Origin of the sequence: Peribacillus sp. Aquil_B1, assembly GCF_022603275.1 — a bacterium.
GTDB lineage: Bacteria > Bacillota > Bacilli > Bacillales > DSM-1321 > Peribacillus.
In genome coordinates this window covers 2,649,891-2,707,561 of sequence record NZ_JAKXEE010000001.1, presented here as the reverse complement: position 1 = coordinate 2,707,561, position 57,671 = coordinate 2,649,891, and the positions used below count along the sequence as shown (strand labels likewise).

56 protein-coding genes and 1 pseudogene (2 of these 57 cut by a window edge) are annotated in these 57,671 nt (G+C 36.8%); 45 read left to right on the top strand and 12 right to left on the bottom strand.

Annotated features, from left to right (window positions below; genetic code table 11):
* The 17 genes and pseudogenes from MPH60_RS13145 to MPH60_RS13070 all read left to right on the top strand — a co-directional run.
* Positions 1–1,622 carry the end of an ATP-binding protein gene (locus MPH60_RS13145; protein ID WP_241593023.1) on the top strand. It extends 2,563 nt beyond the left edge of the window, so only the last 1,622 of its 4,185 coding nucleotides appear in the window; its start codon lies off the left edge, out of view; its stop codon occupies positions 1,620–1,622.
* 399 nt (positions 1,623–2,021) lie between these two features.
* On the top strand, positions 2,022–3,554 hold the full coding sequence (locus MPH60_RS13140) for an AAA family ATPase (RefSeq protein WP_241615836.1): 1,533 nt from the start codon (positions 2,022–2,024) through the stop codon (positions 3,552–3,554).
* Entirely contained in the window at positions 3,547–4,617 is a 1,071-nt protein-coding gene (locus tag MPH60_RS13135; RefSeq protein WP_241594757.1) for an HNH endonuclease, read from the top strand. The genes MPH60_RS13140 and MPH60_RS13135 overlap by 8 nt, the downstream gene beginning before the upstream one ends.
* Before the next feature lie 342 nt (positions 4,618–4,959).
* Positions 4,960–6,804: an ATP-binding protein gene (locus tag MPH60_RS13130; protein WP_241594758.1), complete on the top strand. Its 1,845-nt coding sequence runs from the start codon at positions 4,960–4,962 to the stop codon at positions 6,802–6,804.
* A 555-nt stretch (positions 6,805–7,359) separates the two neighbouring features.
* Entirely contained in the window at positions 7,360–7,518 is a 159-nt protein-coding gene (locus MPH60_RS13125; RefSeq protein WP_241594759.1) for a hypothetical protein, read from the top strand.
* Positions 7,519–8,073: 555 nt separating this feature from the next.
* On the top strand, positions 8,074–8,256 hold the full coding sequence (locus MPH60_RS13120; protein ID WP_241594760.1) for a hypothetical protein: 183 nt from the start codon (positions 8,074–8,076) through the stop codon (positions 8,254–8,256).
* A gap of 89 nt (positions 8,257–8,345) precedes the next feature.
* Positions 8,346–10,616: a DUF2726 domain-containing protein gene (locus tag MPH60_RS13115; RefSeq protein ID WP_241594761.1), complete on the top strand. Its 2,271-nt coding sequence runs from the start codon at positions 8,346–8,348 to the stop codon at positions 10,614–10,616.
* Positions 10,617–10,942: 326 nt separating this feature from the next.
* A complete protein-coding gene (locus tag MPH60_RS13110) occupies positions 10,943–11,701 on the top strand; it encodes a hypothetical protein (protein ID WP_241594762.1) in 759 nt (252 codons plus the stop codon).
* A 38-nt stretch (positions 11,702–11,739) separates the two neighbouring features.
* A complete protein-coding gene (locus tag MPH60_RS13105; protein ID WP_241594763.1) occupies positions 11,740–12,108 on the top strand; it encodes a hypothetical protein in 369 nt (122 codons plus the stop codon).
* Between the two features lie 976 nt (positions 12,109–13,084).
* Positions 13,085–14,668, top strand: a complete 1,584-nt coding sequence (locus tag MPH60_RS13100; protein WP_241594764.1) for a hypothetical protein — start codon at positions 13,085–13,087, stop codon at positions 14,666–14,668.
* 528 nt (positions 14,669–15,196) lie between these two features.
* Positions 15,197–16,588: an Ig-like domain-containing protein gene (locus tag MPH60_RS13095; protein ID WP_241594765.1), complete on the top strand. Its 1,392-nt coding sequence runs from the start codon at positions 15,197–15,199 to the stop codon at positions 16,586–16,588.
* Between the two features lie 403 nt (positions 16,589–16,991).
* Positions 16,992–17,402: pseudogene (gene gloA2, locus MPH60_RS13090) on the top strand (SMU1112c/YaeR family gloxylase I-like metalloprotein).
* Positions 17,403–17,781: 379 nt separating this feature from the next.
* Entirely contained in the window at positions 17,782–17,910 is a 129-nt protein-coding gene (locus MPH60_RS27810) for a hypothetical protein (protein WP_272492870.1), read from the top strand.
* A 79-nt stretch (positions 17,911–17,989) separates the two neighbouring features.
* On the top strand, positions 17,990–18,679 hold the full coding sequence (locus MPH60_RS13085) for a DUF1796 family putative cysteine peptidase (protein WP_336275445.1): 690 nt from the start codon (positions 17,990–17,992) through the stop codon (positions 18,677–18,679).
* Between the two features lie 337 nt (positions 18,680–19,016).
* On the top strand, positions 19,017–20,078 hold the full coding sequence (locus tag MPH60_RS13080) for an ABC transporter substrate-binding protein (RefSeq protein WP_241594767.1): 1,062 nt from the start codon (positions 19,017–19,019) through the stop codon (positions 20,076–20,078).
* A 27-nt stretch (positions 20,079–20,105) separates the two neighbouring features.
* Positions 20,106–20,921 carry an ABC transporter ATP-binding protein gene (locus tag MPH60_RS13075; RefSeq protein WP_241594768.1) on the top strand — a complete coding sequence of 272 codons (816 nt, stop codon included), beginning with the start codon at positions 20,106–20,108 and terminating at the stop codon, positions 20,919–20,921.
* 20 nt (positions 20,922–20,941) lie between these two features.
* On the top strand, positions 20,942–21,766 hold the full coding sequence (locus MPH60_RS13070; protein WP_241594769.1) for an ABC transporter permease: 825 nt from the start codon (positions 20,942–20,944) through the stop codon (positions 21,764–21,766).
* Between the two features lie 250 nt (positions 21,767–22,016).
* Here the strand turns inward: MPH60_RS13070 and MPH60_RS13065 are convergent, their stop codons facing one another.
* Positions 22,017–22,187, bottom strand: coding sequence for a hypothetical protein (locus MPH60_RS13065; RefSeq protein ID WP_241594770.1), 171 nt, complete (start codon positions 22,185–22,187; stop codon positions 22,017–22,019).
* A 689-nt stretch (positions 22,188–22,876) separates the two neighbouring features.
* Between MPH60_RS13065 and MPH60_RS13060 the strand changes: the two genes are divergently transcribed.
* Positions 22,877–23,773, top strand: coding sequence for a DMT family transporter (locus tag MPH60_RS13060; RefSeq protein ID WP_241594771.1), 897 nt, complete (start codon positions 22,877–22,879; stop codon positions 23,771–23,773).
* Between the two features lie 161 nt (positions 23,774–23,934).
* Here the strand turns inward: MPH60_RS13060 and MPH60_RS13055 are convergent, their stop codons facing one another.
* Positions 23,935–25,719: a LamG-like jellyroll fold domain-containing protein gene (locus MPH60_RS13055; protein WP_241615835.1), complete on the bottom strand. Its 1,785-nt coding sequence runs from the start codon at positions 25,717–25,719 to the stop codon at positions 23,935–23,937.
* Positions 25,720–26,133: 414 nt separating this feature from the next.
* Here MPH60_RS13055 and MPH60_RS13050 point away from each other — a divergent pair, with 414 nt between their 5' ends.
* Both MPH60_RS13050 and MPH60_RS13045 read left to right on the top strand, forming a co-directional pair.
* On the top strand, positions 26,134–26,898 hold the full coding sequence (locus MPH60_RS13050) for a class I SAM-dependent methyltransferase (protein ID WP_241594316.1): 765 nt from the start codon (positions 26,134–26,136) through the stop codon (positions 26,896–26,898).
* Between the two features lie 147 nt (positions 26,899–27,045).
* Positions 27,046–27,615 carry a GNAT family N-acetyltransferase gene (locus MPH60_RS13045; RefSeq protein WP_241594315.1) on the top strand — a complete coding sequence of 190 codons (570 nt, stop codon included), beginning with the start codon at positions 27,046–27,048 and terminating at the stop codon, positions 27,613–27,615.
* Positions 27,616–28,148: 533 nt separating this feature from the next.
* Here MPH60_RS13045 and MPH60_RS13040 read toward each other — a convergent pair.
* A complete protein-coding gene (locus MPH60_RS13040) occupies positions 28,149–28,475 on the bottom strand; it encodes an antibiotic biosynthesis monooxygenase family protein (RefSeq protein WP_241594314.1) in 327 nt (108 codons plus the stop codon).
* Positions 28,476–28,682: 207 nt separating this feature from the next.
* Here MPH60_RS13040 and MPH60_RS13035 point away from each other — a divergent pair, with 207 nt between their 5' ends.
* The 7 genes from MPH60_RS13035 to abc-f all read left to right on the top strand — a co-directional run bounded on the left by MPH60_RS13035 (position 28,683) and on the right by abc-f (position 35,966).
* Positions 28,683–29,414 carry an aminoglycoside 6-adenylyltransferase gene (locus MPH60_RS13035; RefSeq protein ID WP_241594313.1) on the top strand — a complete coding sequence of 244 codons (732 nt, stop codon included), beginning with the start codon at positions 28,683–28,685 and terminating at the stop codon, positions 29,412–29,414.
* Positions 29,415–29,473: 59 nt separating this feature from the next.
* Positions 29,474–30,025 carry a dihydrofolate reductase family protein gene (locus tag MPH60_RS13030; RefSeq protein WP_241594312.1) on the top strand — a complete coding sequence of 184 codons (552 nt, stop codon included), beginning with the start codon at positions 29,474–29,476 and terminating at the stop codon, positions 30,023–30,025.
* 145 nt (positions 30,026–30,170) lie between these two features.
* Complete coding sequence (locus MPH60_RS13025) at positions 30,171–31,136, top strand: alpha/beta fold hydrolase (RefSeq protein ID WP_241594311.1); 966 nt, start codon at positions 30,171–30,173, stop codon at positions 31,134–31,136.
* A gap of 18 nt (positions 31,137–31,154) precedes the next feature.
* A complete protein-coding gene (locus MPH60_RS13020; protein ID WP_241594310.1) occupies positions 31,155–31,826 on the top strand; it encodes a response regulator transcription factor in 672 nt (223 codons plus the stop codon).
* Positions 31,823–32,821 carry a sensor histidine kinase gene (locus MPH60_RS13015; protein ID WP_241594309.1) on the top strand — a complete coding sequence of 333 codons (999 nt, stop codon included), beginning with the start codon at positions 31,823–31,825 and terminating at the stop codon, positions 32,819–32,821. The genes MPH60_RS13020 and MPH60_RS13015 overlap by 4 nt, the downstream gene beginning before the upstream one ends.
* 195 nt (positions 32,822–33,016) lie before the next feature.
* Complete coding sequence (locus tag MPH60_RS13010) at positions 33,017–33,886, top strand: cation diffusion facilitator family transporter (protein ID WP_241594308.1); 870 nt, start codon at positions 33,017–33,019, stop codon at positions 33,884–33,886.
* Positions 33,887–34,337: 451 nt separating this feature from the next.
* A complete protein-coding gene (abc-f, locus tag MPH60_RS13005; protein ID WP_241594307.1) occupies positions 34,338–35,966 on the top strand; it encodes a ribosomal protection-like ABC-F family protein in 1,629 nt (542 codons plus the stop codon).
* Between the two features lie 422 nt (positions 35,967–36,388).
* Here the strand turns inward: abc-f and MPH60_RS13000 are convergent, their stop codons facing one another.
* Positions 36,389–36,727, bottom strand: a complete 339-nt coding sequence (locus tag MPH60_RS13000; protein WP_241594306.1) for a potassium channel family protein — start codon at positions 36,725–36,727, stop codon at positions 36,389–36,391.
* Between the two features lie 193 nt (positions 36,728–36,920).
* On the opposite strand from MPH60_RS13000, the gene MPH60_RS12995 reads away from it, so the two are divergent.
* On the top strand, positions 36,921–37,346 hold the full coding sequence (locus MPH60_RS12995) for a VOC family protein (RefSeq protein WP_241594305.1): 426 nt from the start codon (positions 36,921–36,923) through the stop codon (positions 37,344–37,346).
* A gap of 334 nt (positions 37,347–37,680) precedes the next feature.
* On the opposite strand, the gene MPH60_RS12990 is transcribed toward MPH60_RS12995, so the two are convergent.
* Positions 37,681–37,947, bottom strand: coding sequence for a ribbon-helix-helix domain-containing protein (locus MPH60_RS12990; protein WP_241594304.1), 267 nt, complete (start codon positions 37,945–37,947; stop codon positions 37,681–37,683).
* 267 nt (positions 37,948–38,214) lie between these two features.
* Here MPH60_RS12990 and MPH60_RS12985 point away from each other — a divergent pair, with 267 nt between their 5' ends.
* The 11 genes from MPH60_RS12985 (at position 38,215) to MPH60_RS12935 (ending at position 46,703) form a co-directional block, all read left to right on the top strand.
* Positions 38,215–39,543: a PTS sugar transporter subunit IIC gene (locus tag MPH60_RS12985; protein ID WP_241594303.1), complete on the top strand. Its 1,329-nt coding sequence runs from the start codon at positions 38,215–38,217 to the stop codon at positions 39,541–39,543.
* Positions 39,536–39,832 (top strand): hypothetical protein, encoded by a 297-nt coding sequence (locus MPH60_RS12980; RefSeq protein WP_241594302.1) that lies wholly within the window; start codon positions 39,536–39,538, stop codon positions 39,830–39,832. Before MPH60_RS12985 ends, MPH60_RS12980 begins: the two co-directional genes overlap by 8 nt.
* Positions 39,829–40,911 carry a DUF871 domain-containing protein gene (locus MPH60_RS12975; protein ID WP_241594301.1) on the top strand — a complete coding sequence of 361 codons (1,083 nt, stop codon included), beginning with the start codon at positions 39,829–39,831 and terminating at the stop codon, positions 40,909–40,911. Before MPH60_RS12980 ends, MPH60_RS12975 begins: the two co-directional genes overlap by 4 nt.
* A gap of 30 nt (positions 40,912–40,941) precedes the next feature.
* A complete protein-coding gene (locus MPH60_RS12970) occupies positions 40,942–41,247 on the top strand; it encodes a PTS sugar transporter subunit IIB (protein ID WP_241594300.1) in 306 nt (101 codons plus the stop codon).
* Between the two features lie 24 nt (positions 41,248–41,271).
* Positions 41,272–41,598: a PTS lactose/cellobiose transporter subunit IIA gene (locus MPH60_RS12965; RefSeq protein WP_241594299.1), complete on the top strand. Its 327-nt coding sequence runs from the start codon at positions 41,272–41,274 to the stop codon at positions 41,596–41,598.
* Between the two features lie 272 nt (positions 41,599–41,870).
* Positions 41,871–42,773 carry an aldo/keto reductase gene (locus MPH60_RS12960; RefSeq protein WP_241594298.1) on the top strand — a complete coding sequence of 301 codons (903 nt, stop codon included), beginning with the start codon at positions 41,871–41,873 and terminating at the stop codon, positions 42,771–42,773.
* A gap of 292 nt (positions 42,774–43,065) precedes the next feature.
* Positions 43,066–43,491 (top strand): DMT family transporter, encoded by a 426-nt coding sequence (locus tag MPH60_RS12955; RefSeq protein WP_241594297.1) that lies wholly within the window; start codon positions 43,066–43,068, stop codon positions 43,489–43,491.
* Between the two features lie 44 nt (positions 43,492–43,535).
* Positions 43,536–44,234 carry a Crp/Fnr family transcriptional regulator gene (locus MPH60_RS12950; RefSeq protein WP_241594296.1) on the top strand — a complete coding sequence of 233 codons (699 nt, stop codon included), beginning with the start codon at positions 43,536–43,538 and terminating at the stop codon, positions 44,232–44,234.
* A 31-nt stretch (positions 44,235–44,265) separates the two neighbouring features.
* The gene (locus tag MPH60_RS12945) at positions 44,266–44,727 is read left to right on the top strand and encodes a DMT family transporter (protein WP_241594295.1); all 462 of its coding nucleotides are present in this window, start codon (positions 44,266–44,268) and stop codon (positions 44,725–44,727) included.
* A gap of 63 nt (positions 44,728–44,790) precedes the next feature.
* The gene (locus MPH60_RS12940) at positions 44,791–45,504 is read left to right on the top strand and encodes a YjjG family noncanonical pyrimidine nucleotidase (protein WP_241594294.1); all 714 of its coding nucleotides are present in this window, start codon (positions 44,791–44,793) and stop codon (positions 45,502–45,504) included.
* Between the two features lie 89 nt (positions 45,505–45,593).
* Positions 45,594–46,703: a DNA alkylation repair protein gene (locus MPH60_RS12935; protein ID WP_241594293.1), complete on the top strand. Its 1,110-nt coding sequence runs from the start codon at positions 45,594–45,596 to the stop codon at positions 46,701–46,703.
* A gap of 143 nt (positions 46,704–46,846) precedes the next feature.
* On the opposite strand, the gene MPH60_RS12930 is transcribed toward MPH60_RS12935, so the two are convergent.
* Complete coding sequence (locus MPH60_RS12930; RefSeq protein ID WP_241594292.1) at positions 46,847–47,401, bottom strand: HPP family protein; 555 nt, start codon at positions 47,399–47,401, stop codon at positions 46,847–46,849.
* A 121-nt stretch (positions 47,402–47,522) separates the two neighbouring features.
* Entirely contained in the window at positions 47,523–48,107 is a 585-nt protein-coding gene (locus tag MPH60_RS12925) for a CGNR zinc finger domain-containing protein (protein WP_241594291.1), read from the bottom strand.
* A 316-nt stretch (positions 48,108–48,423) separates the two neighbouring features.
* Between MPH60_RS12925 and treP the strand changes: the two genes are divergently transcribed.
* From treP to treR, 3 genes are all read left to right on the top strand, one after another.
* Positions 48,424–49,875, top strand: coding sequence for a PTS system trehalose-specific EIIBC component (gene treP / locus MPH60_RS12920; RefSeq protein WP_241594290.1), 1,452 nt, complete (start codon positions 48,424–48,426; stop codon positions 49,873–49,875).
* 80 nt (positions 49,876–49,955) lie between these two features.
* Positions 49,956–51,626, top strand: coding sequence for an alpha,alpha-phosphotrehalase (treC, locus tag MPH60_RS12915; RefSeq protein WP_245406438.1), 1,671 nt, complete (start codon positions 49,956–49,958; stop codon positions 51,624–51,626).
* 31 nt (positions 51,627–51,657) lie between these two features.
* The gene (gene treR / locus MPH60_RS12910; RefSeq protein ID WP_241594289.1) at positions 51,658–52,371 is read left to right on the top strand and encodes a trehalose operon repressor; all 714 of its coding nucleotides are present in this window, start codon (positions 51,658–51,660) and stop codon (positions 52,369–52,371) included.
* 122 nt (positions 52,372–52,493) lie between these two features.
* Here treR and MPH60_RS12905 read toward each other — a convergent pair whose 3' ends face one another.
* On the bottom strand, positions 52,494–52,841 hold the full coding sequence (locus tag MPH60_RS12905; RefSeq protein ID WP_241594288.1) for a DMT family transporter: 348 nt from the start codon (positions 52,839–52,841) through the stop codon (positions 52,494–52,496).
* A gap of 25 nt (positions 52,842–52,866) precedes the next feature.
* A complete protein-coding gene (locus MPH60_RS12900; protein WP_272492856.1) occupies positions 52,867–53,193 on the bottom strand; it encodes a DMT family transporter in 327 nt (108 codons plus the stop codon).
* Positions 53,194–53,457: 264 nt separating this feature from the next.
* Between MPH60_RS12900 and dnaN the strand changes: the two genes are divergently transcribed.
* Complete coding sequence (gene dnaN / locus MPH60_RS12895; protein WP_241594287.1) at positions 53,458–54,588, top strand: DNA polymerase III subunit beta; 1,131 nt, start codon at positions 53,458–53,460, stop codon at positions 54,586–54,588.
* Positions 54,589–54,905: 317 nt separating this feature from the next.
* Here the strand turns inward: dnaN and MPH60_RS12890 are convergent, their stop codons facing one another.
* Entirely contained in the window at positions 54,906–55,397 is a 492-nt protein-coding gene (locus MPH60_RS12890) for an AAA family ATPase (RefSeq protein ID WP_241594286.1), read from the bottom strand.
* A 252-nt stretch (positions 55,398–55,649) separates the two neighbouring features.
* Here MPH60_RS12890 and MPH60_RS12885 point away from each other — a divergent pair, with 252 nt between their 5' ends.
* On the top strand, positions 55,650–56,111 hold the full coding sequence (locus MPH60_RS12885; RefSeq protein ID WP_241594285.1) for a GNAT family N-acetyltransferase: 462 nt from the start codon (positions 55,650–55,652) through the stop codon (positions 56,109–56,111).
* A gap of 70 nt (positions 56,112–56,181) precedes the next feature.
* On the opposite strand, the gene MPH60_RS12880 is transcribed toward MPH60_RS12885, so the two are convergent.
* Positions 56,182–56,415, bottom strand: coding sequence for a CotD family spore coat protein (locus MPH60_RS12880; protein WP_241594319.1), 234 nt, complete (start codon positions 56,413–56,415; stop codon positions 56,182–56,184).
* Between the two features lie 189 nt (positions 56,416–56,604).
* A complete protein-coding gene (locus MPH60_RS12875; protein WP_241594284.1) occupies positions 56,605–57,522 on the bottom strand; it encodes a phosphotransferase family protein in 918 nt (305 codons plus the stop codon).
* Positions 57,523–57,668: 146 nt separating this feature from the next.
* On the opposite strand from MPH60_RS12875, the gene MPH60_RS12870 reads away from it, so the two are divergent.
* Positions 57,669–57,671 carry the start of an alpha/beta fold hydrolase gene (locus MPH60_RS12870; protein WP_241594283.1) on the top strand. 762 nt of this gene lie beyond the right edge of the window, so 3 of the gene's 765 nt are visible here — the first part of the coding sequence; its start codon is at positions 57,669–57,671; the stop codon falls past the right edge of the window.

The window sequence follows — 57,671 nt, the reverse complement described above, 5'->3', positions numbered from 1 at the left end:
TGGAAAATCTTATAAGAATACTTGATAAAGACATTTTGTGGATGTTGGCTGAGTATAATATAAACAATCTGTATGATGATGACAATTATTATACTTTTAGTTCTAATATGGAATTTTTATTACAATATGCAGGTGACTTGCTATCTATTGATTTTGTAAGACATATGTTCGATGAGGGATTAAGATGTCATTATGCGTGGATCACTGGATGTGGGCATTTAAATTTTAGTTCCGAAATAATTGAACCATCAACTAGTAGTTTACCAATACCTAAAAATAATATGGAATTAACGTGTAATATTCTTATAGAACAAATTTCAACTAGGAATATTCATAGAATCGAAATCTGTTTACAGGGTTTACAGTTATTAGTTGAAAGATATTCAGAAATATTTACGTTCATATCGGACTCATGGGAATTATATACTGATGAACAGAGAGAATTCCTAATTTTAATGTCAGAAAGATGGTCTCAAGAAAATATTGAAGGGTTCAATATTTTATATTCTTGTATTGAAAAAGATTATAAAGAAACAAACGACTTAGCTAAAAAGATTCAACTACATTATATTAAAAAAAATGGAAATGAAGATGAGGTTCAATTTACAGCTAAAGAGATAAGCTATGAGCTTCCTATTGACTATCCTTCAATATTTAATAAGTCTAAGATAAGTTATGCAACGGAAAAATTTTTAGGTATAATGGAAAATTTAACCTTTTATCCCAATGATGATATTAGATATTTTTTACAGAGTGAAAAGAAATCACCACGTCGGGATTCCCTTCTTCGTCAGGCATCTAGACCGGGAGACTCAATGCTTTTTCCACAGTCATATACTGAATTAGATATGAAGGTTCTTTACGGTGAAGAGAAAAAGAAACGATGGAGTAATGTCCCTTTATCTATAAAAGCTCAAGTATTATTAAATTCAGATGATCCTTGGGTAATTACAAAAATACCAAAGGTAACTTACGAGGAAGAATGGGATATAGAGAAGGAATTAAAAAAACATCTTGAAGAAGACTCTTTGTTGAAAGGTAAACCATATTTAAATGGGATATTAGAAAAAAATGTGCCAGATGATATGTACGTTATAGGTGGGGTAATTTGGTACCCGATTGGTAGTAGAGATGGAGTTATTTATATGGAAACTGCAAAGTTAGTTAATAATAACGTATTGGTTAAGGATTTATCAATAACTAAATCTCTAAATATGGGGGGACTTGTCTCACAATATTTTTCAGGGGATGAAGAGTTATTGATTATTGAAGAAGAATTCTTGGAAAGTACAGGAGTATGTTTGACGAATGAAATTGTGGGAACTAGTGTGTTTGTATATGGTAATACTATGATGTATCCTTCGCCTATATTAAAAGATTTATTGAATATAACTCCTTTGAGAGAAAATCCATTAAGATGGGTAAATAAAGAAAACGAAAGAATTTTAGAATTTGAACGCTTTGTTTTTCCGAGTAGAGAGGCCATTCATGAAAATTACTTTAGACAACCATTAATGTGCAGATGGTTATGTGATAAGGGGGTAATAGATAATTTAGTTAGTAGATTTGGATTAACTTACTATAAAACAAATAAATTAGAGATTATGCCATATTTAAACTGATAAATATATTAGAGCATTTGAAGGTTTTTAGACACTGGAATTACCCCAGTGTCTTTTTTTACTGCAAATTTTTAGTATATGAAATTAGTGATTTGGTGATTTCTATGGGAATTCCATCGCAATCTTTTAATAGATAAGAATTAATACGAGAGGAAATGGTTCTAAATATACTTATTTGAAAAGGATTGTATATTTTGCGTTTTAAATTATGGATATAAGACAGCTATTTACAATTTTTCGCTACAAAATGTTTTATTCTTTTATAGTAAAATCATCTTAATAATAATAGACGAAAACAATAAAAAACCTTCTTTTGACTTACTATTAAATAGGTTATAATTTCCTTGTGTATCAAATATAGGGGAGAGAATTCAAATAAATTGTTAGGTGTGAAAATTAATGTTCATTAAAAGAATAAAAGTAGATAAATTCAAGAAATTAGAAAATTTCGAGTTGGAATTTCCAGAATCTAAGATAATGGACTTAGAAAAGGATAAAGAAATGAAACTCTCAGTAATAATTGGTGAGAATGGAACTGCGAAAACAACAATTTTTCAATTGATAATCAATAGTTTCTTACCAATTGAAAGGTCTAGAGAGATGGGTGAATATGAAGTGAATTACAAATTGAAGGGAAATGAATATACTAAAACATCTTACAATGATTGTTTAGAACATCCTTCAAATATAGTTGTTTCCTCTTATACGCCTATAGATAAATTAGATGTAACAAAAGAATTAGGGAGTTCTAAAAACTTTTTTCTACAAAAAACGAATATAAATAATCAAAGTATAAAAGGATTATCAGCACGTATATTAAAGAAATTTGCATCCAATAAATTTGAAGAAGTCTACTCAATCTTAAAATATATTGGGTATGAAAAAAGAGAATTATACTTTGAGCTCTCAGAGTTTCAACTAAGAACTCATTATGCCTTAGATAAAGTAATAAAAAGGCTAAAGGTGATGAAGGATGAAGAATACAACTTATCTTATTTGGATTTAGATTTAAAGGTTGAAGAAAAAATAGTTAATTATGTAAAAACATTAGATGAACTATCGAGTCAAATGGGCGTGCGTAAAAGGACTAATTTGTTCAGAACTAAATTTGAGAGGGCATTTTCTAAGATATCAAATAATATAAGAGATTTTGGGAATATAAGTTTTAAAGGGGAACATTATATACTAGAAACCTTGTTTATACTGGAAAAGTTCTCTATACTATTCAAAATTACAAAAGATTATGAATCAGCCTATAAAAATGGTAAGAGTAGATTATTATCCATAGCAGATATATATTATTACCCCGGTGGAAATCAACAATTGTTATGGGATTTGGAGTTTTTAGATCTTTTCTCTTTAAATTTATTGAATGATGTATGGTTTGAGAATAATTTTAATAGTGATCCTTTTCCAATCTCGATGTTAAGTTCAGGTGAGTTAAGTATGTTTATGAGATTTTTTGATCTACATGAGCATGTAAATGAAAATTCTGTTGTTTTAATCGATGAACCAGAAACACATTTACATCCTAAATGGATAAGGGGATATATAAAGACACTAATAGATTTATTGGGAGATAGAAAATGTCATGTAATTATTGCTACTCATTCACCATTGATAGTTTCTGATGTCACAAAGAACTGTATTATAGGCTTAAAAAAGGATAGATATTCTATTAGGCAAGTAAAAGTTAAAGACAAAACATTGGGTTTAAATTATGAAGATGTTCTTTCTGATATATTTAATATAGAAGATCATAAAGGTGAAATGATTAATGAATATGTTGACGTAATTGAGAAGTTATTGCAGATTGGAGATATTGATAAGGCATTAAATATATATTCACAGATAGCTGATAGTGAGATTAAATATCAATTATTTTTAAAGATTAAGGCATTTAGAGAATTAAAAGGTGATAGAGATGTATAAAGTAGAGTGGTCAGATAAAATAGAGAAATTAATCGGGCCATATCATGATTTTGTTGCTGAGATATTAAATTTTGTAAATGAAGAACCCAGATTTGAAGTTAAAAATGATTCTGATATAGATATTTTAATAAAGAAGATGCAGGATTTGAAAACAGATGCAGATTGTAAATATAGTTTTTTGGACGTAGCTACAGGAACTAACTTAAAGAACCATATTTGTGAATTAAAGTATGAAGGTATGGATTTATTGGAAAAGTACAATGAGTTTGTTGTTAATTATAAAAATTTTCTTTCTCAGGATTGGATGGATATTAACTCATACTCTAAAGAATTAACTAAAGTATTTGAATACTTTTATTCAGATTTAATACATGGAAAAATATTCAATAAAACTATTGGGGAAACTAATGCAATACGAGAATTAAGGGAAGAATTAACTCTTGAAAGTACTTGTCCATATTGTGATATTCATGAAATGGAATTTGATTCATCCTCAGTAGATCATTTTATTCCTAAATCTAGGTATCCATTACTAGCTATTTATCCCAAAAACTTAGTTGTTGCGTGTTCTGCTTGTAATGATAGAATAAAGCAAGAAAAATTGTACTTACCTATTATGCATCCATATTTTGATAACTTAGATGATTATTTTTATTTTACTTATAAAAATGATAGCATTGAAATTGAATTCTTTGAACAAATTTCATTTATAGATAAAGAAAAGGTACTTAATTTCTTCAAACTCTTTCACTTAAAAGAAAGATATAATAAGTATTGTAGAAGGAAATTAATAAAGTTGAAGGAAGAAATTCAGCGAAATGTCATTAAACAGATTAAATATATTGAAAATATAACTATTAATGATATTCAATTAAAAATCAAAGAAGAAATTAAAGAACAATATGTAAATATTTTGAAAGAAAAAAAGATAGATTCATTAACTAAGTTAAGATTAGATTATCTTAAACAATTGAATAAAGAAGATTTGTTAGATCTTAGTATTTATATAGCTAATGAAATTGAAATTGGAACTAGTAATTTAAGAATTATAAGTCCTTTTTAGGTATAAATGATTCAAATTCCTTTCTTATATTCCAGATAAATGAGAGTGCGAAAATAGATATTATCGCACTCTTTTATTATGTCATTTAAAGCGAATATTTTCACCCCAGTAGAAATTATACTATTAGTATCATTAGCTTTAAATAGAGAGATTACTCCTTTTTGATGAGAATAATATAAGAGAAATGAAATATATGATGATACAGCTACAAAGTTACATGTAAGCTGAGATAATAATAAATTTTTAAGTAATAGATATAAAGTAATTTTTTTTAAAAATATTATGTAAATATTTTCATTTTATTTGATATTATTTACTTATAATCTTAAAGGAGTGAGTTGTGTGAAGTTAGAAAAAGTGATTATAGAAAACTTTCGTTCGTATGAAACAAAAACAGAAATAAACTTTAATGATTTAACTACTATTGTTGGAAAAAATGACGTGGGTAAGTCAACTATTTTGGAAGCTTTAGAGATTTTTTTTAATAATAGTACAGTGAAAATTGATAGCAAAGATTTTTGTGTAAAGGCAAGTAATCCTAATGTGTTAATTGGATGTGTTTTTTCTGAATTTAAAGAAGAAATTATTTTAGACGAAACTGCATCTACAACTTTTAAAGATGAGTTTTTACTTAATGAATACGGAATGTTAGAAGTTCATAAAATTTATGATTGTTCTAAAAAAACAATTAAACCAGAAATTTATTTAAAAGCATTATACCCTAATGAAGCTATAGAGAAGGGTAAATCTTTAATTCAGTTAACGCAAACCGAATTGCAACGAAAAGTAAAGTCTATAGAGTTAGAAAGTGGACCTACAGATTTAAGGACAAATCATTTAATGAGAAAAGATATTTTTAATTCGATAGATTTAACAAATTTAAATATTCATCGTATCGCCTTAAATAAAGGGGATAGTGGTACAGTGTGGGAAAAAATTAATCCGATGTTGCCTATTTTTACTCTGTTCCAATCAGATCGACCAAGCTTAGATGGAGATTCGGAAGTTCAAGACCCTATGAAAGTAGCCGTAAAGGAAGCCTTGGAAGAAGTTCGAGAACAACTAGAAGACATTGAGAAATTAGTTCAAGAGAAAGCGATGAATGTGGCTAACTTAACATTAGAAAAATTAAAAGAAATGGACCCTTTATTAGCAAACGAGTTAACACCTAGTATTCCAGAAACTCCAAAATGGCAAAGTGTTTTTAAATTAACACTAGAAGGTGATGATGGTATTCCCGTAAATAAACGAGGAAGTGGAGTAAGAAGGTTAATCCTTTTAAATTTCTTTAGGGCTGCTGCTGAAAAAAAAGATAAAAGTACAGGTAGAAATATAATTTATGCAATCGAAGAACCTGAAACCGCACAACATCCGACTAATCAAATTATGCTGGCAGAGGCATTACTAGAATTAAGTAAAAAAGAAAATACACAAGTTATACTAACAACTCATGTCCCTGCATTTGCTAGCTTATTGCCAACAGATTCTTTAAGGTTAATTTTAAATACGGAACAAGGTAAAAGTATTTTAAGTTCAAATGCTGATGAATCTGTATTAGAAAAAATAGCTGAAACTCTAGGTGTATTTGCATCACCTATTAGTAGAGGAGTAAAGGTAGCTGTGTTTGTTGAAGGACCTAATGATTTAAGTATCTTAAGAATATTAAGTTCAATAATTGCCCGAGAAAATCCTCAAATTGTAGATTTATCTACTTCTGATGATGTAGTGATTATTCCATGCGGAGGAGATACATTAAGAGGATGGGTTGAAAATCAATATTTAAAACAATTAAATGTACCCGAGATACATATTTATGATAGAGACATTGTGGAAGAAGGTAAAGAACCGAAGTATGAGAAGTGGTGTAAAAAAGTAAGAGAAAGAAATGATGGTTCGGTAGCTTATTTAACGACAAAAAGAGAGATTGAAAACTATATTCATCCAAATGCTATAAAAGAGTTTTATGGATTAGATGAATTGGTTTTTAGTCCTAATGATGATGTGCCTAATTTGGTGGCTAGCCTAACTAGATATGGGGAGAACAATGTAAAGAGAAAATTGAATAATCATGTTGCTAAACGCTTAACGTATGAACAGATTAAAGAAATGGATACGGAAAATGAAATTGAAGGAAAGTGGTTTTCATTTATTAGTCAATGTATTAACGTGACAGCAGTTGGTAACTAATAAGGATTATGTTTCTAAACTTGGTCTCCGAACCAAGTTCGTAAATATGTACTACTCTCTAGTGGAGAAAATTGTTAATACACGCGTAGAAGCTTAAGTTTTCGAGTTCTCTTGACGCGGATTCGAATCTCTTTGATATTTAATAAGTCATCCAACATCTTGAATTGAAGGTGTTGGATGTTTTTATTTGATCAAAAGAAGATATATATCTTTGTAGTAAATATAGAATCTAAAATGGATATTTAATTATACATATTTAATTACTAACTAATCTCAACACATATGGTTGGGGTTATACAGCAACGGAGTAACAAGGGATTTCCTACAATCAAAAGTGTCAGTCATAAGTGAAGCCAACTGGTAAGGGCAAAGGAAGGAACACTGAGCAGCACGCCTCACACGTCCATATAAGGGTCATATATAGCCACTAAGGATAGAGTATAAGTCAAGTCAAGGCAAGGCATGACGCACATTGCACCACACGAGGGAAGGCAAGGACAATAGATAATGAATGAAAAACAATGAAACAAACAACGATGGAGAGGATAAAGAGGAGTGGTTATCATACAAAGAGCAGAAGCGGAAAAATGTATCCTGCTTTATCCTAAATCAGAGGAAGCCCACTTTCCAAAGTGGCAGGTACCAGGTCTGGAAAAATATATCGAGATTCAAACAGTCAGGTTATCTTCATTTGAGGAAACAGTTGAGGATTGAAGATGATCCTGGTAGAGAAATAAAATAAGTATGAGGGCAGTTTACCGTAGCCCTTCTTAATTTTGTTTCATATGGAAACCTTACTGGCGGCATGATGTAATATTGTACTAAAAAAAAGCGTTAATCCTTAATGTAGAAAGGTTTAACGCTTTTTTTTTAGAAAAAACTTATAATCGGTATAATGAATTCCAAACTGAACACACGTATTTTTTGAACAATCTGCTAGTATCGACCTGTCCTTTATTTACCTTATGGTAGAATCGCAGATGTGTAAAGCCACAATAATTACATTGCTTATTAAACAATCGGGGAGGTTAGTTTACACTTTGTAATATACTAGGGAAAACTTAGGATATGTCAATTCCAAATATATATTGGTGCTTACTATAATTGGTGGTCAGGACAGCAATCAAAACCACAATGTACCCCTGGAACAGCGGTATGAGAAAGTCGAACAGCACACGGGGAAGAGAAAAGTTCCTGTATGACGTCCGGGTTGAAAATCCTGATTCGAAATAATGCAAATCTTCAGTCCAGCTCCACGAATAGACAGCAGTGCCTGCAAGTACCAGTGAAGAAACCATTGCGGATGGCATCATTATCAGGATCACGAAGGAGGATGGTAAAGAGGATCATGGAAATGCCGAGAGAGCTGACGGATCTCGGCAGTACGGTTATCTGGAATTATGGCCTGTCCACCGTGACGTTGCCACGGTCATAAAAAAATGGAAGACGTAAAAGCCCTTTGTATGGCTTTATTATTTAGAAGAATGATAGAATAGTCCCGTATCAATAGAAGGGAGGAGACCACCACGGAAACACATCCATTGTTACAACCCTTTGAATTCGAACTCGATTCAGGACGTAAGGAATACATCGAGACGAAGGATTCACGTGGGTTCAAAAATAAAATTGAAACGATTATCGCTGGAATGGCCAGCTTGGAAAAAGAGAGTATTGTGACGCAAGATGCGTTTGCGCCCTATATGGAGTTGGCCGAAAAATTGGTGTACTTCTGCCTAGATCTGCAGGACTTATTGTTGGCAAAATCCGTATACCAGCGGTTGTTTCCAGGATTCACGTCTTCTTTTATACAGGAACAAGACATGGAAAAGAAGGAAAAAATGTGGGATTATCACTCCGGACTAATCATGAATTATTTTACGATCCTGCACAACCTGGAAGGGCTGACTCCCGAAAGCATCCCTTCCCTGGGAATTATGGTAAGGTGGTTCAGGAGTTTCAGCGGATATTTCTACACCGATAAACCATTCATAATTGAGATGTTGGTCGACACCCATGGACTATGGAGGGAAGAAATTACACCGGAAGAGGAAGAAATATTCTGGGTCCGCCTTGCCGGCTGGATGGTGCAGGACTTTCTGAATGCCAAACCGGACGATCTATCCCTTTACCAGAAAATCAAAAGATTTTATTCCGACTATAAAAAAACAAAACGGCTCGAACCGTTAGCCTATCGGGTGTTGGAAATCATCACTTTGATGGTGGGGGTAGCGGAAGAAAAGCTGGACTATTCGAAGCTAATAGAGAAAGTGGCCTCCTTGCTCCATCATATGAAACAAGATTTTTGCGATCGACAGGGAGAAAGGTTGTCCGAACTATTTCAGGAAATCCTAATGTTATGGCCTTCTTCTGGAAGCTATCAGGACCTAGTGCTCCTGAAAAAACTGTTCCATGAAATACACTCAACGGTTTACAAAGAGAAGGTGTTTGGCGAGCTCCACACAGGGCTGAACATTTACTATTTGTATAAAAACAAAGCCTACTCCTTTGTAGCCTTTATTTATGAAAAAGGATTGTTGGACGAAAAAGAAGTGGAAGATGATTTATTCAAGATAGCCTACTGTCTGGCCGACGCGGAAAAATTCGAAACGGCTAAACAGCTGTATGAAAAACTGATTCAAAAAGATCCTGAATCGCCTTCGGCCCTGAACAATGTAGCGGTGATTTACAGGGATATTGCAAAGGAATACGATAAAGCATTGGAATATTTCGAGCTAGCCGCCAAGTATGACCCGGAAAATGAGCTTTACCACAGAAACATCCAGAACACAATGGAAACTATAAAAAAAGAAAAAGAAAAACCGAAACGGCAGAAGGATCATTATTTCAAAAAGACGGACAAACAACAAAAAAGCATCTGTTTCACCCTCTATAAACTGGAGGAGCTTGAAACGGTGACTACCGAAGTGATTGAAAACCATACAAGTTACAAAGGCAATTACCTAAAAAAACACCTTACCACACTGGAGAGTTTGGAGCTAATCCATCACGATCCGGCAAAAGGATGGAGGCTCGAGCCCACAATCCGGGAATTGGTGGAGAGTTACGTGGACCCGAAACTCGAAAGGCAAATCATCCGGAACAGCCAGGCCGTGATGTACCGGCCCATTTTTTATCATGAAGCGGAGATCACCTTGTACAGGGTATTAATGGAGTTGTTTCCGCAGCATTTCGTGTTTCCGAATATGGACTTGAAGACCATCATCCAGGTGGATAAAATCCGGAATTATATTGACCATGAACATTTGAATTACCTGTTCATGGCCCATGTGGATTTTGCTATCATCGATACGACGACGTATTTCCCGATCCTGACGTTTGAGAGGGACAGCGAATACCAGGATGTCGAGCCCCAGAAAACGAACGCCTTAAAAAAGAATTTGATTTTCCAAACCAGTGGGCTTCCCCTAATCCGAATCCGTTACAACAGTGCCATGGATTACGAACGCCTGAAGGAAGAAATCAAACAGGCGACAAAAGAGTATATCCTTCAAATCAACGGGAATAACGATGCGGAAAGCAGAAGAATCCTTGCGTCCATTGATCCGAAAAGGTTCGGAGTCCACGAGGACCTGCCATCGGACGACGAGCTCAGTGAAGTGTGGGGGAACTTAGTGGGACCTGCCATTGCCGCCCATACCCAATCGCTAGAATTGGACGTGGAACAATATGTCCTCCGCGTGACAGTTGAAGAAACGGCAAGGCCGATTCTGGAACTGGGAGCAGAGGGAATCAAGAACAAATTCTATCAGCAATACCCCGTTTTAAACTCAATTCAGTTTTATTGGGTATAACACAGAAAAGCGATGATGCATATGGCACCATCGCTTTTTCAAACTCTCATCATGTTTTATTGCAACTGGGTATGTAGAAAGCATCTTATATTTATTCTGCAAGAATACGATGAAAAAGTAATAAGTATTTTATGGTTGGAATCCTAATGAAGTAATCTGAGTTGAGGTTGAAGGATATACAGACTTCGTAGATGAAGATGTTGTCACTGTTTATGGCACTGTAGTGGGTAAGCATAGTTACACATCACAAGCAGGCTGGGAAATAACTGTTCCAGCCATGTTAGCAGATACAGTAGAATAACAATTTTTAAAGGGGTAATTTTACTATGACTAGATTAAGTGAAATTGAAAGATATAAAGGAATTAGATTCTTAGTTAAGTTTGTAAACCCAGAGTATTTAGATACTCTTCTAGATGGCAAATTGTTTATGAATACATTAGGACATTTTATCGAACAAGAGGAGAAAACGAAGATACGAGGGCAGGGAGACAAGTACGAAGGGGCGCATGTCTTTCCTGTTCAAAACATACAACTTATCGACCGTAAAACTGACCAAGTATTTGGAACAGCTAAAACAGGAATTTACTTAGAGAGATATGAAGGTATAAGAGAGATCCCTGTCTTCTGCTTCACTAACTTTACTGCGAAGGATTTTAAGTTAATTAAAGAGGAAGAAAACTCAGCAACGTTCATCCTAGATATTGACGATGAAGAAAAAAATAAGATACTTGAAAACTTCGGGAGTAAAGCAGTGCTCTTGCCTAGCGACTTTATTGAAATGCTTGAGGAAGATTCGAATAATCAAAACCTACAGTTTATTATTCGTTCTGTTTTATACGATGATTATACAGTTATTAATCCAGAACGTATGAAGAAGTTTGAAGAAAATCCAATTGAGGTTATTACATGGAAGGAACGGTTTTTCGAGTACCAACGTGAAGTTCGTTTTGCCATTAATCATCCTACTCAAAAGCCAATTGAGTTTAAGATGAGAAACATAAGAGAACAATCAGTCGTGATGGATGCAGAGAAATTCCTGAAAGAGTATTACGTCGAGGTTAAATTTAATCAACAAACATGTTAGTATCACAGAAGCTGAAAGAAAAGGAAAGTGCAAAAAAAATGCTCTGGAAAATTTCCTTTTGGCTAATTATAGCTATTTCGATAGCTTCAATGTTTGTAGAAGCGGTACATGGTCCGGTATTAGAAACTATAGATACGGTTGTTAGCATTATCTCCACAATCGGATTATTCGGTTACGTATATAACAAACAGTTGTTATCAAAGTCATTCTGGAAATTCGTATTTATACGGAATCCATATCTATATAAACCTAGAAAGAAAGGATACATTATGATAAGCGTGAAAGCTTTAACGAAAATCATTCCTCCTACTCCAAGTTCTGGATCCGGATTATTAAGCAGATCCAATATTATGTATGCAGGCACTTCAATTGCAGTTATAGCAAAATTTAGCTTAGTGATTTCATAATAACAGGTGCATTTGTTTGAATAAGGCATTAAAAAAGGAGACCATAAAATATGTTAATAGTCGATAATTATATTGATTCTATTAAAGCTAACCTTGATAAACATTCAGATTTGTTAGTAGGCAACCTTAAAATATCATTGCATACAACTATTTTTCTGAAATAGATTTGCTGGATTTTACCGCATTTATTGAGCCTACAAATTTTGAAATTTCAATAAGAATGTTCTCTATGGATAGAGAAGCTAACGAAGTTTTCTATGAAGGTAATGACACAACAGTTTTTACAGGTAGTGTTGATGTTATTCCTATGTAACATACTATCAGTTAATCGACAATTCATTGGATGATTTTATTGATAATTTTTACGAAGAAAACTATCCAGCAATATACGAGTTAGAACAAAAAGCGTTTACAGATTGGTTTGGTCAATGTTGGAAAAAATCAGGTGGAGATATATTGAATTTACCATCGTTCTTTGTTTTCCGCGATGATACTAAATCATATGAGTTAAAAAATAATCAATGGATTGTTGATGAAGAAAAATGGTCATAGAAAACGATGAAGAATGCCTATATATAGGCATTCTTTTTTATTATCGAAATATCAACATTAACGATTAACATAGCTTATATTTAAACCTCTCAAATTTACACCCAAAGCTTTCGCAGATTTGGAAACAAAATTGAATACTGTAACAGTTAATCTTCAGGCGATTAAGGATCAGTTGGTCATCAAAACAGCTGAATAAGACGTTAAGGTTAAAAGTGTTTGCTGCAGCCAACTATACAATAAAAAACTTGAATGCTACAGTAAAATTTCTTTTTTGTCTCAACTGCTCTTTACATTGAGGAATTAACAGCTTGAGAACACTTACATCTAATTAAAAAAATTCCAAAAGAATAAAAAATTGGGAAGATTATTTGTGAAACATGGTAGAATAATATTCTAGTAAAAATGTCATAGGAGGAATTTAACAATGAAAAAATATTTAATGGCAGCAAGTGCTTTTTTGGGGGTAATATGTCTCATCCTTGTTAGCGGAGCCTTGAAGGTTTCAGCGAACGTTGGACTGGATTCCATGCAAGCAGCAAAGCCCATTAATGTAAATGCTGTTAATCATGCAATCCTTAATGGAAATGGAGATTACGAAGATTATTGGAAATTCACGCTGACAAAACCGGGTCAAGTCACCTTTAACATGAATAACTATCCGGGATATGCATGGGATTTTGAAATCCTAGACGGTAGTGGAAATGAGTTTACAGGTGGAACAACAGATGACAGCAATAAAGCCATGGGTGTGACGGCAAGAAAAGTAGGATTGCCAGCTGGTACTTATTACGTACATATTGAAGATGATTGGAATTCTATTAACGAAACCTATTATTTTGCTTTAAATTTTGCAGAAAATGCAAATGTGGAATACGAATTCAACGATAGTTCAAGTGCAGCAAATAAAATTAAATTAAATACACCTTACGTGGGTGAAATACAAAATTATAATGATGAGGATTATTATAGATTCACCCTTCCTGAAAGTGGAGCTGTCACTCTCAATATGAGTCAGAAATCTGGTAACGGATGGAATGCAAGTATTTTAAATTTAGAGGGTGAAGTGCTTAGTGAGTTGACGACAGAAAGTTCTTCGAACGTCACAAAACCGACGGAACGCACGGTCGGGCTGCCTAAAGGAGATTACTTAATCCATATTGAAGACAGTTGGGGTTCAACTTACCAGCCCTATGCCTTTACCGTGAAGTTTGCAAAGTCAACTACCTATGAAAAAGAATTCAATAACAACGCCCAACAGGCAAACAGTATTGGGTTGGGCAAAAACTATTATGGGAATCTCCAAGATTACAATGACACTGATTATTTTACGTTTTTCCTATCAAAACCATCAAGTGTATCTCTAGAGATGGGAAGGAAGCCATCTGTTAGTTGGTATATGAGCCTCTATAATTCAAACGGTGATGAAGTGGGATCCTTTAATACAAAGTATGACCAGTTTGCAAAGGGTATAGAATCGAAGAAGTATTCCCTTCCTGCAGGGCGGTACTATATATCGGTGGATGACTATTCAAACACTCGTAATTATAAATACCAACTGGCTGTAAAAGTTCCAACGCCGTCTATTAGCAGTAAGTCGGTACAAATAACAAATTATGTCGGCAAATCAGATAGCGTGAAAGTGAATGCCCTGACTAAAGGCGATGTAGTGAAGTTGTTCGATTCGAAAGGAAAGCTATTTGCTACATCTAAACCAGTTTCAGGTTCCTCTACAACTTTTAGCATCAAACAATTAGGAAAGAATGCCGGTTTTATCTATGTGTCAAACACGCGAAGTGGAATGCTTGAAAGTTCTAGAGTAAAGGTATCGTTTAAAGCAGAACCGAAGACACCTAAGCCAAGTGCTTCTAACATTACGATTAAGAATAATAAGGGTAAGTCAGATACAGTAATAGTCAAAGGATTGAAAAAAAGCGATGTTGTAAAACTCTATTCATCCTCCGGGAAGTATCTATCTAGTAAAACATCCACTTCTTCCTCTGTTAGGTAAGGGCTCAGGTTCTGTTTATGTAACAGTGACACGCCCTGGAATGAATGAAAGCGACAAAGTGAAGAAAACATTCAAAGCAGAATAATGCATTTAAGAGTTGGGACAGTATAATTAGAGAAAAGGGGGCGGCACTCAAATTGAGAGCCGTCTTTTTAGTATAAAGAAGGGAATTAGTCATTCTTAAATATGTTATGGCTGATAGTTCTTAAGATTGATCCGTAAAGGGGGGAGTTAGTCACTAGATTACCCTTTTTATATTTTAGTTTTTATAATCTACAGTGCAGCCCTTATACTTACCTTGATGATTTAGAGGATATGTTGCCATTTACTAAATTCCAATTAGCTAAAAAATGGTATAAGTACGGTCTTACAATCAAGGATAATTTCTTCAAAGACCTACCACTTTCTCTCATATATTGCAGTTATTGTCAAAATAAAGCTAATGAAACTTATGGTAATTCCGGTACTTATGTATTAGTATGTAAAAGTATTACATAGTTCTTAATAACGAATTTAGGGGGAGGAAATGTGCGTAATAAAGGTATTTTATCTTTGGTTGCTGTAGGTCTATTTGCTTCATCATTGTCAGTAGGTACTGTAAAGGCCGAAGGAACCGAGAACGGATTGGCAAGGAAAGCTATTGAACGTCAAGTGGAAAAACCACTTGAAAAAGGTTTCGTTGATTCTAAAACATTCAAACGACTTGAAAAAGAAGTAAATGATTCTCAACCAAAATCAATTAAAGGTTCTAACAAAATGGGTAGAATGAGTAGTTCTTCCAGCGATGAGTATATTTTTGAAACTGAGTACAATGATGACTTTGACTCAGCAGACAACGCATCATACGAAAAAGGAACAATCGGTCAATTACTTCCTTTGAATGATGTGGATTTTCATAAAATAAATGTTCCTAGTAATGGAGTTTTATTGGTGGCTGGATTAACTGACTCATATGTTATTGATCTAGTATTTGCAGCTGTACAAAAAGATTTTGTTACAAATAGTAACTTAGAGTATTTAGGAAGTGACTATGATAATGGTGTTGAAGTACAAGCGTACCAAGCTAAAAAAGGCACTTACTATGTGGGTGTTATAGACGGAGATAACGAATACATTGACGATAATACTGAATATGACATTTATGCTACTGCAACAGCATTTGTAGACAATGTTAATCCATCTAAGCCAACTATTTATAAGGTTGACAATAATGACAAAGTTGTCACTGGTAAAGCGGAAGCTAACTCTACGGTTACTGTTAAAAGTGGAAGTAAAGTATTAGGTTCTGCAAAAGCAACATCTAAAGGAACATTCTCAGTTAAAATTGCAGCTCAAAAAGCCGGTACTAAATTAACTATTACGGCTAAAGATAGTTCAGGGAATGTAAGTGCAAGTGCATCAGTAACTGTTGTAGACGTTATTGCACCAAGTAAGCCAACTGTTTATAAGGTTGACAACAATGACAAAGTCGTAACTGGCAAGGCAGAAGCTAATTCAACTGTAACTGTTAAAAATGGAAGTAAAGTATTAGGCTCTGCAAAGGCAACATCTAAAGGAACATTCTCAGTTAAAATTGCAGTTCAAAAAGCCGGTACTAAATTAATAAGTACAGCTAAAGATAGAGCAGGGAATGTGAGTTCAGGTACAACGGTAACTGTTTTAGACGTTATTGCACCAAGCAAGCCAACAGTAAATAAAGTAGATGACAATGACAAAGTCGTTACTGGCAAAGCAGAAGCTAATTCAACTGTAACTGTGAAGGTAGGAAGTAAATCCCTCGGTTCAGCTAAAGTAAGTTCTAAGGGAAGCTACTCAGTCAAGATAAAGGCACAGAAAAAAGGAACTACACTTTCAATAACTGCAAAGGATAAGGCAGGTAATACTAGTTCAAAGGCAACTACTAAAGTTGTAAAACATTAAGTTCAATATAACAAAAAGGGAGCCTGGTGGTTCCCTTTTTTCATTTGGAATACCTTAGTGAGTCATAGCAATACTCGTTAGCACATCTTAATTTATCCCAATATGTAGAATGGTAGGTATCTCTATAAGGGATAAGGGAGTACTATACCTAAAGAGAGTTACATATTTTATATGATTGTTTGTCAAATCAGAACCCATTCGTATTGAGGAATAGGTCCGAAAAGTGATTGAGAATGTTTTGCGACCATTATATAGAAAAGTATAGATATGATTTTTATAAAAAAGTTTGAAAACAATTTATAGAAATCAAAATTTTTTCAAATACAAGCCATTGGGAATTCCGATGCTCATCCTCTCCTTATAATATAGATAGATAACTTTGTTAAAATAATTTTTAAAACTAATCAATGCTCTTAGTGAGGAAACAAATGAAGGTAAAAAAAAAATACATCATGTAGCAATTATTTGTTCCGATTATGAAAAATCAAAAAACTTTTATGTAAATATTTTAGGATGTGATATCGAGAATGAAACATATCGGACAGAAAGGAAGTCCTATAAATTGGATCTACTGGTCGGAGGGGAATATCTTGGAATTGTTCTCTTTTCCTGATAGTCCCAATCGTTCAAGTTATCCTGAAGCAAGAGGGCCTAGCCATTTTGCCTTTGAAGTGGATGATATTAATCAAGCGATTGAGAATTTAGAAAAGAAAACATTCCTGGTGAACCCATCCGTATTGATGAGTTAACAAGAAAAAGGTTTACTTTTTTTGGTGATCCGGATGATCTGCCTCTTGAAATATATGAAAAGTAGGAATTACAAGCTTGGCTAGGAGAATGCGTGAAACTTTAAGACAAGAAGTTTTTTTGGGGAGGTAAAACTTGGTTGAATTCAATAGCTGAAAAGCGGTTGAAATGCAATATCGCTACATTAGTGTTATTCGGGTGATTCACGATTTCAGAACTATTTGACCTTACAATAAAAGGTGAAAAGGTGACAGTATTTAGGTTAGGCATTCTTCTCCATTAATTTTGTTTGCATTCCCCATATTTCCTTCAGCTCCCAACAGGCCCACTTTATCCAAGTAGGGCTTATTTTATTTTTCAGTCACATAAAAAGGGCTGTTAGTAATCTATTAAGTACTATACAGATTTATAGGAAGCTTCATAAGATATTAAAGGAGGTACAGGCAATGAAAGAAAAAATAATTAAAGCGGAAAATAACCGTTTTCGCTTTGTAACAGGTAGATTTCCTGATAAAGCAACCTCCGAAATAGTGGCTGAAGAACTGAAAAAAGATATGGCTGGATTGGATATATAATTCCGGAAACAGTGAAAATGCTGGAAAAAATAGTTAATTACCAAAAGGAATTGATGAAAGAGGGAAATTAGTAGAGAGGATGACTGAATTGAAATTACAAGAAATAAAAGGATCTTATGATGTAATCATTAGCCTAGGCAGTTGGTGTGGACCTTCCCTTAATTTAAGGCGGCATAATTTAAGGCGATTTTCATTTCCCCTTGATTGGGTTGTATCTAATTCACTCCCGGATGTAAGCAGATTATTGAAGGACAGATTTGTCGGATTTATGGACTTAAACAATATGAAGCAGGTAGATGGCATCGCCTCTTATCTCGATGATGGAGATGCGGTTTTTTCTGATGAAGGCGGTAAGCAGCAAAACGCGCATTTTATCCAAGATACCTATTATAATATTATTTCAGTCCATGATTTCCCAATAATACCTAATCAAGATTGGGTTCATCTTTACCCTGCTTACAAAGAAAAACTTAATTACCGAATAAATAAGTTTATTGAAATAATTTCAAATAGCAAATCCGTCTTATTTGTTAGATGGGGGGCCGTTTCCGTTCGCGAAGCAGTGGAATTGCAATCCGTCTTGTCTGAAATGGTATCGGGAAAATTTAATATCCTCTTCCTTGATCCAATAGCGGGCTTGAAAGATGTTAATGAAATCGACTGGGGAATCAAGGGCATTTGTACAGTGCAAGTACCAAGCGATGGTCCTAATGATGATTCAATGTGGGATTATGTTTATAATGGACTGACCTTAACAAAAACATATTAGTAGTAGTGATTTCACTTTTTTTATAGCAAAGCATTAATGGACTGACAACTTAGTCCTTTTCTTTTATTTGAAGGATGAAAGTAGAGTTATCTTTACAGAAGCAGAATTGTATCTCAAGAGTAAAAGGGCACTCATGATTTTAAATGAGTGTTTTTTTGTGCAGCAATCTACTGAATTATCTAAATTTTCAAAAATATAATTGACCCAATTGAGACAGTTGATTTAGAATTGATATGTATATGAAAATATGTTTTTCATATAAAACATAATGAAAGGGGGAAAATAGTTAGTTAGTGAATGACGTGTAAAAAATATTAGATTCAGGGAGGTAAGTAATATGTTTAAGAATAAATTTGCGTTCGTTCTGCTTTGTTTGGTGTTCATAGTTTCCGCATGCGGTCCAAGTGACGAAACAACTACAGAAAGTAAAGGGAGTTCCGGAGGAAAAGCGGTTAAGCTTACTTTTACGGAACCTGCACGATTATTGTCAGTTGCCCCATTGTATGTAGCCATCGAGCAAGGTTTTTTTGAAAAAGAAGGAATTGAAGCAGAGATTGTATCTGGTGGTGGAGGAGCACAAGTAATTGCTTCTGTATTATCAGGTGAAGCCCAGTTTGCGGTCTCGGGTCCTCGAAGTATGTTTACTCCTCTTGATAAAGGTGAAGAATTAATGGCGATTCAATCTTTAAATTCAGCGCTAACCTATCAAATTACTCTCTCTAAACAATATCTAAAGAAAAAGAATGTTTCTAAAGACTCATCACTTGAAGATAGAGTGGCTTCATTGAACGGAGCAACTATTGGTACAAACCTTGTTGGCGATTCTGGAGACGTATACACCCGCTATTTAATGCAAATGCATGGTGTTGATCCCAAAACTCTTAAAGCCGTCAAATTAGCAGGAGATGGATCGAAGATTGGCGGTATGCAGGAGGGGATTGTTGACGGTGGTATAGCATCGCCTCCAATGGGTTTACAAGCGGAAAGTAAAGATGTTGGTGAAATTGTAATCAATACAAGTGAAGAACCAATGTATGGGAATATGGTCTGGGAAGCTGTTTTTGCTAAAAAGGAATATTTAGAAAAAAATCAGGAAACATCTTTGAAAGTAGTTCGGGCAATAGGGAAAGGTATGGAATTCACACGTAATAATCCAAGAGAGGCAGCCGAATCAATCGTATCTTATTTTGATGGAATTGATGTTGATATCCTAGAGGAATCACTAATCGGCTTGAAAAACACTTTTAAAGGCTATGGGGAAATGAACCAAGAAGCTTGGGATAATGCCCAAGATCCATTAGTTGAATTCGGCAAGTTGTCAGGCGTTTCTACTAAACAGGATACGACTGAAGATGTTATTTGGACAAATAGTTATATAGAAGAAGCATTTAAAAAATAATTAGATAGAAAGGGGATGATAGGTAAGATGGAAAATGCACAACTGGAAAATTTCAAATTGTCTACTCGTTTTTTGGATGTTACTTACGTAAACAATAAAACTGGTGCAGAAGTGATTGCCCTGCAGAATATAAATTTAACTATCAAAGATGGAGAATTTATATGTATTGTTGGGCCGAGCGGCTGTGGAAAAACCACTTTTTTAAATACTGTAGTTGGATTATTGAAGCCAAGTAAGGGAGAAATTCTATTAGATCAGCAAAAAATTGATGGTCCCGGCAAGGACAGGGCAATGGTTTTTCAAAACCCGAGTCTATTACCATGGAGAACAGTTTTGGAAAATGTTCTCTATGGTGTTGAACTGCTAAAGCAAGTGAACGCAGAGAAAAAGAAAGAGGCCAAAGAATTTATTGAAATGGTCGGTTTAAAAGGGTATGAAAATCATTATCCCCACGAATTGTCAGGAGGGATGCAGCAACGGGTAAACTTGGCTCGAGCGTTAACGGTAAACCCGTCATTAATATTACTGGATGAACCATTTTCGGCATTAGACGCACAAACCAGGGAATTTATGCAAGGTGAGTTACTTAGAATATGGGATGAGACAAAAAAGACAAGTCTTTTTATTACACACCAAATTGATGAAGCGGTATTTTTAGCTGATCGAGTTTTTGTTTTTGGGGCAAGACCAGGACGTGTAGTGGAGGTTGTTGATGTTGATATACCTAGACCGAGAGATCTTCAGGTGAAGCGCAGCCCGGAATTTTTAGAGTTTGTCGATCATATATGGTCCATCATTGAACAGGAGTCTTCAAAACAAGGTTTCCATAATAAAGAAAAATAATATAGCGAAAGGAGAATAATATGGCGAAGAGTACGATCCAACTTACACAAACAAAGCACAAGTTAAAAAAGGCGAAGAAAATAAAAAAAGAAAAGAAGTCATTTTTTATCAGTATTGCTTCTGTTTTAATATTCCTGTTGCTTTGGGAAGTTGCTTCTCAAAATGAATGGATAAATCCATTGTTCATTAGCTCACCAATTGAAATTGCCCAAGCAGCAGTCTTAATGGTCCAAGAAATTTCTTTTTGGGAAAATATGAAAGTAAGTGGTTACGAATTTATTGCAGGCTTTGTTTTGGCCATACTTATTGGAATTCCAATTGGTGTGTTATCGGGCTGGAATTCTAATTTTAATGCAGTCGTTAACCCTTTCATTTCAGGATTATATGTAACGCCTAAAGTCGCCCTATTACCAGTGATCATCATTGCATTCGGGATAGGACCAGCATCAAAAATTGTTATCGTATTTTTGATGGCCTTCTTTCCAATAGTGATGAGCGCTCAAAAAGCTATGTTAACATTAGATCAAAACTTAATAAAAGCAGCAAGAACATTTAATGCAAGTGAATTTCAGATCTTTAAAACAATTGCTTTGCCTTCGACGGTACCATTCCTTTTAAACGGTATTCGCTTAGGTATAGGTCAAGGATTAATTGCTGTAGTTGTAGGTGAATTATTCGCTTCGACAGCTGGTATCGGATATCAATTGACAAGCAATGGTCAAAATCTACAAACAGATCGCATGTTTGTTGGAGTGTTAGTCATTACGATTACGGGAATCATTCTTACTTCATTATTAGGCATGATTGAAAGACGCTTTTCTTCTTGGAAACCAGAGAATAGTTAATTGAATTAATTATGCAGACTGTAGCCAAACTCAATGAAAATCGAGTTTGGCTACAGTTTTTTTATTAAAAAACGCTCCAGTTGATTTCAGAAATCCGCTCCCTTTCCGCTGACTGTCAGCCAAGCCTTCGTGCCGCAAGCGGCTGTGGTGTCCCGGCTACCCAGTCATTCAGCAGGAGCATCGCAAAATTCTTCAATCCAATGAGGGTTACAGCACAAAAATCATAAAGACAGAAGCAGTTTATCGACCTTCACCTTTTATTAGAGGCTTGTACAAATTGAATGTTGGTTTCCACTACAGGCACTCGCTTTCCGCGGGCGGTCCGGGAGCCTCCTCGGCATACGCCTGCGGGGTCTCCCTTGGACGCGTATTCCCGCAGGAGTCTCGTACCCTCCGTTCCAATCAACTTTGTTTTAATCATTTAGATAGACCCTCTTTTGGCTACGAACTGAGAGAAGTCAATAGGCAGATTACAGGCTGTAGACACAGTTTTTTTGAGGGGGTTATCGAACGGTGATTTCCACTCCAGGCACTCGCTTTCCGCGGGCGGTCCGGGAGCCTCCTCGGCATACGCCTGCGGGGTCTCCCTTGGACGCGTATTCCCGCAGGAGTCTCGTACCCTCCGTTCCAATCAACTTTGTTTTAATTATTTAGATAGACCCTCTTTTGGCTACGAACTGAGAGAAGTCAATAGGCAGATTACAGGCTGTAGACACAGTTTTTTTGAGGGGGTTATCGAACGGTGATTTCCACTCCAGGCACTCGCTTTCCGCGGGCGGTCCGGGAGCCTCCTCGGCATACGCCTGCGGGGTCTCCCGTAGACGCTCTTTTCCCGCAGGAGTCTCGCATACCCGCTCCAATCAACTTAGTTTTAACTTTTAGATAGAACTTTTTTGTTCAGCATGCTTTTCTAACTTGATCAATCTTTACATGAAGATTTCCAATCTATCCCCATATCGAATAGATTTTCTTAGCCGATAATACATCTCGGAATGTACACTTATTCGTATTTTACTGTTCCACTTCACAGTGAGATAGAAAATTTATTGAAGTTCTCCCGTATCCATGATACCTTCAGTTTATAGTGAATGGGTATGGGAGGAATAGGTTTTGAATACTAAGGCATTTATATTGGCATCAATTACAGTTATTATTTGGGGATCTACTTTCGCTGCTATTCGTGCAAGCTTGCATGGCGGGTATTCAGCTGGACATTTGGTACTTGTTCGTTATCTTATAGCATCAGGGATTTTTGTTCTTTATGCTCTATGGCCTGGGGTGAAATTTCGACTCCCGAAAAAAGCGGATTTGATGAGGATATCAATCCTTGCATTTATTGGAATTAGTATTTACCATATTGGGGTGACATTCGGGGAACAAACTGTTTCGGCGGGAACGGCTGGAATGCTGATTGGTTCAGCACCTGTCTTCATCGCGATCATTGCTGCTTTCGTATTAAAAGAACGTCTCGGCCTATTCGGATGGATTGGTTTAGGTATAGGGTTCACAGGAATTACCTTAATAACTTTAGGTACTGCAGGCCCTTCCCTGAATATTTCTGAAGGAGCCTTTTTAGTGCTGATGTCGGCTATTGCTTCTGCAGTGTTTTTTGTTTTCCAAAAACCACTGTTCAGCCGTTATAATCCGATTGAATTGACAGCGTATTTCACATGGATCGGTACAATACCCTTTTTTATATTTTTTCCTGGGCTATTTCAAGAAATTCAACATGCAACGGTGGAAGGTCATTTATCAGCGGTTTTTGTTGGTGTTTTCCCAGCGGCCATCGGTTACGTAACTTGGGCAGTTGCATTATCATTAGGAAAAGCCAGTTCCGTATCCAGTCTGTTATACATTGAGCCTGTAATTGCCATTTTTGTCGCTTGGCTTTGGCTTCATGAGGTGCCTAGTACTATTTCAGTCATTGGCGGCGCAATTGCTATATTAGGGGTTCTTGTCGTTAATGGGTTCGGAAAGTATAAATCGGTGATGAAAAAAGCAGCATGAAAGATGCTTAAAACGACTAGTATAACTCGCAGGATTCTTGATTCATGAAGATTGAACGTTTATCCTTCTTGAACGACTCTACACATAGGAGGGCACCCAATAAAGGAATTCACCCAGGTTGCTTTAGATCGATCAGTTACACCTGGGGAATTAGATTTCATTTACCTAAAATTAAATCTTTTTTTAAAGTCCCAAGCCATTTTAAAGTAATTATTTTCATCTGTTAAAAATTTAAAATCGATATAGGATTTTTCTTTTTTAGACATTTCGTCGACAAATGGGGAATAGGTCCGGAAAACCAATAGATTTTTCTTTTCATCAAATTCTACAAGTCTTAGCCAGCCATTACCCCCTCGATAATTCGTTTGGTAATTGACCAGCATTTGAATGACATCATTTCCTGCTGAGTTTTGTTTTACCCGATGTGCTATCCCATAATAATGTCCATTAACCGTCATGAATACTTGATTATGGTTCTTTACCAGTTCATCCCAAATCAGCCGGCCTTTAGACGATTCGACGGCAATGGTCTTATCATCCTTAACCTTCGGGAATATGATATCATGCGAGACGAGGATTGTCGGTTTATCTTTATGCTGATTTAGAATTTTTTTTGACCACTCCAAGTCCTTATTCAGATTTTTCATATCCACTATTAAAATCAGATATTCGTAACTCCCTGCCTTAGCGATTGCATATGAACTATACCGAGAGTGAGACGAGCCCTTATAGTATTTTTTATTTACAAAACGCTTAGGCCCATAATGCGTTAAGAAAGGATCACCGTCCGCATAGTCATGATTCCCAGCCGCCATCATATATGGAACTTCCTTTTTATCCAAATGGGAAATGGCTCCGAGGGAATTCTGCCATTGTTTTTCTGAATCACTATCGACTATGTCCCCGACAAATGTATTCATGATGATATTGTTCTTCTTGGTGTTATTTGAAATCCAGTTCATTTGGCTGTTGAAAATCTCTGGATTTTGGCTTGAATATTTCTGGGTATCCGGGACAAAAAGAAAATTATAATTCTTTTTATTCGTTAGAAAGGGTAAAGCTTTGTTTGATCCTTCAAATGGTTCATCGTCACGCGCATCCTGTACAAGCCATTCTTTTTCAGTTAGAGCCTTATTAGCAATTCGTATTTGCTGGATATTCCCTTTGAATAGTGCATTAAACTTATTTCCCCACTCAGATGCTCCAATGTTCCAGCCTTTCCCTTTAACTGCTGCAATACCGATTACTTCTTCCGATTTTCCGTAATCGCTGACGCCATTCAAAGTCAGAGTCGTCGTGTTACCATCATTAACAACCGCCAAATGGTACCATTCATCAGCATTTAATGATCGAGACCAATTACTTACATTATAATTTAAATTAGATGGATGGCTTGTCCAGTGGATTTTTTGATCACTGGATACAGTTAAAGCAGAAAGGATTTTCTTCTCGCCTTCCATTTTATTAAGATCTGCTGCCTGCCCTTGTCTAGAAAAAAGCCCCATGACATTCTTGGAATCACTTGGCAACTTGAACACCGCTTCAATGGTAAACCCCTTATCGAATATCTCCGAATTGATAGGGGAACTCTTTTTGGTTTTAAAATATCTTCCTGAAGGGGCGTTTTCGTAATTAGCGAACTTCAAGCTATCCACTTCTTCTTGATCATGATAATCTTCTTCGGACCATTGAATCATATTTTTTAATTCAGGCGAGGCAGGATCCCCTATCGTCACTAACTCTAAATCATTTCCATGTTTGCTTGTATCTTCTATAATTAAATTACCTTTATCAATTGAACCGCTTTTTACATGCTGTTTTGTGAATTTCCAATTTGCCACGATATTGCTTCGATTATGTTCAGCAACGGAATCAGCCGATTTGGCAATACCAGGAACAATCATACATAAGAGTGAGAGACCTATTAATGCTTTTTTCATTCTCATAAAACATTCACCCCATTACATTTTGATTAAGCGATATACATTTATTTTTACTACCTGGATTAATTTGTTGCGAACTAAGCCTAGGTAGATTCCGTACAGCTGCAATATGGTATAGTTTGCTTATCTTCTCGATAACTTATTAAGGATGAGTAAAAAAGTCTTACTCCTAAAAAAGACATTAGGAGATAAGGCCTAAATTGAACGATTTAACTTATTGAGTTCAAGGTATACACCACAAAAGAGATCAATATGACGAACATGGAGATGTCGGAAAAAAGCAGTGTGTTGGTATTAGGACAGTGATTCATCTAGAAAATGAGGTGAAAAAAATGGTGAGAAGGAGATAGGTAGCCTCCTGTAATAGATGTGGTATGAATCTTAGGAGGCTATCTTGATAATAGGAGATGTATGAATATGAAACAAAACAAATATGATGATGCAAATTTCTTTTCTGCTTATGAGAAGATGCCACGATCAGTCAAAGGACTGGAAGCTGCCGGAGAATGGCATGTATTAAAAGAGCTAATGCCAAATCTGCATAATAAGAGTGTACTCGATTTGGGCTGCGGTTTCGGCTGGCATTGCCGATTTGCCCGAGAGCAAAACGCCAGGTCTGTCGTTGGTGTGGATATTTCTGACAACATGCTTCAAAGAGCACGTGAAAAAACGGATGACCCTTTCATTTCATATATGAAAATGCCAATTGAAGACATCGATTTTTCCGGCTCTGAATTTGATGTGGTTATCAGTTCATTGGCTTTTCATTACATTGAGTCATATGAGGCAATCTGCAAAAAGGTGCATGGTTGTTTAAAGCCAGGAGGCACCCTTGTTTTCTCGGTTGAACATCCAATCTTTACTTCTCGCAACGAACAAGCCTGGTATGTAGATGATCACGGAAATCATCTGCATTGGCCAGTTGACAACTATCAATCCGAAGGTGTGAGGGAAACAACCTTCTTAACCGAAAACGTAGTAAAGTATCATCGTACGATTTCAACGTATATGAATGACTTGATTTGTGCTGGTTTCAGCATTAAAGCAGTAAAGGAACCGATGCCTTCTGATGAAATGTTAAAAAGTGTTCCTGAAATGAAAGATGAAAATCGAAGGCCCATGTTTTTAATCATTTCAGCAGTAAAGGAAACAAAAAATTCTTTTAAAGAAGGAATTAAATAAATGGGAAAGAGGCGTTTCTACGAAGTAGGGACGCCTTTTAGTTATTAACATTAATTTTTAAGCAATAATGCGTTGATTATCTGCTTTAATTAGGTAATGATTAAAATAGTTAAATATGGAAAAGGGGATTTAGAGGAGGGAAATTGGATGGAGAAGGTATTTCCGCTTATTGAAACAGAACGATTGATTTTAAGGGAAGTAATAATAGAAGACGCGAATGATATGTTTAAATATCTATCTGATACGGATGTAGTGAAGCCAATGGGATTAGATCCATGCCGAACCGTAAATGACGTATGGGATGAAATTAAGTGGTACGAATCTATATTCGAAGAAGGCTCGGGAATCAGATGGGGAATTACATTAAAGAATTCCGGTAAGGTTATAGGAAGTTGTGGTTTTCTGAATATGGTCACCAAACATCATCGAGCTGAAATTGGATATGAATTAACTAAAGATCAATGGGGAAGAGGCATTGCGAGTGAAGCGTTGGAAGCCGTTGTTATGTATGGTTATCATCACTTTCACCTGGAAAGGATTGAAGCCTTGATTGAACCGGATAATCTCCCATCCCAAAAACTAGTGGAAAAGCAAGGCTTTAGAAGAGAAGGATTGCTAAGGCATTATGAATATACCTGTGGAAAATTCGATGATTTATATATGTACTCACTCATAAAAGAAGATTTTAATGACATTATTCATTGTGAAGAGCGGTAAGTACGCGGTCACAGTTTGTCGACAAAGTGGGTTTCGGGATGCATTCATCCCGAAACCCTTTCTCGATTTTACCAAGGAGATTATTACCATTCTTTAAAAGGAGATTTTAGCGGTCTCAGACTTAAGACAAACTGAATGGAAAACGAACTTGCCTTCAGTTTTAAAGAACCGTTCCAGTTGTTTTCAGAGCTTCCTTTCTCGCCGACTGTCTGTTAGTTACTCGGCAGGGGTGTCGCAAGTTCAATCTAATAAGTGCTTCATAAAAAAGTAAAAATCCATAATGGAAACTAGTCTTAAACATGGTTCGGGATGAACAGCCTAAAGTAAAAGTATTCTAGTTGATTGGAATGGAAGGTACGAGACTCCTGCGGGAAAAGCGCGTCCAAGGGAAACCCCACAGGTGCAAAGAGCGCCGAGGAGGACCTCCCGCGGAAAGCGAGTGCCTGGAATGGAAATCAACGTTCAAATTTACAAACCTTCAAAAAGTAAAAGCGGTCTTCTTTAAAGCTGAAAATTCATAAATTTCAGTTTCTTTATTTGCTGGTATAATCTCTTTCAACCTTACAAATTCGGGTAGTGTATGACGAGTACCAATCTTTCATACCTTTTTCTTGTGCCTTTTTGTGAGCAGCATTTTCCTTCCAAAGCTTAATGGCATCCAAGGACTTCCAATAGGATACGGTTATTCCTAACCCGTTTTGGTCTCTTACGCTTTCGACTCCTAAATAGCCGTCTTGTTGAGCGGCAAGTTCATCCATGAATTCAGCGGTTGAATGATAGCTTGCGGCATCCTTATCGCTTCTTTGCGAAGTGAAAATACAAGCGTAATAGGGCGGTTCGGGAGTATTTGCAAAAAACATGAAATGATGCCTCCTTTTAACTTAATATTCAAAATAATACCACATAGGCGAGAATGAGGATAGATGCTCGGTAAAGAGGTACTCAGCAAAGAAAACAAGGAGGTAAGAAGCCGTATATATCACTGACATGGAATTCTGCGGAAGGGATTTTATTCTGATTCACGAATATATATTACTTTGAAGCTTTTACAAAAAAAGGAGATAGTTTTGTGTGCGGGATTTGTTAGCAAACATATAGAAAGAGATGATAACTACTCTGATATAGATTTGCACACTATTGTCATACCTGAACGTAAAGGAGATTTTTTAAAGGGAAAAAGGAATAGAGCCAACAATTGGGGAGATGTGTGCTTTCACGAAGACTGCAATCCTTCTTCACCTTATGTCGTCACTCATTATAATATCTTTGTGAAAGTGGATAGCTGGTATCATGCACCTGAGGAAATTGTACCTTCCATTTGGTTAAAAGAGGTTGATGTTCTCTATGATCCTTTTAATATTATGAGTCATGTTATTAAGGAATCAGCTAAGCAAGTGTATAAACCATCCCCTGATGAAGTTGAACATTGGAGAGGAAAGCTGCTTGCTTTTGTCCATGAAACCTATAGGGCCGTTATGAGAAGAGAAATGTTATATGCACTATCCAATCTTGATAGGATACGGTGGCTGATTGTGTCTGGGTGGTATATGGAAATGGAAGAACATGTAGATGTACCCTATGGAGTATGGACAAAGATCGAGGGCAATAGAAGTAAATTAGCTGAAAAGCAATTAACCCTATTGGAAAGTTGGGATTGTGGCCGCGATTCAAATGAAATTATAAAAACGTTGAGATGTATGATCCCAGAATTCCTTAGACTAAATAAATACCTATGTACGCAAGTGGGTGTCGAAATAAATGAAGACCATATCAAGAGTATAATGGGCATGGCTATCTGAGGTTATAGGACACTCGTTGTTCATGTAAAATGCTTAATCACTTTTGGAGGGATGACTAAGTGGCAGAATTGGTATATCATGTAGCCGTTTCACTGGACAATTTCATTGCCGATCAAGCAATGTTGGACGGGGATATCAATCATTCTTTTTTCTTATTTGAAGGAGAACATGTCCCGGACTTTTTATCCGATATCCAGCAATATGAAGCGGTGTTGATGGGAAGTAAAACATATGAATTCGGATTTCAATTCGGAGCTAAACCGGGTGAACCAGGTTATAAGGGTTTGAAACATTATATATTCTCAAGCTCCCTTCAGTTTGAATCGAATGAGGAGGTAGAGCTTATCGAAGGAAACGCCGTTGCGTTTATTGAAAACCTCAAACAGCAAGGGGATGGAAAGCTATGGCTTTGCGGGGGCGGAGAACTGGCTGGAACGTTATTAAAACATAAACTCATTGATCAATTGGTGCTGAAAGTGAATCCAGTTATAATCGGTGAAGGCATTCCTCTTTTCGGCAGCGTTAAGTCAAGTCTAAAATTAGATTTAGTTGAAATGAAACAATATCCAAACGGTGTGATTAAACCGACATATAATATTATTTATACTTAGGGCTGCGCTGGCGCAGCTTTTTTAATGCACATCAATGGACATTAAAAAGGTGAATTTTTCTTTATGGAAGATATAAAATGAAAATTAATTAGAAATTTATTTTTAACATATATCCTTTCAGTATAACTTGAAAGGAGTTTTCTGTATGGGAAAAATGTTGAAAGTATCAAAGAATATATTTTTCACCTTCATTTCAATTATCTTAGTTGTAGTATTAGCTGTTTTTATTTACCATAATTATCAAAGGGGCAAGGGATCATCATTAATTAGTGTAGGAACATCCGTCGATTTTAATAACAAAGGAATTAATGTATATACGGAAGGAAGCGGGGCGGATACATATGTTTTTATGTCCGGTTCCGGGATTGCGGCTCCAGTTTATGAATTGAAGGGATTATATAGTAAGTTTGCAAAAGAAAATAAGATTGCAGTCATTGAAAGAGCAGGATATGGATACAGTGATGTTTTTCATGATGATAGGGATATGGATGTAATTTTAGAACAAAGCAGGAAATCGTTGATGGAAAGTGGGAATAAACCTCCTTATTATTTAGTTCCACACTCAATATCAGGTATCGAAGCTATTTATTGGGCACAAAAATACCCAAATGAAGTAAAGGGAATCATTGCTTTGGATATTGGTTTACCGCACCAATATGTAACTCATAAAATGGGCATGGTAGATTCATTGACTGTCAGAGGTGTGAATATTTTAACGAAAATGGGTTTGCACCGTCTTGTCCCTACTGCTGTTTATAATCCCGAAGTGATCCGGCAATCATTCTTGACTGACTTTGAAAAAGAAATGTATAAAGCACTATCATATAAACAGTTTTTTAATGATGATATGGAGCAAGAGCTTTTACAGAGTTACAATAATGGTAAAAAATCTGTTAACTTGCCGATTCCAGAAGAAACACCCATTTTATTTTTAGATGCAATTGCCGATGAAAATAAAAATTCGAAATATACTAAACAAAAAAATGAAGATTACGAGGAGTTTGCAGAGAAGCTATTAAAAGCGGATGTAATAAAACTGACAGGGACGCACAGCATTTATTTATATGTGCCAGATGAGATATATGATCTTGCCATGGAATTTATCAAATGAATGAAGAAAGGCTTTGTGATGAAAAGATATAATATTTTAATGGTTGAAGATGATTTGATGATTGGTGATTTATTGAAAAAAATTTTGCAACGCGAAGAATACAATGTACGCTGGGTGAAAGAAGGAAAAGATATAATAGATATAATCCATGAGATGGATTTAGTCATTATGGATGTTATGCTGCCTGGAGATGATGGCTATCAAATTACAAAGAAAGTAAAAAGTCTAGGATTGAATATTCCTGTTATTTTTCTATCCGCCCGAAATGATATGGATAGCAAACTCCAAGGTTTGACAATGGGTGAGGATTATATGACTAAGCCTTTTGATCCCAGGGAGCTATTACTAAGAATGCAAAAATTGCTGGAATATCAATATGGTACTTTCACGCAAATTAAACATTTATATATTGATGCCGAGCATAAAAAGGTATTCAATAATGACTTGCATAATGAAGTGGTTTTTACTTCAATAGAGCGTAAAATATTTTTCTATTTATATGAAAATAGGGATCGTATCTTAACGAAAGAACATTTCTTTGAATATTTATGGCAGCTCGAAGATAGGAATCAAAATATCATTAATGTACATATAAAAAAAGTCAGAACAAAAATCAATGATAACACCGGAGAGATCATCCAAAATATATATGGAGAAGGGTATAGATTGAATACCTATATAAAGAAATGAAATTAAAGAAAAAATACCAGCTATTATTATTTATTGCCGTTATTAGCGTGCCATTTATATTACTGTTAATCAGTATCCTTATGTCACTAATTTATGATATGGCCTTTAAATCCAATAATAGTGACATTCCTTTTCATGAATCTTTTGCATATCCTACAATGCTGGGAGTATTTATTTTATCATTATTATTGTTAGCCTTCTTATTTTCCAAATCTATTAACTCGTTATTAAATAAAATAAATATATTGAATGAAACCATCAGGAATTTAGCCAGTGATGAGGAGATTCCGAATAAATTAGAGGTAAATAGCCAGGATGAAATCGGGGAATTAACTAAAGCGGTGAATGTACTAATTGAAAGAACGACCTATCGGGAATTGGAACTAAAACAACAGGAGGAAATGAAAAAGGAACTCTTAAATAAATTAAGGCATGACATCAATACACCTTTAACAGCAGTAAGATTACAATTATTTTATTTAGAAGGTCAATATACGGATCAAGCTCCACTATTACAATCACTATATCAACAAATTGATTATATTTCCGAATTAACAAATGAATATAAAATTCAATCCACAGATGCATTAGATAATTCTTATATTTTAAATGATGAAGTGAATATGCATGATTTATTAGAAATGATGGTTAAAAAATGGGGTTATTTGTATAACATGCATGGTATTGAATTAATATATCAGCCATTAAATGGAGAGTTGGAATGGATAAGTAATGAATTGTGGCTCCAAAGGTTATTCGATAACGTTTTCCAAAATGTTTTGAATCACTCAAGGGCTGATAAACTTGTGATAACCATTGAAAATAATGTGGTCAGTATCGAGGATAATGGGATTGGTTTTGATATCGATAGTAAAAGAAAGGGGCTTGGCTTAAAAATAATTGAGGATATAGCTAAGACACTGCATATAAAATATATTTTGCAATCAAATGAAAGCGGAACATTATTTCGTTTTACTGCCGAAAAAACGATATAAACCTCATTTGAAGTTGGTTATTTTGCGGGGATGACATACGGGGATTCATCAATAACATTCTTTTCAGATAGTTTGCCATATGCAACATAGTTATCTATATCTTACTTATATAAAGCGATACAAAAAGGTTGCTATAGACCCACCCATTTTTAAGTTGATATGATATTCAGGTACTTAATTGTGGGGGGAAGTTGAATGGAAGAACAAAAATATAATGACCTCAAATTAGGCGAACGTGGTGCAATCATTAGTATAATTGCTTATATTTGTCTATCAATAATGAAACTGGTTATAGGATACATAAGTGACTCAGCGGCCTTGAAAGCGGATGGTTTGAACAACACGACTGATATTATCGCGTCCATTGCCGTACTGATCGGTTTAAGGCTAGCTCAAAGACCCCCCGATAAAGATCATGGTTATGGTCATTGGAAAAGTGAAACGATTGCATCGATGGTAGCTTCATTTATCATGTTTGCTGTTGGTGTACAGGTATTGATAGATGCCGTTGCTTCCATGCTTAAAGGTGGTAAGGAATCACCTGACATTATTGCCGGGTATGTAGGTGTTTTATCAGCAATAGCCATGTATTTTGTATACCGATATAATAAAAAGCTTGCTATGAAAATTAACAGTAAAGCCGTTATGGCAGCTTCGAAAGATAATATTTCTGATGCTTGGGTAAGTATCGGAACAGCTATAGGGATTTTCGGCTCCCAATTAAACATGCCTTGGTTGGATCCACTTACTGCTATCATTGTTGGATTATTAATATGCAAAACAGCCTGGGAGATTTTCATTCAAGCCTCGCATGAACTTTCTGACGGATTTGATGAAAATAAAATTCATCTATATAAGGAAGTAATTACAAATGTCAATGGAGTCAAGGGGATAAAAGCAATTAAAGGGAGAAATTACGGGAACAATGAAGTGATTGATGTTGTCATCCTTGTCAATTCTACCTTGGATATTAAAGAAGCGCATGATATAGCGACACATGTAGAAAAAGTGATGATGAAAGATCATGGAGTGTATGATGTTCATGTCCATGTAGAGCCCAATTAACTTCTCTTTTTATGAATTAAGAAAAAAAGGGCATAAATCTGCTTTACAAACATATGAATAATATGCAATCATTAATTCATTACATTGGAAGGAATAGGTACCTTATACAATGAAGCAGTAATCTTATCAAATAAACAGTAAATCTAAATCAATTTCAATGGGTGTTAACGGTTAGATATTTCAATGAAAATACGTGTCACTTTGTTTGCTTACCGTATTTTTCGGTAAGTTAAGTGAATTCACTTTTTCATTTGAATAAGAATCTTTTTAGATACCCATGTGAGATTTTTAATGATTATGTTTAGAGATGGGATACGTCTGTTCGTTTATAGGTACTAATTCATATACAATTACTTTTTCTGTTATCAAATCAGATGAAGTATATTTGGTTTATGTATATTAATTTAGTAGCAGACGATCTCTCTCTAGAAAATTGGAGGGGGATTTTTTTATGTTATTTTTAAAAGTGAATGATTTAAAGAAAAGCTACGGGACCCGTGAAGTTCTTTCTGTTGATACACTTCATCTTTACAGTCATGACCGTGTTGGTTTGGTTGGCAGGAATGGAGAAGGTAAAACGACACTGCTTTCTATACTAGCGGGCGTGAGGGAACCTGATTCCGGCTATATAGAGAGCTATGGAACAATCAGCTATATCCCGCAGATGGAAGAAACTGAACAAGAAATAAGCGGGATATTAACGAGCATATGGAAAGTGCCCAATGAGGATCAAGAAAACATGAGCGGCGGCGAACGTACTCGAAGAAAAATCGCCGCAGCCCTTTCTTCCAATTGTGATGTATTGATTGCGGATGAACCTACCAGTCATTTGGATATGTCCGGAATTGAACAATTGGAAAAGGATATAAAATCTTTTAATGGCGCTATTTTGCTTACTTCACATGATAAAGCATTCTTGAATCATCTGTGTACAACAATATGGGAAGTTGAGCAAGGCAAGGTAACGGTATTTGAAGGGAATTACGAAGCCTATATCAAACAAAAGCAAGCAAAAACAGAAAAGGAAAATAAGCAATATGAAGAGTATACCCGCGAAAAGAACCGATTGAAACAGGCTGCACAAAACCTCCAAGCCAAATCTGATTCAATTAGGAAAGCCCCTAAACGAATGGGTAATTCAGAAGCAAGGCTGCATAAACGGAGCGCTGGGAAACAGAAGGCGAAATTGAACCGTTCTGCCGAAGCGATCGAAACTAGGATCGAAAAATTAGCAAAAAAAGAAAAACCGAGGGAAGATCCTCCTATCATTTTTGATATTTCAGAATTTCCATCTTTGCATAGCAAAAGGGTCATTCGATTTAATGGCTGTTCCCTGAAAGCCGGGTCAAGTATGCTGAAGCAACATATTTTTGGAGATGTCCAACTAGCTTGCAGACTCGCCATCAATGGTCAAAATGGTTCAGGAAAATCGACATTACTGAAAAAGATAGTAGAACGGCACCCAGATTTATATGTCGCGAAGCCGGCAAAGATTGGATTTTTTGCACAACAACAAGAAAATTTGAATGAAAGTAAAACGGTTCTTGAAAATATATCGGAGGACAGTCCCTACAATCAGGCTTTTATTCGTACGCTATTATCACGATTAGCTTTTAAAGGAAATGACGTTCACAAACAAGTATCACTTTTAAGCGGTGGAGAAAGAGTCAGGGCATCCCTAGCTAAAGTTTTTTTGGGAAACTATAATGTATTGGTTTTGGATGAACCTACAAATTACCTGGATATTCATACTAAAGAGGCTTTAACCGAAGTGTTAAAAGCATATCCAGGAACTATCGTTTTTGTGACTCATGATCGTTCAATGATCCAATCGCTTGCAACGCATTCACTTTCATTTGAAGATGAACCTCCGAGAGTAAGTGCTATCAATCAGGAATCAACTAAATCGGCTACGCTTAAAGATGGTCATCAAGATAAACAGGCTGAACTTCTTATGATTGAAGTGCAAATCATCGAAACACTTGGGAAGCTGTCCAGTGTTACGAAGGAAGAGGAGAAAGGTGAATTGGATAGGGAATACCTCCAACTCTTGAACAAGAAAAAGGAGCTTGAAGAATAAGTACCATCCATTATTAAAGGCCCTTCTTAATCGAGAGGGGCCATTTGATGAATAAAGAGCCGTTAAAGTAGGTGAAGAGAAAATAGCAATAAAATGGATTAGACCTAATTAATCTTGATTGGTACTAAATGGAGATTCTATCCAGTTTTTTCGACGTACAATCCCCATCCCGGACTTCATAGTAATATACTATGGATGACGCTATATGGGGAAAGGGGGAAATTACGATTAAAATCAGAAATCCTTATCCTGCCATGATAGACTTGTGATCAAAACAACTGAAGAAAACAAATACATAGAGGAATAGAGGTCCTTGCTGAAACTTCAGTAATTTGAGGGAGAACCTTCACTTGGTCCTTTTTAACGGCGATATTTACACCAATCAAAAAGGAATGCTAATTAATGTAAGCATTCCTATGCATTCAGATTTTGCTCTCGTTTTCCGGTTTCTTTATGATTGCGTATGCAAGGTATCCTATTAGCCCCATAAATAATCCGGTGCCGCCCACAATATAAATCATTGTAAACACTTTTCCGAATGTTGTCTGCGGTTCAAAACTGGGATGCCCAACCGTACTAAGAGTAACAACACAGAAGTAAAGGGATTCAATCACAGTCAGACCTTCCTGCTTAACATAGAAAATTGTGCCGGAAAGTAACATAACCAGGACCAATACGAAAAGAACCTGGAAGTTCTTCAATTTAAAAGCGGACCACAGAGCTTTTAGGAAACGTTTCAAGGTGAGGATAAATGAAATCATTGGTAATTTCTTTTCCTTTCTGTTTCATTTCATTAAGTAAAGTGAATGAGTATATCGAGCTTGATCAGTTAATCATTTTACTATACAGGAATTCCTTTTAAATTGACAAAAAAACGTATTGATTCTAATCTGGTATGAACTTAAAGCGTTGGTAACCAATTGAAGGCGAAAGTAAATAAGAAGGAGGTCAATCATGAAACCACGTATTACTGTCATAACATTAGGTGTGGAAGATTTGGAAAAATCGCTGAAATTCTATCGGGATGGCCTGGGATTTCAAACTGAAGGAATAGTGGGCCAAGAATTTGAGCATGGAGCTGTTGCCTTTTTCGACCTGCAAAAAGGCTTGAAGCTTGCCATATGGAATCGAAGGGATATAGCTCATGAGGCCAAGGTTCCTTTGTCTCCGGCAAGTCCTACTGAATTTACCCTTGGTCACAATGTAGGTAGTAAAGAGGAAGTGAATATTGTGTTGGAAAAAGCAAAAAAAGCTGGCGCGATCATAACCGATCCGGCACATGACACTTTCTGGGGAGGATACTCTGCACACTTTCAAGACCCTGATGGACACCTTTGGGAAGTCGTTTGGAATCCGCAGTGGGACACCACAGAATCATGAATGTGATCCATTTCAAGTTGATCTCGCTGAATAGAATCATGTTTTAGAAACATCACCTCATGTTTTAATATTTCTAAAAAGACTCTAGGCAAAAGGATTCTATCTAAAGGTTAAAACAAAGTTGATTGGAACGGAAGGTACGAGACTCCTGCGGGAACAGCGTGTCTACGGGAGACCCCACAGGCGAAAGCCGAGGAGGCTCCCGGACCGCCCACGGAAAGCGAGTGCCTGGGGTGGAAAGCAACGTCCAAATTGTACAAGCCATAAAAAACACTAGACAAACTCGATTTTCATTGAGTTTGCCTATAGTATGAACAAGCACTTTACCTAGGGGTTAAGTGCTTGTTTTTTTATTTATGAATTCTCTACTTTTTGCAATACTTTCTTTATTCTTTTCTATCGCTTCGATATTACTGTATTTCACCTGATTAACGGTCTCATTATCTTCCATGTATTCAAGCAACAGGTCTACAGCTTTATCCATCAATCTTTCGATAGGGATATTTCTTTCTTCAGCCAGATTAGTGAGTCTATTAGCCAAGTACGGATTGAGAGTAATGTTTATTGGTATTCTCGATTCAGAATTAATAAGTCGTTCCACCTACAATCTTTTTATCTATCATATACCTTTGTTTGAAGTTAAACAATGTGTAGGGACATCCGTGAAGGCTTGTACAGAATTGACGAGGCAGGGAGCTTTTTTTGCTGTTCTAGGTAGATCAAGGATTTTACACTCCTATGATTTAAAAGTTTATAACAAAAACCATATTTTCAATAAAATTATTGACATAATCAATATAACGTTATAATGTTTATTTATTGTAATTGTTTGTTTTTTCAGAATTTAAATCAGAAGGAGGAAAGGTTATTGAATAATTTTATGGGTTTACTCGAAATGAAAGTGCTTCCATTTGCAAACAAGATTGGTTCACAAAGACATCTGCTGGCGATCAGGCACGGTGTTCTGGCAACACTTCCGCTTACGATCATTGGTTCATTCTTTGTTATTTTGTTAAATTTTCCAATTGCTGGGTATGACGAATGGATTGCACCTTATCGTGCCGCTTTGGATGTTCCGTTTCGGTTTACAGTGGGAGCAATGGCTTTATATGCAGCTTTCGGGGTGGGGTCAGCGCTTGCAGGACATTATAAATTAGATCAGCTCAGTGCAGGTCTTCTATCAGTCTTAGCTTTTCTGATTACATGTGTTGTGCCTACCCAGGTCATGGAATCCGTTCCAGGAGTAATAGAAGCGGGTCGCTGGCTGCCTATCAGCTCTTTAAGCGCAGCCTCTTTATTCGGAGCAATAGTAACATCGCTGGTTTCCGTCGAGATTTTTCATTTTTTGATTAAACGTGATATAAAAATCAAATTACCGGAAAGCGTTCCGCCAATGGTTTCAAATTCCTTTGCAGCCCTGATTCCAACATTGGTCGTGGTCCTTCTTTTCTGGGGCATTCGTTATGGTTTAGGATTTGACATTAACTCGATCATCACTACTTTGGTGTCACCTCTCAAAAATTTATTGGTTGGCAATAGTTTAATAGGAGGTTTGCTTACAGTCTTTCTCATCGTTTTCTTTTGGTCGCTGGGTATTCATGGACCGGCAATATTGGGTCCGATCATACGGCCGATGTGGGATTCGGCGATTCTCGAGAATATGGATGCATTTGCAAGAACGGGTAATGCGGCGAATTTGCCCAATCTATTTACTGAACAATTCATTCAATGGTTCGTATGGATTGGCGGGGCGGGATCGACATTATCACTTGTTGTACTGTTCTTATTTTCAAAATCGAAGTATTTGAAAGAGCTGGGTAAACTGTCCTTTGTTCCGGGGATTTTTAATATTAACGAACCTGTCATTTTTGGAGCGCCAATTGTCATGAACCCCATTTTAATGGTGCCATTCATTGTTGCACCCTTGGTAAATGTCGTAGTTTCCTATACATTCTTTCAATTAGGGTTAATACCGATGATAATGGCTAAGCTGCCGTTTACGGTCTTTAGTCCAATTGCCGCTGTCATCAGTACAAATTGGACAATCATGGCCGGGGTTCTGGTTTTATTAAATTTTGTCATCTCTTTAATGATCTATTTTCCCTTTTTCAAGATGTTCGAGAAGCAGCATTTACGTGATGAAAATAAAATAGAAGCTGGACCAGAAGAAAAGAAAGCGGGCATTAAATATGCTTGAAATAATATCCGCAGTTCTATCATTTGTAGGGTCACAAATCATTTTTTCCCGAACCGGGCTAGGTGAAAAATTAACACCCTGGAAATCGGTGGGCCTGTCTATTTTAATCATTAGCTTTTCTATCTTTCTGTTTACCGCAATGGGATCGACTTATTATTTAATTGTCATTGTACCAACGATTATTTGTTCTGTGATGGTATCTTCCCGCTACCGTGACTATTTAATGGGATTACAGGCTAAGCGGGCTCAATGGAAAGAAAGTACAAAAGGAGTGAATGATAGCTTATGAGAAGATTAGGTATTTCCATTTATCCGGAACACTCTACACCTGATAAAGACAAGCAATATATTAAACTTGCCCATAGTTATGGTTTTGAACGAATATTCACATGTTTATTATCGGTTTCAAAACCATACGAAATTGTCATGGAAGAATATAAAAATATTATTTCTTATGCGAAAGCGCTACATATGGAAGTCATTCTTGATGTTGCTCCAGCTGTTTTCGACAAGTTTGATATTAGTTATGATGATTTAAGTTTTTTTGCAGAAATGGGAGCTGACGGCGTTCGTTTAGATCTTGGATTCGATGGCTTGAAAGAAGCTAAAATGACCTATAATCCTTATGGGTTGAAAATCGAATTGAATATGAGTAATGATGTTGATTATTTATCGAATATTTTGACGCATCAAGGGAATAAAAATCAAATGATTGGCTGTCATAATTTCTATCCCCAAAAATTCACAGGTCTTCCTTACGACTTCTTCATTGCCTGCAGTAAGCGTTTTAAAGAACATGGTATTCGAACAGCTGCATTTGTTACTTCTCAAACTGGTGATATAGGTCCTTGGAGTATAAATGATGGATTATGCACACTAGAACAGCACCGTGAACTTTCCATTGATGTACAAGCCAAGCATCTATGGGCAACGGGTTTAATAGATGATGTCATCATCGGGAATGCTTACGCGAGTGAAGAGGAACTAAGAATGCTGGGATCCTTACAGCGTGACATGATCGAGCTGAAAGTGGAACTCCATTCGGATGCGTCACCAATTGAGCAAAAGGTTGTGTTGGATGAATTGCAACTTCGCCGTGGTGATATCAGTGAGTATATGATCCGTTCAGTGGAGGTCCGGAAAAAATATGCGAATGAAGATTTTGCAATCCGGGAAAGTATCCCACAGCGCAAAGGGTCCGTTTTCATCGGCAATGATTCTTTTGGAAAATACAAAGGCGAACTTCAAGTCATCTTAAGGGATATGCCTTTGGATAAACGAAAAAATGCAGTCGCCCATGTTGTAAAAGAGGAACTTTTTTTGCTGGATTACATTAAACCATGGGGCACATTTAGATTGATTAAATAACCTGAACCTAATTATTAAGGAGGAATGATGATGAATATACTATTATGCTGTTCTGCAGGAATGTCCACTAGTCTATTGGTAAATAAGATGGAGAAAGCGGCGGTGGAAGAAGGATTGAACGTGAAAATCCAGGCTGTTGCCACAACGGAAGTGAGAAACCATATAAATGAGGTGGATGTCATACTTTTAGGCCCTCAAGTTCGTTATTTACTTAATGATATAAAGAAAATAGGGGATGAAAAAGGAGTACCTGTAGATACGATAAATCCAATGCACTATGGATCATGTAATGGCAAGGAAGTATTGCGTACGGCCCTCCAATTAATTTCAAAATAACATACTATCAAAAGGAGTGTTAATATGGCAAAAACGAAAGAGGATCTATCAGAATTATCTTTTCAATTAATTCTCCATAGCGGGAATGCCCGCAGTTGTGCAATGGAAGCCATCGCCTTGCAAAAACAAGGTAAATCAAGTGATGCTCAGGATAAATTAAAGGAAGCGGAACATGAGTTTGTTGCGGCACATAAAATCCAAACCGCATTGATTCAACAAGAAGTGAATGGTGAGAAATTCGATATTCCAATGCTACTGATCCATGCTCAAGATCACTTGATGACTTCCATGACAACAAAAGATTTAGCAATAGAAATCGTTGAATTACACGAGAAAACACAAAAGAACTAACAATATTCAGGAGGTTGCTGCGGCAGCCTTTTTCTATGTTCATAATGTATGAACTTGCACGGGAAAGCGGCGATATAATTCTTCATGAACCTAAGCTAAATAAATATGGCAGATAAGGGTCACTCAAGATTAGGAATCTCCGAAAATTTAAATTATACTAAGGTTCATGGCAGTAGCTATAGATACTGAAACTGATTAGCGAAGGGGAGTCATGATAGAAAAACAAAAAACTAATTAGCAAGCCCAATCATGTTATAAAAGGGGAGAAAAACATGCAAAGAGTCAATCTAACTGATGAGCTTAGTCTTTCACGCATTGTACACGGTATGTGGAGATTGGCAGATTGGAGATTTTCTGCCGAGGAAATCCTATCTCTTATTGAACACGGAATGGATCGGGGCATCACTACATATGATCACGCCGATATATATGGAAGTTATACGTGTGAGGGGATTTTTGGGAATGCACTTTCATTAAAGCCATCTTTACGCGATAAAATGGAGATTGTTACGAAATGTGGCATAGTTCTTAAATCAGAAAACCGTCCTTCCCATAAAAGTCACCATTATGATACTAGTAAAGCCCATATCATAAAGTCTGTTGAACAATCTCTTATGAATCTTAAGACGGATTATATTGATCTGTTACTTATCCATCGTCCTGATCCCCTGATGGACCCGGCGGAAACGGCAGAGGCGTTTAATCAATTAAAGGAATCAGGAAAGGTCCGAAACTTTGGAGTATCCAACTTCAAAAAACCGCAATGGGATATGCTTCAATCTTTTCTAGAATATCCGCTTGTGACGAATCAGCTGGAGCTTTCTGCATACAATCTTGAAAACTTCGAAGACGGAACCATGAACTCATGTCAGGAAATGGGCGTGGCTCCGATGGCATGGTCACCGCTTGCAGGAGGCAGCATTTTTGAGGAATCGAATGAAAAGGCTGTTCGCTTAAGAAAAACGTTAGAAATCGTAAAAGAAGAAATCGGAGCCAATGGAATAGATGAAGTGATGTATGCATGGCTGTTGAGACATCCTGCAAAAATCATTCCGATCGTTGGATCCGGTAAGAAAGAACGATTGGACAGCGCCATTGATTCACTGAACCTAAGCATGGAAAAAGAGCAATGGTTTAACATTTTAACAAGCTCGATGGGACATGATATTCCGTAATGAGCCTTCCCTTTGAACGCAAAGAATGGAACTTCCAATAGGGGGTTCCATTCTTTTTTGTGTTAAAAAATAATTACGGATAATTCAAGTTAATGGTAAACAAGCGTTGCCACTAATTAATTAGTGGCATTGCTAATTAATGATTGATCTTGGCAGAGAATATTTTGTTATTTCCCCAAAAAAATCTTCCATTCCAATTATGAAGTCTGGAGTCGAACAGCGGGACATATGTCCTTTCAGGAATCTTTTATCTATTATTTAATAATGGAAAGAAAGAAGGGGGGGAGAAAAAGTGAAAGGGGTTTTCTTAACATTTTTAGGTGGAGCTTTTCTAACGTTGCAAGGTGTAGCCAATTCCCAAATCAGCCGGGACCTTAGCACGTGGCAAGTCGCAACAATTACACAGTTCACTGGTTTCATCATTGCCGGGTTGATTTTATTTATGATGCGTAAAGGGGATTCTCTTGAATTTAAAAAAATTAAACCGTTGTATTTGTCGGGTGGAACCTTTGCAGCGGTGATTATTTTCAGTAATATTTCGGCCTATAAACAAATCGGAGTGACGTTTTCGGTATCAGCTCTATTGCTGGCGCAGCTAAGTCTTAGCTTTGTCATAGATAGCAAGGGATGGTTTGGGGTAACGAAACAGAAGATGCAACTACCACAGTTCATTGGGCTTGGCTTGATGATGGCAGGAATCATTTTATTAGCGGTATAATTGTATGGATATTAAGTAATAGGCAGGAAGTGAATCTTAATCAGATGAAAGAAATAATGGATTCGGAAAAACTCAATCACTACTTGAAGGCACATCAGTTGGAAAACATTTTTAATGGAGCCTTGATGCCCTATTTATCTCTATACCGGGTTAAGCCTGGTGAATGCATTTGCTCCCAAGGCGATCGAGTGAATTATTTGTACGTCCTGGTTAAGGGGAAAGTTAAAGTGTATACGACATCAGTTGAAGGCAAGAATCTGATTTTGTCATTCAAGACCCCCCTTGAAGTAATTGGAGATATTGAATACATACAAGGAATCGATATCATCAATACTGTTGAAGCGGTATCGGATGTCTATGTAATCGGCATACAGCATCAATGGTTAAAAAAGTATGCCGAAGGTCAACCGGCCTTCCTGCAATTTTTACTAAGGGTCATCACCCAGAAGTTTTATATTAAATCCAAGTCACTTAGTTTCAATTTAATGCATCCAGTCGAAGTAAGGCTTGCAAGTTACCTCCTATCCGTTTCGTTCGATGAAACAAGTGCCCATATCACTGGAAGGCTGAATACAGAGAGCCTGAAGGATATTGCAAACTTTATTGGAACAAGTTACCGGCACTTGAATCGAGTCATACTGAATCTTTGTAGGGACGGTTTGATTGATCGTTCCGATGGGTTCATCCAAGTTAAGGACTGGGAAGGGGTAAAGGCACTGTCCAGCCATAATATCTATGAGTAGAAGGTTTATATGATTTGAAGGAGGCGTTACGATGTTGATCGGATTAAGTTGGGCAATCCTCGCGGGTTCATTGGTCAGTTTACAAAACGTTTTTAATAGTAAAGTAAATGAACATGTCAATCCATGGTCAACGACGACACTTGTATTAGGGTTGGGCTTTCTTGCTTCATTTTTAAGCGGGGTCGCATTTGAGGGAATAGAGATTTTTCAACTGCATAATATGAAGCCCTGGTATTGGTTCAGCGGGTTGGTTGGCATAGGTGTGGTCATTTGTGTGACACAGGGAGTTAAGCTGCTGGGACCTACCTTCGCCATTTCAATCGTGATGGCGGCACAGCTTGTATTTGCTCTGGCTTGGGATTCTACAGGTTTGTTGGGGCTGGAGAAGGTTCCCTTTACATTCAAGCAGTTGGGGGGGATCCTGATTATCATTGCTGGGATGATAGTATTCAAAATAGGTGGGAAAAGGAAAATGGCCTTTGAAATGAACTAGAAAGACCATGGTATGGTCACGGGTATTCAAAGTTGGATGGAAACATTGAATGGAGCGATACACATGAACAGGTACAAAGCTTTATTTTTTGATATAGATGATACACTTTTAGATTTTCAGAAGGCAGAAAGTGATGCACTGCGCTTACTTTTCAAGGAGCAACAAATGTTGTATACACCGCAAGCGGAGGCGCATTATAAAACAATCAACCAAAACCTGTGGAAGTCATTTGAAAAGGGGGAAATATCGCGGGATGAGGTAATCAATACTCGATTTTCAACTTTTTTTAAAGAATATGGCCGGGCGGTGGACGGGGTTGCACTGGAGAAAACCTATCGTCGTTACTTGGAACAAGGGCATCAGGAGGTTAATGGGGCACATGAATTGGTTGCGATTTTAGAGCTGCACCATGATTTATATATTGTGTCAAATGGGGTTTCCAGGACCCAGGATAAACGCTTGCGAGATTCAGGTTTGCATGCTTATTTTAAACAAATTTTCATTTCAGAGGATACTGGATATCAAAAGCCTATGAAAGAGTTCTTCGATTACGTATTTGCCAGTATTCCTTATTTTAAACCGGAACAAGGATTGATAATTGGGGACTCATTAAGTGCAGACATAAGAGGCGGCCAACTTGCCGGCATGGATACCTGCTGGTTTAATCCTGAATGTAAGCAGAATGAAACAGGAATTGAGCCAACCTATGAAATCCAGCAGCTTAGTGATTTATATTCCATAATAAACAAAGCATGTGACTTGAGTTACAAAAGCTAGTTGCTATTTCATTGTATTTGCGATCAATACTATACAATAAAGAAAATGCTATATAATCAAGTATAACCTGAAGAAAAGAAGTGAATTAAATGGCTGAACCCTTAAAGGATTTATATAATGAAACATTCATGCGAGAATTCGGTGAAAAAGTAAAGGGTGTCCATCCGTCCTTCTCTACTGATTTATTTGTAGAAGAAGTGATGGATGAGCATTGGGACGAGAGGAAATTAAAAGAACGAATTAGACATATTTCGATTACCCTTGGAAAGCATCTTCCAAGTGATTACCAAGAAGCTTTGGATATTTTATATCGAATTGATAAGGATTGTGAAGGTTTTAGATATTTATTTTTTCCGGATTTTGTAGAGGTACATGGATTGAATAAGGAGGACTGGGCGTTATCGCTTGATGCCTTGGAGCGTTTTACTGCAAGATCGTCTTCCGAATTTGCCATCCGTGCATTTATCTTGCTTGATCCCGTTTTAATGATCGAGAAGATGAAGGAATGGACCAAGCATGAAGATGAGCATGTCCGGAGGCTGGCTAGTGAGGGATGCAGGCCCAGGTTACCTTGGGGGCAAGCTTTACCGATGTTCAAATCCGATCCGGCACCAGTTTTGGAATTACTTGAGAACCTGAAAAACGACCCGTCCCTATATGTTCGCAAAAGTGTGGCCAATAACTTGAATGATATTGCAAGAGATAATCCGAATGTCGTCATAGAAACTGCCAAGCGTTGGCATGAAAGCGGAGAACCCAACACGATTTGGATTGTCCGGCGGGGATGCAGGACCTTGGTTCGTCAAGCAGATCCTGAGGTCCTTTCATTATTCGGATACACGGATGTATTGAATAATCCACGTATCATTACAAACGCGTTTATTAGAAATGAACCAGACTCGATTTGTATTGGGGAAACGAGTGAACTTCATTTCGGTTTTCAAGTTCAAGAAAAGAACTCTGTGAAACTTCGCATCGAGTATGCCATCGATTTTGTGAAAGCGAATCAGAAAACTTCCCGTAAAATTTTCCTATTGGCAGATAGGGATTTCTCAGATGGTGAAGGAGTTGAAAGAGTGAGGATTCACAATTGGAAAGACCTGACGACACGTCGACATTATATGGGGATCCATCGAATATCACTCCTTGTGAACGGTGTGGAAGTTGCAGAAACACAAGTCAAACTAAATGATGGATGATAAAGGTTATTGAAAAGTGTGTGAGATCTAAATAAGAATACCAGCACTTATAGCTGACAAAAACGAGGAGCCTGAGCGTTCCTCGTTTATTATTTCATGACATTGCAAAATTATGCTTTATCTCATAACACATTAAAAAGCAATCAAATCCAAAAAGTTGGATAGCTCCGATTGCTGCGCAAATTATTAATTAACAATGCCAGTAAAACGATTATCACGGCACCAGTTAAAACAGGAGTAAATAAATAACTCCAGCCATACTGGCCAAGCATGACTACAAGCGGGTCTGCTCCAGCTGGCGGGTGCGTCGTTTTTGTCAGCATCATCACCGCAATTGCTAATCCGACAGCCAAGCCGATTGCCCAAGGTTCATCGCAAAAAAAATGATAGGAAGCTAAGCCTACGAATGTTGAAATAAAATGACCGCCTATAATATTCCGCGGTTGTGATAATGGTGCATTCCACAGACCGAACGCCAGCACACAGCTGGCACCAAATGGAGCCATTAACCACAATGCCGATGTTATTTTTGTTAAAAGAATTAAAGCGAAAATAGTTAAAAATCCACCGATTAGCCCGGTTAGTGCGTCTTTTACATTTATCTGTAAAGGACTTCTTCCTTTTCCCTTCATTTTAGCTAAAAACCGTATATGAAATGAGCGTGTTTCTTGTTGTCTCGCTACAGTTATGCGGTCCATTATTCCCCCTCCTTTTTTATATAATTAGACTTTACACGAAACATACTAACCTGTCAAAACCATTTTTAATGGTTAGTTGAAAAGGTCATGAAAAAACCAACTCTTTTAATAAGTTGGATCTTCATTCATCATCAGATTTCCGGTGTTGAAATCGGGCGACCTTTTTTCTATTCCCGCATATTTTCATTGAACACCACTTGCGTCTTCCGCTTTCATCGATAAATAACAGTACGCAATCATCATTCGAGCATCGCTTTAGTGATGTTAGCTTATTTTCTTCGATTAATGTTAATGTGTCAAAAGCAATATAAGATTGCAGGATATCTTCCGCTTCTCCAACAGGTATGGGAACCAGTTTTTGATCACTTAATTTATAAGTGAAAGGTGATTTTTCAATTTTATTTTCTAAAAAAGCGATAAACTCAGCTGGAATCGGATTCCCATCCGCTATTGATTCAAATTGTTTTCTTAAAATAGTACGCATTTCTTGAACGCCTACAAATACCTGTTGAATTCTTTCTTTAATTTTTAAGGATAGCTGACTATCCCAATATGGATTTTCCCTTTTTATTACAGAAATCCAGTCCAGCACATCCCGTTCTGAAAGTAATAAGTCTTGGCGCTGACCACGACTGACTAGTTCCGTATTCACTAAATCCAGAGATAGATGACCCGATATAAGTGGAAATTTATTGTTTTCAGACATAAGTTCATCGCCCATTTCCCTGCTAAATTCTAACCATTAAAATATAAATTGAGAGGTTATATCTTCATTATACATTATTTCTGAATTTTTCAGCTACTCGTCTAAAATCACGGGATAATATGAATGCTATCAAAATCCAAATGTGCAAGAACAGAATCGTAAATGAAAGTCCATGATCATCAATTCTTTTAAAGTGAGGAAAAAAGTTATTGACAATACCTGTACGTACAGGATAATATGAAAGCGTATACAGAACCTATACGTACAGGTGATAAAAACAACTATATTTTGCTTTCTAGGGAAAGGAAGTAGTGAAATGGGTAAATACACAGAACCAGCAACGGATTTGCTCCAACATGTCGGAGGGAAAGAAAATATTGCGACGGTTACGCATTGTGCAACAAGAATGCGTTTTGCGTTGAAAGATCCCGCTAAGGCGGACGTAACGAATATTGAATCGATTAAGCTTGTGAAAGGAACGTTTACACAAGCTGGCCAGTTTCAGGTCATAATCGGGAATGAAGTATCTTCGTTTTATAATGAATTCGTTTCCATAGCTGGACTTCAGGAAGCATCAAAAGAAGATGTTAAAAATGCAGCAAAACAGAATATGAGCTGGCTGCAGCGTATGATTGCACATCTTGCGGACATTTTCACCCCGCTGATTCCTGCCATAGTCGTTGGCGGACTCATTCTTGGATTCCGCAATATCATTGGAGATATAAAAATGTTCGATGATAGCACAAAGACCCTTGTGGATATTTCACAATTTTGGGGAGGGGTCCACGCCTTCCTATGGCTGATAGGTGAAGCTATTTTTCATTTTCTTCCTGTTGGGATTACATGGTCAATCTCGAAGAAAATGGGCACGACCCAAATTCTCGGGATCGTCCTTGGTTTGACCCTGGTTTCCCCACAGCTTCTTAATGCATATGCAGTGGCAAACACAAAGGCAAGTGACATACCTTTTTGGGATTTCGGTTTTGCCCAGGTCGATATGATCGGCTACCAGGCCCAAGTCATCCCAGCGATACTGGCAGGGTTCGTCTTGGCGTATTTAGAACGGTTCTTGAGAGATAAAGTGCACAATTCCGTTTCCATGATCGTCGTTCCATTTTTCGCTTTACTTCCAACAGTAATCATTGCCCATACCATTCTGGGGCCTATAGGCTGGAAAATCGGTTCTGTCATTTCCACGGTTGTTTATTCCGGATTGACTTCATCAGTTGGCTGGCTATTTGCTGCCGTATTCGGCTTTGCCTATGCACCGCTTGTCATCACAGGCCTGCATCACATGACAAACGCAATCGATCTTCAGCTTATGAGTGAACTTGGCGGTACGAACCTATGGCCAATGATCGCATTATCCAATATTGCACAAGGTACGGCAGTGCTAGCAATGATTTACATCAACAGAAAAGACCAGGAGGAAAGACAGGTTTCCATACCCGCTACGATTTCATGTTATCTCGGTGTAACCGAGCCAGCCATGTTCGGGATTAACCTGAAATACGGCTTTCCGTTCTTAGCCGGTATGATCGGTTCACTTTTCGCAGGCATCGTTTCAGTCGGATCTGGAGTAATGGCAAATTCCATCGGTGTTGGAGGAATCCCAGGTATCCTATCCATCCAGCCGCAGCATATGGGAATGTTTGCACTCGCGATGCTGGTTGCATTCGTTGTGCCATTCATTTTGACTATAGCATTCTCCAAGCGTCCTAATATGAACTTGAAAACAAGAACAAAAACAACGAAATTAAATGCTTAATAACGCGGAGGGAGAGCATTCTCCCTCTTTTTTACCATACTGACAAAAGATACAGCTGGGATAGCAGGGGAGGAATTACAATGAAGGATTTTAAAAAAAGTACCATCTATCAAATTTATCCGAAGTCATTTAAGGACTCGAATGGTGATGGCATCGGGGACATAAATGGTGTTATTGAAAAACTTGATTATCTGAATAAACTGGGAGTGGATTATATTTGGCTGACCCCTTTTTATCGTTCACCGCAAAATGATAATGGTTATGATGTAGCGGATTATACATCCATTGATCCTGTTTTTGGGACGATGGATGATTTTGAGAGATTGGTGAAGGAAGCTAATTCGCGGGATATTCAAATCATGCTGGATATGGTATTCAACCATACATCAACAGAGCATGAATGGTTCCAAAAAGCATTGGCTGGAGATAAAGAATATAAGGACTATTATATTTTCAAGAAATCGAAAGATGGAGAGCCCCCTACCAATTGGATTTCGAAATTCGGGGGTCCTGCATGGGAATATGTAGCGGAACATGATGAATACTACCTCCATTTGTTCGATCGAACACAAGCTGACCTTAATTGGGAAAATCCCAGAGTGAGGCAGGAAATCTTCAATGTAGTAAACTTCTGGCTGGATAAAGGTGTCAAAGGATTCCGTTTGGATGTCATCAATCTTATTTCGAAACCTGACATCTATGAAAATGATCAAGATGGAGATGGACGATGCTTTTATACAGACGGTCCCAAAATTCATCAATTCCTTAAAGAGATGAATGAAGAAACTTTCGGGAAGGATGAAGAGGTGATGACTGTAGGGGAAATGTCATCGACGACCATTGACCATTGCATCAAATATTCATCTCCAGCTGAAAAGGAGCTGTCCATGGTGTTCAGTTTCCATCATCTAAAGGTGGATTATAAGGATGGGGAAAAGTGGTCACTAGCAGATTTTGACTTCAGGCAGTTAAAGGAAATCCTAAGCAGCTGGCAATATGGGATGCAAGAAGGAAATGGATGGAATGCCCTGTTCTGGTGCAACCATGACCAGCCGAGGATCGTATCAAGGTTCGGGAATGATCAAGAGTATCATAAGGAATCGGCCAAGATGCTGGCAACAGCCATTCATATGCTTAGGGGAACCCCTTATATTTATCAAGGGGAGGAAATAGGGATGACCAACCCGAAATTCAAAGATATTGAACAATATCGGGACGTGGAATCGATTAATTATTACAATATATTAAAAGAGGCAGGCAAGGATGAAAAGGAAATAATCGAAATCCTTCAAGCTAAATCCCGTGATAACTCGAGAACTCCCATGCAGTGGGAAAATGCGGAGCATGCAGGCTTTACAAAAGGGAATCCATGGATTACAGTGCCTGATAATGCCAAGATCATCAATGCTGAACACTCACTGATGGATCAGGATTCCATTTTTCATCATTACCAAAAACTTATATCCTTACGCAAGAAACATGATATCATTGCATATGGGGACTATCAGCAAATTCTTGGCGACCATGACCAAATGTTCGCCTATGTACGCAGTTATGAAGACGAGAAACTTTTGGTCATCAATAACTTTTATGCAAAAGAAGCGTCCTTCGAAATGCCAAAAGATATAGACCTATCCGGATACAACTCAGAGCTCCTGCTGTCAAACTATATCGATTCGAAAAAACTTGCAGGTGATGTTATCCTTCGTCCCTATGAATCCGTTGTCTATTTGTTGAAAAAGGACGAGTAGCAGACTAAGAAAAATATATTGTGGTGATGAAATGAACAGCAAATATCTATCGCTATATGGTGATATCGTTTCAAAAATTGAAGAAGGAATCTTTCCGACAAATTCAAAGCTACCTTCTGAAAGCAGCTTTATGGATGAATATGATATATCCAGGGATACTGTGAGAAAGTCCTTACAAATGCTAGAACAAAATGGATATATCCATAAAATCAAAGGCAAGGGTTCCTTTGTCTTGGATTTCAGCAAATTTAATTTTCCTGTAGCAGGGTTGATTTCCTATAAAGAAATGGTGGAAAAGTTGAATTTGCATTCCAAAACGATCATCCACAAGTTGGAGCTTGAGACCCCCGATTCAAAAATGGCCAAGCTTCTAGATTTGAATGATGATGGGAAAATGTGGAAAGTTTTCCGGGTACGACAAATCAATGGGAAGAAAATCATACTCGACAAAGACTATTTCAAGAGCGAATTCGTAACGAACCTGACCAAGGAAATTTGTGAGGATTCTATTTATGGATATATTGAAAAGGAACTCGGGCTCCAGATTGGTTTTTCCAACAAGGAAATTACCGTGGAGCCATGCAGTGAGGAAGATAAACACTTATTGGACATTGAAGACTTCGATATGGTGGCAGTTGTAAAAAGTACGGTCCATTTAATCGATGGAAGCTTGTTTCAATATAGCGAATCCAGGCATAGACCCGATAAATTCAAGTTCACGGACTTTGCAAGAAGGACTTGGTGAGATAAGGAAGAAATGAACCACAACTCTTGAAAGTTCTGCTCCATTTAAAATGAGAACGCCGCCGTGGCAGGCTTTGAAGCCATTTTTATTTTTGAACGAGCGGGGAGAGAGGAGAGTCAAACTTAGTTTGACTCTCCTTTCGCTTCTTTAGCGGTATGGGTAGCATTAAGTAAAACCACTCCGCCAATGATTAATACTAAGCCGCCTAATGTAGTGATACTAAATGGTTCACTCCATAATAGTACGCCAATTAAAGCCGTTAAAGCTGTGCCTATTCCTGACCAAATGGCATAAGCTAAGCTTAACGGAATGGTTTTAAGACATATGGATAAGCTATAAAATGCAATTCCAAATCCTATTATAACCCCAAATGAAGCGAATAAATGCGTGAATCCTTCAGAAAACTTAAGCATGGTCGTACCAAATACTTCGCTTATGATGGATATTCCTAAAGCTGTGTATCCTTTCATACTATTACCTCCAATTACTAACTTGTTAATTGCCCCCACTCGAGAGCTTCAAAACCATCACTCCTCCAATGATCAGGACTAAACCTAAAAATTTTTTCATGTTAAAGCTCTCTTTGTAAACGATAACTCCGACTAAAGCCGTTAAAGCTGTGCCTATTCCCGACCAAATGGCATAAGCCGTTCCAAGCGGTATGGTTATTAATGATATCGATAGGCAATAAAAAGCCAAACCCATTCCAATTACCACTCCAATGGAAGGGAGTAACCTTTTAAACCCGTTTGAGACTTTTAACATCGAACTGCCAAACACTTCACTTAGGATGGCTATTGCCAAAAATGCATATGGATTCAAGATGAACTCCTCCTAAATATTGATCTATTTTTCAATCACTTCCCCCAAGAATCTTATCATCTAAAGGACTCATATAAAACTAATACCACCTATAGTCAATTTCAAATTTTTTGTTACTGCATTTCACGCTCAATAGTAGGCTGAAAGCGATACAATAAGCTGCTTCTTTGAACCTGATAGCAACATATAAGAAGGGTGAACAGGGATTTTTAGGGATTTTGTCGAATTATTCCTTTAACGATTATATTGGGGTGAACTTATTTCATGGAATTTATAATAAACAAAGAATACTTCAAAAAGGCGATTTCAGATGTCAGCCATGCCGTTTCCATAAAAACACCTATACCCATTTTATCAGGAATAAAGATAGTGGCTAATGACGATTGCTTAACCCTTCTTGGTAGTAATTCTGATATTGTCATTGAAAAAACCATTCCTTTAACGATTGATGGTGTAAAGGAATTGGAGGTTCATGAAAAGGGCACGGTTGTTTTATCGGCAAAATATTTAAGTGAAATCGTTAAAAAATTATCTGATGTCATCCATGTTAAGCTGAATGAAAATCATTCAGTTACTATTAAATCAAATGAAATAGTCATGAATTTAAAGGCTTTACATTCCGGGGAATACCCTAACCTTCCACAAATAGATGGAGCTTGTTATTTTAATATCCCCAGTGCTGAATTATTGGATATCATAAAACAGACTGCGTTTGCCGTTTCTAAAAGTGAGGCAAGACCTTCCCTGACAGGAGTCAATTTGACAATCAGGGAAAACTGGCTTTCTTGTGCTGCAACAAATTCCCATCGTTTAGCGTTAAGAGAGTTTCCGTTGAAATCGAAGGTGAATGGGTCTTTCATCGTTCCAAGTAATAGCCTTAATGAGTTAACCAAGTTAATTGATGATGACGCGGTTATCATACATATTTTCATCACAAAAAGCTATATCGTCTTTAAATCAAATAATATCTCATTTTTTTCAAGGCTGATTGAAGGTAACTATCCTAATATATCAGGACTGCTGCCAAAAGATTTGAAAACGATCATCACCTTGGATACGAAAACACTGTTAAGGGGTATTGATAGGGCCTGCCTTTTTGCAAGTGAATGGAAAAATAACAATGTACATTTAGAAATTCTGGACAATAGTAAGCTAAGGATATCTTCTAACTCAACGGAATTAGGGAAAATTGAAGAAACACAAAGCATCAAGTCAATCAGAGGTGATGCGGGGTTAAGAATATCACTGGATGGAAGTTTTTTATTGGATGCTTTAAAAGCGATAAAGGAAAAAGAGGTAAAGCTAAGTTTTGGCGGTCCAATGAGGCCTGTCTTAATAGAGCCAAGCGATAATTCTTCTTATCGTCATCTTATATCACCAGTGAGAACATATTAAAGAACAAAGGCTATAAAAAACGAACAACAGGGTGAACGGCGAATAACTGATAAATAATGTGTCCGTCCATCAATTCAAAACTAGTCAATATTCAGATATTTTCGGGATGTAAAAAGGGATTTTCTAAAGGAATATCCCTTTTTACTACTTCTTCAACTAACGACCCTTAAATCAAAAGCTATACAAAAAGGCTTTGGTTATACCAGTAAGTTTATTTGGCTAAGAAAGCAAGCAGACAAGAGTGGATTTTGGAATTAATGTACGTATTTCATCAGAAATTCTCCATATTTGCATTTATAAAAATAATGTTCCTTTATTTAGGCAAGCTTCTCCATTATCCATTGTTTAATTAACTTAGCGACTTGGGGCGGCGAAGTGGCAGAAGTGTCTAAAGTGGGTATTGGTGGAACGGATGTTTTGGCTTCTTGAACTAACTTCTCAGATAGCACATTCATATAATTAATGCTGTCAGTCGTCCATTTGCCACGAGCCGATAATCGTTGTGTACGTGCTTCACCGTTACAATAAAGATGTAGGTAATGAACTGGATTAAATAAAGGGAAATGGTCGCAAATTTCAACATTATAAGGATCGGGTACATTGCCGAATAATACGGAATTACGTCCGGAATATGCACTATAATAGGCAACTTTCAACCAATTATCACATGCTGTTTGATAGTCGTCATTGTTAACGATAAGATCCATGTCAAATACATTGAAATCCACCATGATTTTCTGCAATTCCAGTGAAGTTGCTGATTTACCTGAGCCACTAATGCCAGTCACAATAAAAAGAGGGTAAGTCATGGTCATCACCTTCCAGTATGTTAAGGAAATAGATTACTAATATCCTAATGGTATTTTCCACTTTATTTATTAGTATGTTCAAACTGTTAATTTGCGTCTTTTTTTTACCCAGAATGAAAAAAGAACTTTGCCTGCCTCTTTAGGAACGGGATTCTTCTTTACGGCTATTGACTGGCCTATATAAATAATCGTACTTTGAATGTGGACATTACTGGTATAAGGAATTCGCAGGATTTAGATAGGGGGATAATTATGTATGTTAGTCAAACCAGGAATCATGAAGTAATTGCAAAATTAAATCGAAATGTTCACGATCTGCATGCAAAACTATATCCTAAGCATTTTAAGGAATATAATTATAGTGCAATGAAAGAATCTTTCAAAAGATTGGTGGAGAATGACAGTTTTGTTTTTCTCGTTGTAAAAGAACATGAAGAACCGGTCGGTTACGTATGGATTGAAATTAAAAACTATCCAGAAAGTGCTTTTAAAAATGCGTATAAATCAGTATATGTGCATCAGCTTAGTATCGTTGAAAATCAAACCAAAAAAGGTTACGGTAAAATACTAATGAATGAGGTCTATGAAATGGCCAAAAAGAATGATATAGATTTAATTGAACTGGATTATTGGTTTGAAAACAAAGCTGCAAAAGAGTTTTACGAGAAACAGAACTTTAAAAAGTATAGGGAATTTGCATTTAGAAAGTTGTAAATCCATTGACTGTCAATATTCAAAGGTTGAAGGAAGGAATTAAAAAAACCCCGAATGGGGGTTTTTTTAATTAATATCTTAACATTCTCCTTGAATAACTGGGGGGTTGAGGAACTCCACAAATAAAGCTTTGGGAATAACACTCTTTCACGATACTTCGGGTATGCGGTATATATGTGTTGAAGTGTTTATTCACGGTAGTTGTATGTGTCGGGTGAAAAACCGGAATCACCGTGTTAATGACATTAGTTTTTACATATTGCTTAGCGGGGGAGATTTGTGGTGGATTATACTGAGTAGGCATTCTGTGAGGTGGGCAATATTGTCGTGGAAATTGACCGCCTTTCGGATGCCCCCAGGGCTTATTATACATTTAAACACCTCCTGGTTCTTTTTTGAAAGTCATTATTAGTTTATGAAAATAAATGATAAAGGGACTAGTATAAATGCCTTTATCAAAAATATCCTGGGCATATCAGATTTTTCACTCATCTTATAAACGAATTCGGTTAATCGCTTGACGAACAAATGACTTGTGTCTTTTTCGCCAGTTATTTTCCTTGCTTTTTTCGAAGCCCCATTCAGGAAATGAAGATAACCTTAATGCGGCAAATAATTGCCAGTAGGGTAAGCTGGTAAAATTCACCTCAGGCATCATGGATTTATATTGATTGGTGAAGTCATTCATCGCTTGCATTCCAAAATGATATAAGATTTCAAGTTGACTATTGGCAAGGTCAGCCAAAGGGTCCCCTATGCCTGAATCTTCCCAATCAATTATGGAAACTAGTTTATCCTCTTTCCATAATAGATTTCCTGGCCAATAATCACCATGAAGGATCACTTCCTTATTCATGGATGGTAAAGGCGTGAAATATGTTAATAAATCCCTAATCAAGCTCAGATTTAATGTTTCGTCCAGGATTACCCGATCGTTATTATTTAACATCTTGGTATATGTATTTTCTAATTTAGGCAGGAAGGATAAAGATAGATTTGCACAATCAACACGATGGATTTTTGCTAGATTGATTGCTGATTGCAAGATATGATCTTTGAGATTTGAGGGAGTGAATTCTGTCTTGCCCTCAATAAACTCGATAAGTATGGATGGCTTGGAAAAAATCTCGCACGATTGCTCAAGATGATATGGCATCGGTACAGGCAAACCAGCAGCTTTCAATATCCCTAATAGCTTGTGTTCATCTGCTGCAACATTTGGATTCCGTTTTAGGTCATGTTCACCATGCTGACGAACGATCATTTTCATGATCCGCCCTGAAGGATATAATACTTCAAGGCCTGTAACCTGTGCAGAAATACCGCCTTTTAATTCCCATGCGCGAATTAGCTTGCTCCCTTGATCAAACTTTTGAACCAATCGTTCAAACTTACCAAATTCATTCATCATACAACTCTCCTTTTAAAATTTAATAAGCTATAGGATAAGTTTCGAGATATCTTTCGAATTAAAGCATTATGTTAGAACTTCAATAAATGAAACCAATAGCTTGATACACACGTAGAGTAATCTAAACAAAGTGAGGTGCGCTGACATTG

Coding starts and splice junctions, on each gene's coding strand:
- MPH60_RS13140 (WP_241615836.1), top strand. CDS start 2,022: ATGTTCATTAAAAGAATAAAAGTAGATAAATTCAAGAAATTAGAAAAT.
- MPH60_RS13135 (WP_241594757.1), top strand. CDS start 3,547: ATGTATAAAGTAGAGTGGTCAGATAAAATAGAGAAATTAATCGGGCCA.
- MPH60_RS13110 (WP_241594762.1), top strand. CDS start 10,943: ATGACTAGATTAAGTGAAATTGAAAGATATAAAGGAATTAGATTCTTA.
- MPH60_RS13105 (WP_241594763.1), top strand. CDS start 11,740: ATGCTCTGGAAAATTTCCTTTTGGCTAATTATAGCTATTTCGATAGCT.
- MPH60_RS13100 (WP_241594764.1), top strand. CDS start 13,085: ATGAAAAAATATTTAATGGCAGCAAGTGCTTTTTTGGGGGTAATATGT.
- MPH60_RS27810 (WP_272492870.1), top strand. CDS start 17,782: ATGAAAGAAAAAATAATTAAAGCGGAAAATAACCGTTTTCGCTTTGTA.
- MPH60_RS13085 (WP_336275445.1), top strand. CDS start 17,990: ATGACTGAATTGAAATTACAAGAAATAAAAGGATCTTATGATGTAATC.
- MPH60_RS13080 (WP_241594767.1), top strand. CDS start 19,017: ATGTTTAAGAATAAATTTGCGTTCGTTCTGCTTTGTTTGGTGTTCATA.
- MPH60_RS13075 (WP_241594768.1), top strand. CDS start 20,106: ATGGAAAATGCACAACTGGAAAATTTCAAATTGTCTACTCGTTTTTTG.
- MPH60_RS13070 (WP_241594769.1), top strand. CDS start 20,942: ATGGCGAAGAGTACGATCCAACTTACACAAACAAAGCACAAGTTAAAA.
- MPH60_RS13065 (WP_241594770.1), bottom strand. CDS start 22,187: ATGATTAAAACAAAGTTGATTGGAACGGAGGGTACGAGACTCCTGCGG.
- MPH60_RS13055 (WP_241615835.1), bottom strand. CDS start 25,719: ATGAGAATGAAAAAAGCATTAATAGGTCTCTCACTCTTATGTATGATT.
- MPH60_RS13050 (WP_241594316.1), top strand. CDS start 26,134: ATGAAACAAAACAAATATGATGATGCAAATTTCTTTTCTGCTTATGAG.
- MPH60_RS13045 (WP_241594315.1), top strand. CDS start 27,046: ATGGAGAAGGTATTTCCGCTTATTGAAACAGAACGATTGATTTTAAGG.
- MPH60_RS13040 (WP_241594314.1), bottom strand. CDS start 28,475: ATGTTTTTTGCAAATACTCCCGAACCGCCCTATTACGCTTGTATTTTC.
- MPH60_RS13025 (WP_241594311.1), top strand. CDS start 30,171: ATGGGAAAAATGTTGAAAGTATCAAAGAATATATTTTTCACCTTCATT.
- MPH60_RS13020 (WP_241594310.1), top strand. CDS start 31,155: ATGAAAAGATATAATATTTTAATGGTTGAAGATGATTTGATGATTGGT.
- MPH60_RS13015 (WP_241594309.1), top strand. CDS start 31,823: ATGAAATTAAAGAAAAAATACCAGCTATTATTATTTATTGCCGTTATT.
- MPH60_RS13010 (WP_241594308.1), top strand. CDS start 33,017: ATGGAAGAACAAAAATATAATGACCTCAAATTAGGCGAACGTGGTGCA.
- abc-f (WP_241594307.1), top strand. CDS start 34,338: ATGTTATTTTTAAAAGTGAATGATTTAAAGAAAAGCTACGGGACCCGT.
- MPH60_RS13000 (WP_241594306.1), bottom strand. CDS start 36,727: ATGATTTCATTTATCCTCACCTTGAAACGTTTCCTAAAAGCTCTGTGG.
- MPH60_RS12995 (WP_241594305.1), top strand. CDS start 36,921: ATGAAACCACGTATTACTGTCATAACATTAGGTGTGGAAGATTTGGAA.
- MPH60_RS12980 (WP_241594302.1), top strand. CDS start 39,536: ATGCTTGAAATAATATCCGCAGTTCTATCATTTGTAGGGTCACAAATC.
- MPH60_RS12975 (WP_241594301.1), top strand. CDS start 39,829: ATGAGAAGATTAGGTATTTCCATTTATCCGGAACACTCTACACCTGAT.
- MPH60_RS12970 (WP_241594300.1), top strand. CDS start 40,942: ATGAATATACTATTATGCTGTTCTGCAGGAATGTCCACTAGTCTATTG.
- MPH60_RS12965 (WP_241594299.1), top strand. CDS start 41,272: ATGGCAAAAACGAAAGAGGATCTATCAGAATTATCTTTTCAATTAATT.
- MPH60_RS12960 (WP_241594298.1), top strand. CDS start 41,871: ATGCAAAGAGTCAATCTAACTGATGAGCTTAGTCTTTCACGCATTGTA.
- MPH60_RS12950 (WP_241594296.1), top strand. CDS start 43,536: ATGAAAGAAATAATGGATTCGGAAAAACTCAATCACTACTTGAAGGCA.
- MPH60_RS12945 (WP_241594295.1), top strand. CDS start 44,266: ATGTTGATCGGATTAAGTTGGGCAATCCTCGCGGGTTCATTGGTCAGT.
- MPH60_RS12940 (WP_241594294.1), top strand. CDS start 44,791: ATGAACAGGTACAAAGCTTTATTTTTTGATATAGATGATACACTTTTA.
- MPH60_RS12935 (WP_241594293.1), top strand. CDS start 45,594: ATGGCTGAACCCTTAAAGGATTTATATAATGAAACATTCATGCGAGAA.
- MPH60_RS12930 (WP_241594292.1), bottom strand. CDS start 47,401: ATGGACCGCATAACTGTAGCGAGACAACAAGAAACACGCTCATTTCAT.
- MPH60_RS12925 (WP_241594291.1), bottom strand. CDS start 48,107: ATGTCTGAAAACAATAAATTTCCACTTATATCGGGTCATCTATCTCTG.
- treP (WP_241594290.1), top strand. CDS start 48,424: ATGGGTAAATACACAGAACCAGCAACGGATTTGCTCCAACATGTCGGA.
- treC (WP_245406438.1), top strand. CDS start 49,956: ATGAAGGATTTTAAAAAAAGTACCATCTATCAAATTTATCCGAAGTCA.
- treR (WP_241594289.1), top strand. CDS start 51,658: ATGAACAGCAAATATCTATCGCTATATGGTGATATCGTTTCAAAAATT.
- MPH60_RS12905 (WP_241594288.1), bottom strand. CDS start 52,841: ATGAAAGGATACACAGCTTTAGGAATATCCATCATAAGCGAAGTATTT.
- dnaN (WP_241594287.1), top strand. CDS start 53,458: ATGGAATTTATAATAAACAAAGAATACTTCAAAAAGGCGATTTCAGAT.
- MPH60_RS12890 (WP_241594286.1), bottom strand. CDS start 55,397: ATGACTTACCCTCTTTTTATTGTGACTGGCATTAGTGGCTCAGGTAAA.
- MPH60_RS12885 (WP_241594285.1), top strand. CDS start 55,650: ATGTATGTTAGTCAAACCAGGAATCATGAAGTAATTGCAAAATTAAAT.
- MPH60_RS12880 (WP_241594319.1), bottom strand. CDS start 56,415: ATGCCTACTCAGTATAATCCACCACAAATCTCCCCCGCTAAGCAATAT.
- MPH60_RS12875 (WP_241594284.1), bottom strand. CDS start 57,522: ATGATGAATGAATTTGGTAAGTTTGAACGATTGGTTCAAAAGTTTGAT.